Here is a 57,671-nt window from a genome sequence, read left to right on the forward strand (position 1 = left end):
GGGGGATTAGCTCAGCTGGCTAGAGCATCTGCCTTGCACGCAGAGGGTCAACGGTTCGAATCCGTTATTCTCCACGATCTCTGAAACAGAGAAACGATCTTTGACATGATGAAACAAAAAGTAAAATTTAGTAAAGAGCTAAAAGTATATATCGAACCGCACGTTTTAAGTACCGCGATATTGAGTATTCCGGGGTAATACCCTATACTTGATACCTGATACTTAAAGGTCAGTTTGAAAGAAAGTAAATAAGGGCGCATGGCGGATGCCTTGGCTCTCGGAGGCGATGAAGGACGTGATAAGCTGCGATAAGCTCTGGGTAGGTGCAAATAACCTTTGATCCAGAGATTTCCGAATGGGACAACCCGGCATTCTGAAGGAATGTCATCCATCCTAGATGGAAGCTAACGCAGGGAACTGAAACATCTTAGTACCTGCAGGAACAGAAAATAATAATGATTCCCCTAGTAGTGGCGAGCGAACGGGGAATAGCCCAAACCACCCATGTTACGGCATGTGTGGGGTTGTAGGACCACGATGTCGCAAGACATTTGACGAGTAGAACCCTCTGGAAAGCGGGACCATAGACGGTGATAGTCCTGTATACGAAGTCAAATTAAGCGTAGTGGTATCCTGAGTAGCGCGGGACACGAGAAATCTTGCGTGAATCCGCCGGGACCATCCGGTAAGGCTAAATACTCCCGAGAGACCGATAGCGAACCAGTACTGTGAAGGAAAGGTGAAAAGCACTTCGAACAGAAGAGTGAAATAGTCCCTGAAACCATGCGCCTACAAGCGGTCGGAGCTTTTTAAGAAGTGACGGCGTGCCTTTTGCATAATGAACCTACGAGTTACTTTTTCCGGCAAGGTTAAGCATCTTGAGATGCGCAGCCGAAGCGAAAGCGAGTCTTAACAGGGCGTCCAGTCGGAAGGAGTAGACGCGAAACCAAGTGATCTACCCTTGACCAGGTTGAAGGCTAGGTAACACTAGCTGGAGGACCGAACCAATAAGCGTTGAAAAGCTTCTGGATGAGTTGAGGGTGGGGGTGAAAGGCTAATCAAACTTGGAGATAGCTCGTACTCCCCGAAATGCATTTAGGTGCAGCCTTGTGAGTTACTAATGTGAGGTAGAGCGACTGATAAGATGCGAGGGCTTCACCGCCTATCAAGTCTTGACAAACTCCGAATGCGCATTAGTCCCATCACAGGAGTGAGGGCATGGGTGCTAAGGTCCATGTCCTAAAGGAGAAGAATCCAGACCATCAGCTAAGGTCCCCAAATAAACACTAAGTTGAACTAACGAAGTCAGATTGCTAAGACAGCTAGGATGTTGGCTTGGAAGCAGCCATTCATTTAAAGAGTGCGTAACAGCTCACTAGTCGAGGAGTTTGGCGTGGATAATAATCGGGCATCAAGTGTTTTACCGAAGCTATGGGATCAGCAATGATCGGTAGGGGAGCATTCCACTCGGCGTCGAAGGTGAAGCGTGAGCTTTGCTGGAGCGTGTGGAAAAGCAAATGTAGGTATAAGTAACGATAAAGGGGGTGAGAAACCCCCTCGCCGAAAGACTAAGGTTTCCTGATCAACGCTAATCGGATCAGGGTTAGTCGGGTCCTAAGGCTCAGCCGAACGGTGATGCCGATGGCAGAACAGGTTAATATTCCTGTACTACCTTAAGGAGTGACGTGGAGACGGAGGCGTGACAACGCCGCGGACTGACGGAATAGTCCGTTGAAGGGTGTAGATGTTGATTGTCCCAGGCAAATCCGGGACAAGAGTCGAACCTGATAGTATGGAGCGTTCTTCGGAACAATCCAATAGCGCGTGTAATCATACTCCCAAGAAAATCCGCTAAACTTCATCCTTGAGGTACCCGTACCGCAAACGGACACACGTAGTCGGGTTGAATATACTAAGGCGCTTGAGTGATTCACGGTTAAGGAACTAGGCAAATTGACCCTGTAACTTCGGGATAAAGGGTCCCAGCTGCGAGGCTGGGCGCAGAGAATAGGTCCAGGCAACTGTTTAACAAAAACACAGGGCTGTGCCAAATCGAAAGATTCCGTATACAGCCTGACACCTGCCCGGTGCTGGAAGGTTAAGAGGAGAGCTTATCGCAAGAGAAGGTTTGAATTGAAGCCCCAGTAAACGGCGGCCGTAACTATAACGGTCCTAAGGTAGCGAAATTCCTTGTCGGGTAAGTTCCGACCTGCACGAATGGTGTAATGATCTGGACACTGTCTCAACCGTGAGCTCAGTGAAATTGTAGTATCGGTGAAGATGCCGATTACCCGCGATGGGACGAAAAGACCCCGTGAACCTTTACTATAGCTTAACATTGAATTTGGGTAATTGATGTGTAGGATAGGCCGGAGACATTGAAGCGCAGACGCCAGTTTGTGCGGAGTCGCTGTTGAAATACGGCCCTTTGGTTATTTGAGTTCTAACTCGTGTATTCGAGGACACTGTTTGGTGGGTAGTTTGACTGGGGTGGTCGCCTCCAAAAGCGTAACGGAGGCTTCTAAAGGTGCCCTCAGGACGATTGGTAACCGTCCGCAGAGTGTAATGGCATAAGGGTGCTTGACTGGGAGACTAACAAGTCGATCAGGTAGGAAACTAGAGCATAGTGATCCGGTGTTTCCGTATGGAAGGGACATCGCTCAAAGGATAAAAGGTACTCCGGGGATAACAGGCTGATCCCTCCCAAGAGCTCATATCGACGGAGGGGTTTGGCACCTCGATGTCGGCTCGTCACATCCTGGGGCTGGAGAAGGTCCCAAGGGTTGGGCTGTTCGCCCATTAAAGTGGCACGCGAGCTGGGTTCAGAACGTCGTGAGACAGTTCGGTCTCTATCTATCGTGGGCGTATGAAATTTGCGTGGCTCTGACACTAGTACGAGAGGACCGTGTTGGACTGACCTCTGGTTTACCGGTTGTGCCGCCAGGTGCATTGCCGGGTATCTAAGTCGGGATTGGATAAGTGCTGAAAGCATCTAAGTACGAAGCCAGCCACAAGATTAGATTTCTTAGGGTCGTCAAAGACGATGACGTTGATAGGATGCAGGTGTACAGGTGGTAACATCTTAGCCGAGCATTACTAATTGCCCGTGTACTTTCTTTCCATTGCCGGTTGGTATATACGTTTAGCGGAATAATGTTTGCTTGATTTTTACTTTTCATCATGTCATAACCTTATTGAATTCATTCAGGTGGTTATAGCACGAGGGTTCCACCTCTTCCCATTCCGAACAGAGAAGTTAAGCCTCGTCACGCCGATGGTACTGCGTAACAGTGGGAGAGTAGGTAACCGCCGTTTTGGAAGAAGCCCCTTGAGTCAACAGATTCAAGGGGCTTTCTGTTTTTTGGTACTTTAGAAAAGATGTGTTATATTTGCGACTGATAATTCTATATTAAACGTTTAAAGCAAATCAAAAGTATGAAGATTAAATTATTCCTAGCTGCTGTGGCAGTAACATTTTCCTTTGCTATGATGTCTTGTTCTGGTAATAAAGCAGCTAATAGTACTTCTGAAACTGAAGTAACAGATTCTATTACAGTTGTAGAATCTGCTGTATGTACTCAAGCTGATTCTTGCTGTCAAAAGACAGATTCCTGTGCTACTTCTTGTGATAAGAAGGCTAATTGCGATAAAACCAACTGTGATAAAAAGGCTGATTGTGACAAGAAAGCTGATTGCTTAGAAAAAAAAGCATGTTGCGATAAGAAGTAATTTATTGGTTTAGAATGATAAGGCTGGAGGATATAGAGTAATCAAACACTCTGTGTCCTCTTTTTATTTTATGAAGAATAGAAAACGACTAGTAATATATTCTTTTTTATATTTGGCTTTAGCTTATGAAATGAAATTATTTTCGATAAAAAAGTAACGTATTATTTGGTAGTTAAGAAATAATCTCTACCTTTGCATCGTCAAACAATAAAAAGACAATAAAATGAATCAGATGTTTATACATATTCTACTGTGTGGTATTATTATTCTACTATCAAAGTTTAGTGGAAGTGAGTGCTGCGCGTAAAAGTGTATAATGAAAATATACGAAAGCCTTTCTCACTTCCACGTGTGAAAGGCTTTTTTTTGGTGCTAATAATTATATAAATCATAAGAAGATGGACAATAGGTTATTTATTTTCGATACCACCCTTCGTGATGGTGAACAGGTTCCGGGATGCCAATTGAATACAGTAGAGAAGATTCAGGTAGCTAAGGCATTGGAATCTCTGGGTGTAGATGTGATTGAAGCGGGTTTTCCTATCTCCAGCCCAGGAGATTTTAATTCAGTGATAGAGATTTCCAAAGCGGTGACATGGCCTACTATCTGTGCTTTGACCCGGTCGGTTCAAAAGGATATTGATGTTGCTGTAGATGCGTTGAGATTTGCTAAACATAAGCGTATTCATACAGGTATCGGTACTTCAGATTCTCATATCAAATATAAATTTAATTCAAATCGCGAAGAGATTATTGAACGTGCGGTAGCTGCGGTGAAGTACGCGCGTCGATTTGTAGATGATGTTGAGTTTTATGCGGAAGATGCAGGACGTACGGAGAATGAATATTTAGCGCGAGTAATTGAAGCAGTTATTAAAGCTGGTGCAACAGTAGTGAATATCCCGGATACAACCGGTTATTGCTTACCGTCAGAATATGGTGCTAAAATTAAATATTTGATTGACCATGTGGATGGTATCGATAAGGCAATTATTTCTACCCATTGTCACAATGACTTAGGTATGGCAACAGCTAATACAATAGCGGGGGTTCTGAATGGTGCTCGCCAGGTGGAGGTTACTATTAATGGCATTGGCGAACGTGCAGGGAATACTGCTCTTGAGGAAATAGCAATGATTATCAAGAGTCATCATGAAATTGATATTCAAACAAATATCAATACTCAGAAGATTTATCCGACTAGCCGTATGGTATCTAGTTTGATGAATATGCCGGTACAACCCAATAAAGCGATAGTTGGACGAAATGCTTTTGCACATTCATCTGGAATTCATCAAGATGGCGTGTTGAAGAACGTGCAAACTTATGAGATTATTGATCCTCATGAGGTAGGTATTGATGATAACTCAATTGTATTGACTGCCCGTAGCGGACGTGCTGCTTTGAAAAACCGTCTGTCTGTTTTGGGAGTTAAATTAGAGCAAGATAACTTAGATAAGGTATACGAGGACTTTTTGAAATTAGCTGATAAGAAAAAAGATATTAATGATGATGATATTCTAGTATTAGCAGGTGCGGATCGTACTCAAAATCACCGTATTAAATTAGATTACTTGCAGGTGACTAGTGGAGTTGGTGTCCGTTCGGTTGCTAGTCTGGGATTGAATATTTCCGGAGAAAAGTTTGAAGCTTGTGCTAGTGGAAATGGTCCTGTAGATGCTGCGATCAAAGCTTTGAAAAAGATAGTAGACCGTCACATGACGCTGAAAGAATTTACTATTCAAGCCATTAGTAAAGGAAGTGATGATGTTGGTAAAGTACATATGCAGGTAGAATATGATAATCAAATGTATTATGGCTTTGGAGCTAATACAGATATTATAGCAGCATCTGTAGAAGCTTATATTGATTGCATCAATAAATTTAGAAATTAAAAGAGAGAATAAAATTCAATTCTAACTTGCAAAATTATAAGATATAAATGAATACATTATTTGATAAAATATGGGATGATCACGTGGTTACTACTGTGAAAGATGGTCCTACACAGCTTTATATTGATCGGCTTTATTGCCATGAAGTGACTAGTCCGCAAGCTTTTTCCGGTCTGCGCGAACGAGGAATCGGAGTGTTACGTCCGGATAAAGTGTTCTGTATGCCGGACCATAATACACCGACGCATGATCAGGATAAACCGATCGAAGATCAGGTATCCAAGACTCAGGTAGATACACTAACGAAGAATGCCAAAGATTTTGGTCTGACACATTATGGCATGATGCATCCGAAAAATGGAATTATCCATGTAGTAGGACCGGAACGTGCTTTGACTCTTCCGGGTATGACAATTGTTTGTGGTGACTCTCATACTTCAACTCATGGTGCAATGGGAGCAATTGCTTTCGGTATCGGCACTAGTGAAGTGGAAATGGTATTGGCTTCTCAGTGTATTCTTCAGTCAAGACCGAAAACAATGCGTATTACTGTAGATGGAGAATTAGGAAAAGGAGTAACTGCAAAAGATGTAGCACTTTATATGATGTCTAAGATGACTACTAGTGGCGCAACTGGTTATTTTGTTGAATATGCGGGTTCGGCTATTCGTAACCTGACAATGGAAGGACGTCTAACTCTCTGTAATCTTTCTATCGAAATGGGTGCACGTGGTGGTATGATTGCTCCGGATGAAGTGACTTTTGAATATATCAAAGGTCGTGAAAATGCTCCTACAGGCAAAGAATGGGAGACAGCAGTGGAATACTGGAAGACATTGAAGAGTGAGGATGACGCTGTATTTGATAAAGAAGTTCGATTTGACGCAGCTGATATTGAACCAATGATTACTTATGGTACTAATCCGGGAATGGGTATGGGAATCACACAGCATATCCCTACAATGGAAGGATTGGGAGAAGCAGCTCAGGTTTCTTTCAAGAAATCTCTGGATTATATGGGGTTCCAACCGGGTGAGTCTTTGTTAGGTAAAAAGATTGACTATGTATTTCTTGGGGCTTGTACCAATGGGCGCATTGAAGACTTTCGTGCTTTTGCTTCCATTGTAGAAGGACGCAAAAAAGCAGATAATGTAGTTGCGTGGCTTGTTCCGGGATCGTGGATGGTAGATGCGCAAATTCGTAAGGAAGGTATTGATAAGATTCTGGCAGAAGCTGGATTTGCAATTCGTCAGCCGGGATGTTCTGCCTGTCTGGCTATGAATGATGATAAGGTTCCGGCCGGTAAATATTCTGTTTCTACTAGTAATCGTAACTTTGAAGGGCGTCAGGGACCAGGAGCACGTACTTTGCTGGCTAGCCCGTTGGTAGCTGCCGCTGCTGCGGTGACAGGAGTTATAACCGATCCGAGAGAATTTATTTAATTGATAATGGGATAATAGATAATTGGAAATGAAAGCAAAATTTGATATAATAACAAGTACTTGTGTACCATTGCCTTTGGAGAATGTGGATACAGACCAGATTATTCCGGCGCGTTTCCTGAAAGCAACTACTCGTGAAGAGAAATTTTTCGGAGATAATTTGTTTCGTGATTGGCGGTATAATGCAGATGGTTCTTTGAATAAGGATTTTGTGCTGAATGATCCTACATATAGTGGACAAATATTGGTTACCGGAAAGAATTTCGGTTCAGGTTCCAGTCGTGAACATGCAGCTTGGGCGATTGCCGGATATGGATTTCGGGTAGTAGTATCTAGTTTCTTTGCAGATATTCATAAGAATAATGAGTTGAATAATTTTGTACTTCCGGTCGTTGTTTCGGAAGAATTCTTGCAAGAATTGTTCGACTCTATTTATGCAAATCCCAAAATGGAGGTGGAAGTGAATCTTCCTGAGCAAACTATCACCAATAAAGCGACAGGTAAAAGCGAGAACTTTGAAATCAATGCTTATAAGAAACATTGCCTGATGAATGGATTGGATGATATTGATTTCTTGTTAAGTAATAAAAATAAGATAGAACAATGGGAAAAGAAAGCGTCAAGATAGAGATCATGGACACAACGCTCCGCGATGGTGAACAGACTAGCGGGGTGTCCTTTGTGCCTCATGAGAAACTAATGATCGCTCGTTTGCTATTGGAAGACTTAAAGGTGGACCGGGTGGAGGTTGCTTCAGCACGTGTGTCGGACGGCGAGTTTGAAGCTGTGAAGATGATATGCGATTGGGCAGCTCGCCGGAATCTGCTTCATAAAGTAGAAGTACTGGGGTTTGTAGATGGCGGTACTTCGGTTGATTGGATACAACGTACCGGTTGTCGCGTTATCAATTTGTTATGTAAAGGTTCGTTGAAGCACTGTACACAACAATTGAAAAAAAGCCCTGAAGAACATATTGCCGATATTATCAATATAGTGCATTATGCCGATGAACAGGATATTGCTGTAAATGTCTATCTGGAAGATTGGAGTAATGGTATGAAAGATTCTTCCGAATATGTATTTCAGTTGATGGATGGATTGAAAGGTTCCAATATCAAACGGTATATGTTGCCGGATACATTAGGTATTTTGAATCCTCTACAAGTGATTGAGTATATGCGGAAAATGAAGAAACGTTATCCGGATACTCATTTTGATTTTCATGCGCATAATGATTATGATTTGGCCGTAAGCAATGTGTTGGCAGCTGTGCTGAGTGGAGTGAAAGGATTGCATACGACGATTAATGGTTTGGGTGAGCGGGCAGGTAATGCTCCTTTGGCTAGTGTACAAGCTATTCTGAAAGATCATTTTAATGCGCTGACTAATATTGATGAAAGCCGTTTAAATGATGTTAGTCGGGTAGTAGAGTCTTATTCCGGTATTGTAATTCCTGCCAATAAGCCGATTGTAGGTGAGAATGTCTTTACGCAAGTTGCAGGTGTTCATGCAGATGGTGATAATAAGAATAATCTTTATTGTAATGATTTGTTGCCCGAACGTTTTGGCCGTAAACGTGAGTATGCATTAGGTAAAACAAGTGGTAAGGCTAATATCCGTAAAAATCTGGAAGATTTGGGATTGGATTTGGACGAGGATTCTATGCGTAAAGTGACGGAACGCATTATTGAACTGGGGGATAAAAAAGAATTGGTAACTCAGGAGGATCTGCCATATATCGTTTCGGATGTGTTAAAGCATGGGGTTGAAGGTGATAAAGTGAAACTAAAGAGTTATATTGTGAACCTTGCTAATGGTTTGAAGCCGATGGCAACTCTGAAAATTGAGATCAATGGCAAAGAATTTGAAGAAAGTTCAAGCGGTGATGGACAGTATGACGCTTTTGTACGTGCTTTGCGCAAAGTATATAAGGTGACTTTGGGACGTAAATTCCCGATGCTGACGAATTATGCCGTTACTATTCCTCCTGGTGGACGTACAGATGCATTTGTGCAGACTGTCATTACTTGGAGCTATGAGGACCGGGTATTTCGTACCCGTGGTCTGGATGCTGACCAGACCGAGGCCGCCATTAAAGCGACAATGAAGATGCTGAATATTATTGAAAATGAATAGATGAGAGGCTGTTTTTTTGAAGAATGTTTTTTATAAGTATATAAATAGAAAGAATTAATAATTATGGATTTTAAAATTGCTGTATTAGCAGGCGATGGTATCGGACCGGAAATCTCCGTACAGGGAGTGGATGTTATGAGTGCCGTTTGCGAGAAGTTTGGTCACAAAGTAAGTTACGAATATACAATCTGTGGTGCAGATGCTATAGATAAAGTCGGTGATCCGTTTCCGGAAAAAACATTCCAGGTTTGTAAGGATGCAGATGCAGTTTTGTTTTCTGCTGTAGGTGATCCGAAGTTTGACAATGATCCTACTGCAAAAGTTCGTCCGGAACAAGGATTGCTTGCTATGCGTAAGAAGCTGGGGTTGTTTGCTAATATCCGTCCCGTACAAACGTTTAAATGCCTGATTCATAAATCTCCGTTGCGTGCGGAATTAGTAGAGAATGCCGATTTTATCTGTATTCGTGAATTGACCGGAGGCATGTATTTCGGTGAGAAATATCAGGATAATGATAAAGCTTATGATACGAATTTCTATACTCGTCCGGAAATTGAGCGTATCTTGAAAGTCGGTTTTGAATATGCGATGAAACGTAGAAAGCACTTAACAGTTGTAGATAAGGCGAATGTGTTGGCTTCTTCTCGTTTGTGGCGTCAGATTGCACAGGAAATGGCCCCGAATTATCCGGAAGTGACCACAGATTATATGTATGTGGATAATGCTGCTATGCGTATGATTCAAGAACCTGCATTCTTTGATGTGATGGTAACTGAAAATACATTTGGTGATATTTTGACTGACGAGGGTTCTGTGATCAGTGGTTCCATGGGTTTACTTCCTTCTGCTTCTACTGGAGAAAGTACTCCTGTATTTGAACCGATTCATGGTTCGTGGCCTCAGGCTAAAGGACTGAATATTGCTAATCCGTTAGCTCAGATCCTTTCTGTGGCTATGTTATTTGAGTACTTTGATTGCAAGGAAGAGGGAGCTTTGATTCGTAAAGCAGTAGATGCTTCTTTGGATGAGAATGTACGTACTCCGGAAATTCAAGTAGCTGGGGGGGCTAAGTATGGAACAAAAGAGGTTGGTCAGTGGATTGTTGAGTACATTAAGAAAGCTTGATAATATATTGCTTATATAATGAAAAGCCTGGTGTAAAAGTGATACCAGGCTTTTTTATTGTTGATTCTAAAGGTTTCTTCAACTTTGAATAATTGAATAAATGATGATACCAAGTGTCGTCAGTAGTCCGACATAAATAATCATTTCTGTTTGTCGCATCTTTATATTGGAAGATTTGGTGATCAAATCTAGAAGAACAGCTAGTTTATGGAAAATAAAGTAGAGCATCCATCCCCCGAATCCTCCGATAATGGCTCCCACTATTAAATCCCCGGGATAATGTAATCCTAAATATAGACGGGTATAAGAATTGGAGAGTGCCCATAGGACGATAAAGATATTCAGCCAGCGTTTACGAAATAAACAAATCAGGAATATCGCAAGTCCGAATGAATTGGCTGCGTGGCAGGAAGGAAATCCGAAACCACCTCCATGTTTCCCATTTACAATATAGACTAGGTCAGCGATTGGGCTTTCCGGATTGGAAGGACGCAGGCGACCTACTAACGGACGGATGAGACTATTACACATCTGGTCTGCAAATGTGATAGTCAGAGCAATAGCCACTACATAACAAATGGCAACTTTCCAATGGAAGTTTTTTAGTAGTACATATAGTATAGTGGCATACATTGGTACCCATATTACTTTCCCGGTAAAAGCACTCATGAAATAATCCCAGAACGGCGAGTGTATACCATTAAAGAATAAAAGTACATTAGTATCTATATCAGATAGACTTTGAATTATTTCATTCATATAATATAAAATGTATTATAAGAAAAATGATATTGGTTTATCGTTTTGCTAAATCATCATAGAGCTTTTGGAGAAATGCTTTCCCTTTTTCCAAATTGGCTCCTTTTGCTGTACCCTCATCTACCTGTATTGTATTTGCATCCAAATTGAATACCAATTGATTTTCGGGAGTAACCATACCAAACAGAGATGGTTCTGTAAAATACCCAAAATGAGGAGAGGACGGATTCAGAATATTCTTGCTGAAAGTGAATTCATCGTGTGGCAATCCAAGTTGGGAAAGCAAAGTTGCAGCAATGTCTATTTGAGAAGCATAAGTATTTATGGTCTGTGGCTCTTTAATTGCTCCACCGATCATAATGAGTGGAATAGTATGTCCTTCCAATGGATTATCTATTGGACGAGGATATCCTCCCAAGTGGTCAGGAACAAGTACGATTAACGTATTCTTCCACATCGGAGTTTCCTTATATTGTTTTACGAAATCTCCCACACAACTATCGGCATAAGCAAAAGCATTGAGCACTTTATCCTCTAAACGGTGAAATGGTACTTCAAAAGGCTCGTGACTGCTGGATGTTTGTACGATCTTAAAGAATGGTTCTTTGGGCTGTTCTTCTGTCAGGTCTTTCAGAAAACGTTGGAATAATGTATGATCTTGTGCTCCCCATTTACCTGCACGCTCAGATAAAGGGAAATCTTTCTCAGAAATGATCTTCTCAATACCGGCAGAAACCAGATAAGAACGCATATTAGTGAAATCAGCATCTCCACCGTAATAGTATTCCAAATCGTATCCGGCATTTCTTAGTGTACGAGGAATAGAAGGAAGGTTTTCCGTTTTTTCAGGATACTTCATAATGCTGGTACTTGGTTGAGCAGGATATCCACTAATGATAGATACCAGACCACGGTCAGTACGAAAACTATTGGCATAGAAATTAGTGAATAATATCCCTTCTTTACCTAATTTATCTAGATTGACAGCAACGTTTGGTTGTCCTTCGAAAGACTCCATTAGGTGAGTAGAAAAACTTTCCAGGATGATGAAGATGATATTTGGGCGTTGTGTATCAAGTAACTGAGGAATACTATCTGTAGCTAATGCTGGTTTCTCTATTATTTGGGAAAATAGTTCATCAGCTTTTTTAGGATCCATTAAACGGTATTGTTTATCAAAGTTGTTTTGATGGATAGCGGAATACATGAAACTGAATGCGGGATTGATTGCCGCATGGTTTATACGTTGGTTTGGGCTGAAATAAACTTTGCTCAGATTCATGGTTGATACAGAAAAACCGCCGCGAATAGGGATAAAAAGAACTGCTATTAGTAAAAGGAGTACTAAAGATACATTTTGTCTGTGATAAGGAATTTTTAAAGGTTTCTTTTCACGAATGAGTGTGAAATAGAAAATTCCATAAAGAATGGCAGCATAGATCAGCATGGTTAATAAACCTAGTAATATAAACCAGATACTTACACTGGCTATGGCGTCTTTGGGAGAGGTAAAGAAATAGAAAATGGGAGTGGCGTCCAGACGGAATCCCCAAAAACCGTATAATCCTAAATCAACAATAAAAATTGAAGCCATAATAAAAGCGATGAAACCAAAATACCATTGTCGGATACGACGGAGTATGTATGAGTCGGTCCAGGCGGAGACTATCAGTAATAGTCCGGGAATTGCGGTCAGGTATCCTGCCAAGGAAAGATCTAATGGTAATCCGTGCCACATGACACTGAAATAATCGCTCCAGGAAGCGTCAGTATAGAGTTCATGGTAATAACCCATGAATAAAGGTTTTTGTATAACAAACAAAAGAACAAACAAAAAATAAGTCGTGAGAAATTGCAGGATTCTCTTTTTCATATCTATAAACTTAAAAAGATTGAACGGAGACAAAGGTACAATTCTTTTCTGTATCTTTGCACATCAACCGAATAAAACGAGGTGAACGATGCCAAAAATTGCGAAGAAATTGACAGATTTAGTGGGAAATACTCCCTTGATGGAGCTTTCAGGCTATAGCCGGAAGCATGATCTGAAACAGAATTTAATTGCTAAGTTGGAAGCTTTCAATCCGGCTGGAAGTGTGAAAGACAGGGTGGCTTTGTCTATGATCGAGGATGCGGAGGCGCGTGGAATGTTAAAACCTGGTGCGACTATTATTGAACCGACAAGCGGAAATACAGGAGTAGGTTTGGCAATGGTAGCTACTATTAAAGGTTACCATTTGATATTAACTATGCCTGAGACAATGAGTCTCGAACGTCGGAATTTGTTAAAAGCATTAGGGGCGCAGATTGTTTTAACGGACGGTTTGGGAGGAATGGCTGCTTCTATTGCTAAAGCTCAGGAGTTGCGTGATAGTATTCCTGATTCGGTAATTCTGCAACAATTTGAGAACCCTTCTAATGCGATTGTTCATGAAAAGACTACCGGTGAAGAAATTTGGCGGGATACTGACGGTGAAGTGGCAGCATTTGTTGCAGGAGTTGGTACAGGAGGCACTGTGTGTGGAGTTGCTCGTGCCTTAAAAAAACATAACCCGGATATTTATATTGTTGCAGTAGAACCTGCGTCATCTCCAGTTTTAGTTGGTGGTCAAGCAGAACCACATCGAATTCAGGGTATCGGTGCAAATTTTATCCCGAAGCTTTATGACGCTTCTATTGTTGATGAAGTTATAGGGGTACCAGACGATGAAGCGATTCGTGCAGGTCGAGAATTGGCTGCTACTGAAGGCTTGCTAGCAGGAATTTCTTCAGGAGCGGCAGTTTATGCTGCTCGTCAATTGGCGACACGTCCGGAATTTAAGAACAAAAAAATCGTAGTATTGTTACCTGATACAGGAGAGCGTTATCTTTCAACTGAGTTGTTTGCATTTGACGTGTATCCGTTGTAGTGATCGTGTTTTGTCTCTTCTTTTGATATGATAGAGGAGAACGTGTTTTAATTAATATGATTAATTGATGAAAAATATTTTGAGTAAGGATAAGATGGAGGTAACTGCATTTTCATTCTTTTTGAAAGGGGGTATCCTTTTATTGCTTTTTTTGTTTCCGTTTACTTTACATGCACAAACTTATCAACAGTTGTCGGAGAGAGCAATAGAGTGCATAGAAAAAGATAGTCTTCATCAGGCAAAAGACTTATTAGTGCAGGCTTTAAAACTGGATCCGAAGAATGAAAAGAATGCAATGCTTTTTTCTAATCTGGGATTAGTACAACGTCGTTTGGGGGAATTTGACAAGGCACTTGAATCTTATACATTTGCTTTGAATTTTGCCCCGTTATCAGTACCTATTTTGTTGGATCGTGCTGCGATTTATTTAGAGATGGGCAAAACTGATCGTGCTTATACTGATTATTGTCAAGTACTTGATGAAGATAAAAAGAATAAGGAAGCACTATTGATGCGTGCTTATATTTATGTTCTTCGTCGGGATTATCCTTCGGCGCGAATAGATTATAATCGTTTGTTAGAAATTGATCCGTCGAGTTATAGCGGGCGACTTGGCTTGGCGACTTTGGAGCAGAAAGAAGGCAAGTTCAAAGAGGCACTTGATATTTTGAATAAGATGATTGTAGAGACTCCTAATGACGCTATCTTATATATTGCTCGTGCTGATGTGGAACATGAGATGGGGCATGATGATTTAGCGTTGGTGGATTTGGATGAAGCTATACGCTTAGATGCGTCTTTAGCAGATGCTTATTTACTGCGTGGTAGTATTTATCTGGTTCAGAAAAAGAAATCATTGGCGAAGTCTAACTTTGAAAAGGCGATTTCATTAGGAGTGCCCCAGTCGGATTTGCATGAGCAATTACAGCAGTGCCGATAATCTTCTTTTATTTTTCTTGATTCTCCTACTTATTCTTTATTGGGACGAAGAGTAGAAGCTCATTTAACTAATGTAGCTATTAGGTATTGTCTACGAATTGTTTAATTAAGGTTATGAAATCTTTCCCATATTTTTTCTTTTTATATTTTCCAATACCACTGATAGCTCCAAACTCTTCAATGGTGGTGGGGCGAGAGATACTGAGGAGGTGGAGCACTTTATCCGATAATACAATGTAAGCAGGAAGTGCTTCTTGATCTGCCAATTGTTTTCGTAAGCCACGGAGTGCTTCGAAAAGATCTTCATTTTTTGCGCTTGGTAGTCCGAAAGAGAATTCTTTGGAGATTGTATCTTTTTTCTTTTTTCCTTTGATTGCTGTTTCTTCTCGATGGATGACTGTTAGGGTAGCTTTAGCTCTGCCAAAGAGTATGTCGGTACCACTTAAAGAAATTTTTAAATGATTGTTTTCATTGTAGGCGATCTCAAAATAACCTAATTGTAACATTTGTAAGAGATAGTCTTGCCAGTCCCGGACAGGAATATCTCTTCCGGCACCAAATGTTTTTAGTTCTTGGTAACCTTTTCCGGTAACTTCAGTAGAATAGTTGCCACGTAGAATGTCAATCAGTAATCCGGTTCCAATTTGTTGGTTAGTACGAACAATAGCACTTAATGCTTTCTGGACGATGATCGTGCCATCGAATCTTTCAGGGGGATTCTTACAAACATCACAGTTCCCACAATCTTTTGTTGTCGTTTCTCCGAAATAATTTAGTAGAATTCTTCTTCGGCAAATGTCTGCTTCGGCATATTGTTGCATTCGCTGAAGTTTTTCCAGGTTAATAGTTTGTTGATTACTTTCGGTTGCAAACCTAGTGAGCAGGATTAGGTCTCCTATTGAATAAAATAGGATAGTATCACTTGGCAAACCATCACGTCCCGCACGACCTATTTCTTGATAAAAGCTTTCGATGCTTTTAGGGAGATTATTGTGAATGACCCAACGGACATTGGATTTGTCAATTCCCATACCAAAGGCTATCGTAGCGCATACTACTTGAATACGGTCGTTGATGAAATCGTCTTGGGTTTTATCTCGTTGTTGTGGAGATAATCCTGCATGATAAACACCACAACGGATCCCTTGTCTTTGTATCATCTGAGCAATAGTCTCTGTTTTATTACGACTCATGCAATAAATAATTCCACTCTCTCCATTGTGGCGGTTTATAAATTCAAGGATCGCTTTGTTTTTCTCTTTTGCCTGAAAACCACGTTTTACCGTTAGACTGATGTTAGGACGGTCGAAAGATGAAATGAAAGTGCGTGGATTGATAAGATGAAGTTGGCGAATAATGTCTTCCCGCGTAATTTTATCAGCTGTTGCTGTCAATGCAATAATTGGAATTTGGGGGAATTGCTGATGAATTATTCCCATTTGTGCATATTCTGGTCGAAAATCATGTCCCCACTGTGAAATACAGTGTGCTTCGTCAATGGCAAATAAAGAGATGTTCATGTCCCGTAACAGATAGTCTTTTTCTGTTACCAGTTTCTCCGGAGAAATATAAAGTAGTTTCAATCGTCCATCAATACAAGCACGACGCAGGTTAGCATTTTCTGTTTCATCATTATTACTATTCAGTGCTCCGGCTGCAATCCCGTTAGATTGTAATGCTTCTACCTGATCTTTCATCAATGAGATGAGTGGTGAGACTACTATAGCAGTGCCTTCGCTTAGTAAGGCAGGTAACTGATAACAAATAGATTTCCCTCCCCCGGTAGGCATTAGTACCAAAGCATCCTGTTTGTTTAGAATATGGTGGATAATCTCTTCTTGTAAAGGACGGAAATTATCGTATCCGAAATATGTTTTTAAAATATCTTTCATCAATGAATCTATTAAACTTTGTTGCAAAGATACATTTTCTTTAGTATACTTTATCATGTCTCGATTTCTGTTCAAGAATAAATTCGCAAAGGGTTAAAGTTTCTTATTATTTTGCCATATTTACACGATTTCAGGCTTTTTGATTGTTTAAGTAGAAAAAAATGCACAAAATAATTGTGTATTTAAAAAAAAAGTAAGACATTTGTAACATACAATGTTGCGAATGGGCAATATTAATTAATGAACAAACCCCTAACCAGTTAATTCGATGAGTGATTTAGAAAAAAAAGCAACGGAGGAAACTCCTAAAAAACGCCCTTATAACTTAAGGGAAAAGAAAGAAAAGAAAGCTGCGTATAGATCTTTGATTAGACCGGAATTAGCAGATGAGTTGTATGACAAGATTCTGAATATTGTAGTTGTTCAGAAGAAGTACAAAGACCCTGATTACTCTGCGAAAGATCTAGCTAAAGAGCTTAAAACAAATACACGCTATCTTTCTGCAGTGGTAAATTCTCGTTTTGGCATGAACTATTCTTGTTTGTTGAATGAGTACAGAGTGAAAGACGCATTGCACTTATTGACTGACAAACGTTATGCTGACAAGAATGTAGAGGAAATCAGTGCAATGGTTGGCTTTGCAAATCGTCAATCTTTTTACGCTGCATTTTACAAGAATGTAGGTGAAACTCCTAACGGATATCGCAAGAGACATACAGATAGCAAAAAGTAATTGCATATTCCGAAACTGAATAAAAGGAATTACCCCTGAATGAGAGTTTAGGGATAATTCCTTTTTCTCTTTTTACATTGATCAATACTAGTTATTATGAAACATCTTATATCAATAGCCATAGCCTCGACACTTTTAGTGTCTTGTGGAGGAACTAAAATAACAACTGCTAAAATAGATAAATTTGATTATACAGTGGAACAATTTGCAGATTTACAGATATTGCGGTACAAGGCTTCCGGATTTGAGGACTTGTCACTGAGACAAAAAGAGTTGATTTATTATTTGACACAAGCTGCTTTGGAAGGACGGGATATTCTGTTTGACCAGAACGGAAAGTATAACCTGAGAATTCGTCGGATGCTTGAAGCTGTGTATATGAACTATCAAGGCGATAAGGAAACTTCTGATTTCAAAAATATGGAAGTGTATCTTAAACGAGTATGGTTCTCTAATGGTATTCATCATCATTATGGTATGGAAAAGTTTGTACCGAATTTTTCAAAGGAGTTTCTAAAACAAGCTGTGCTTAGTATTGATGCTTCTTTGCTTCCGTTGGCAGAAGGACAAACAGCCGAACAGCTTTGCAACGAATTATTTCCTGTTATTTTTGATCCAACTATAATGCCAAAGCGGGTGAATCAGGCTGACGGTGAAGACTTGGTACTTACTTCCGCATGTAACTATTACGATGGTGTAACACAGAAAGAAGCAGAAGATTTTTATAATGCTTTGAAAGATCCGAAAAATGAAACACCGGTTTCTTATGGCTTGAATAGTCGGTTGGCTAAAGAGAATGGAAAGATCCAAGAAAAAGTGTGGAAAGTAGGTGGACTCTATACACAAGCGATTGAAAAAATTGTTTTTTGGCTGAAGAAAGCAGAAGCTGTTGCTGAAAACAATGCTCAGAAAGCTGTAATCAGTAAGCTGATTCAGTTCTATGAAACAGGTAGCTTGGAGGACTTTGATGAATATGCTATTCTATGGGTGAAAGACTTGGATTCACGAATTGATTTTGTGAATGGTTTCACTGAGAGTTACGGTGATCCTTTAGGTATGAAAGCTAGTTGGGAGTCCTTAGTGAACTTTAAGGATTTGGAAGCTACACATCGTACGGAAACTATAAGTAGTAATGCCCAATGGTTTGAAGATCATTCTCCGGTAGATAAGTCTTTCAAAAAGGATAAAGTTAAAGGTGTATCTGCGAAAGTAATTACTGCTGCTATACTTGCCGGTGATTTGTATCCATCTACGGCTATCGGTATCAATCTTCCGAATGCCAACTGGATTCGTGCCCATCATGGATCGAAATCAGTAACTATTGGGAACATTACTGATGCTTATAACAAAGCTGCTCATGGTAATGGTTTCAATGAAGAATTTGCTTACAGTGATGCGGAAGTTCAGTTGATAGATAGATATGGCGACCTGACTGATGAATTACATACCGACTTACATGAATGTTTGGGACATGGTTCCGGTAAGTTGCTTCCGGGTGTGGATCCGGATGCTCTGAAAGCATATGGCTCTACCATTGAAGAAGCTCGTGCTGATTTGTTTGGTTTGTATTATGTAGCTGATCCGAAACTGGTAGAGTTGAAGCTTGTGCCGGATGCAGATGCTTATAAAGCTGAGTATTATAAATATTTGATGAATGGTCTGATGACACAGCTGGTGCGTATCGAACCGGGTAATAATATTGAGGAGGCTCATATGCGTAACCGCCAGTTGATTGCTCGTTGGGTATTCGAGAAAGGAAAAACTGATAAAGTAGTGGAAATGGTGAAGAAGGATGGAAAAACTTATGTGGTGATCAATGATTATCAAAAGGTACGGGAACTTTTTGGAGAATTATTGGCCGAAATACAGCGTATAAAGTCTACTGGTGATTTTGAAGGAGCTCGTAATATCGTTGAGAATTATGCAGTGAAAGTCGATCCGGTTCTTCATTCAGAAATCTTAGAGCGTTATAAGAAATTGAATCTAGCTCCTTATAAAGGATTTGTGAATCCTAAATATGAATTGGTAACTGATGATAATGGCAATATCACAGATGTTACTGTATCTTATGACGAAGGTTATGTAGAACAAATGTTGCGTTATAGTAAGGAGTATTCTCCACTGCCTTCAATAAACAATTAAAAAATGGATGTTAAAGAACAATTGAAAGATATCAAAACACAACTCCGTCTCTCTATGAACGGAGCTGTGTCTCAAAGTATGCGTGAGAAGGGATTAGTGTATAAACTTAATTTTGGTGTAGAACTTCCACGTATCAAGATGATTGCTGATGGTTACGAGAAAAACCATGATCTGGCGCAGGCGTTATGGAAAGAGAATATTCGTGAATGCAAGATTCTGGCTGCGATGTTACAACCTATCGATACCTTTTATCCGGAAATTGCTGATATTTGGGTAGAAGACATTCAAAATATTGAAATAGCAGAATTAACCTGCATGAATCTGTTTCAGCATTTACCGTATGCACCTGCAAAATCATTTCATTGGATAGCCGATGAACGGGAATATGTGCAGACTTGCGGCTTTTTGACCGTTGCCCGTCTTTTGATGAAGAAAGGAGATATGACGGAAAGAGTTGCCGGAGAATTACTTGATCAGGCTATATGTGCTGTTCATTCAGATAGTTATCATGTACGAAACGCTGCGATGTTAGCTATTCGCAAATATATGCAACATAGCGAAGAGCATGCTTTTCAGGTGTGCCGTTTGGTGGAAGGAATGGCAGATTCTTCTATTGAAGCAGAGCAGATGTTGTATTATATGGTGAAAGATGAATTGGGTGAGTGATAGTTTCTTTGATGTTTAACTCATAAATTATCCTTCATACAAATATCGCAGAAAATCTTTTGCTTTCCGCAAAAAAGGCTTAACTTTGTTCGCGCTAATTTTGTGCTGATGATGGAAACTCAAAATGTGAAAGATACGGTACGGCAGATATTCACCGAATATCTTACTGTAAACGGGCATCGTAAGACTCCCGAACGTTACGCCATACTCGAAACTATTTACTCCATCGAAGGACATTTCGATATTGATATGCTCTATTCACGAATGATGGATCAGGAAAATTTTCGGGTGAGTCGGGCAACTCTTTACAATACTATTATTCTGCTTATCAATGCGCGGCTAGTTATCAAGCATCAGTTTGGAACTTCCTCTCAATATGAAAAATCATATAATCGTGAAACGCATCATCATCAGATATGTACCCAATGTGGTAAAGTGACTGAGTTTCAAAATGAGGAATTACAGCATGCCATTGAGAATACGAAGTTAAGCCGCTTTCAACTTTCTCATTACTCCTTATATATATATGGATTGTGTAGTAAATGCGACAGAGCGAATAAGCGAAAAAAAGTAAATAACAACAATAAAAAAGAAAAATGAAAGTAGATGTTCTATTAGGGTTACAATGGGGCGACGAAGGTAAAGGAAAAGTAGTCGATGTATTAACACCTAAGTATGATGTGGTTGCTCGTTTCCAAGGCGGTCCGAATGCAGGTCATACACTTGAGTTCGAAGGACAAAAATATGTACTTCGTTCCATCCCTTCCGGTATTTTTCAGGGTGATAAAGTAAACATTATTGGTAATGGTGTAGTACTTGATCCGGCACTGTTCAAAGCCGAAGCTGAGGCTCTTGAAGCATCTGGACACCCATTAAAAGAACGCTTGCATATTTCAAAGAAAGCTCACCTTATTCTTCCGACACATCGTATTCTGGATGCAGCTTATGAAGCAGCTAAAGGGGATGCGAAAGTGGGTACTACTGGTAAGGGCATTGGTCCTACTTATACGGATAAAGTAAGCCGTAATGGCGTTCGTGTAGGGGATATCCTTCATAACTTTGAACAGAAATATGCAGCTGCAAAAGCTCGCCATGAGCAAATACTGAAGGATTTGGATTATGAATATGACCTGACTGAGCTTGAAAAAGCATGGATGGAAGGTATTGAATATTTGAAACAATTCCATCTTGTGGACAGTGAACATGAAATCAATAAACTGTTGAACGAGGGAAAGAGTGTACTTTGTGAAGGGGCTCAGGGAACTATGTTAGATGTAGATTTCGGTTCTTATCCATTCGTTACTTCTTCTAATACTATATGTGCCGGTGCTTGTACAGGTTTAGGACTGGGTCCTAATCGTATCGGTGAGGTATATGGCATTTTCAAAGCATATTGTACACGTGTGGGTGCAGGTCCTTTCCCAACAGAATTATTTGACGAGACTGGAGATAAAATAGGCGCGCTAGGACATGAGTTTGGTGCAGTGACAGGTCGTAAACGTCGTTGTGGTTGGATTGACTTAGTAGCATTGAAATATTCAGTAATGATCAATGGTGTTACTAAACTGATCATGATGAAGAGTGATGTGCTTGATACGTTCGATACTATCAAAGCGTGTGTAGCTTATAAATTGAATGGTGAGGAAATTGATTATTTCCCTTATGATATCACAGAAGGTGTAGAACCTATATTAGCTGAACTTCCTGGTTGGAAAACAGATATGACTAAGATGCAGAGTGAGGATGAGTTTCCGGAAGAATTTAATGCTTATCTGAACTTTTTAGAAGAACAACTTGGAGTACAAATCAAGATTGTTTCTGTTGGACCTGATAGGGCTCAAACAATTGAACGTTATACTGAAGAATAAAAAATAGTTCTATAATTTTTTGGAGAAAGGCGGAGGTATAAAAGCTCCGCTTTTTTTATTTATTGTTTTAATTCTTATTTTAATAATGCCTTATGAAAACACATCTTATTTCTTTTCTATTGTTATTAGGTATGAGTTTAGGGATATCTGCTCAGCCTTCTTATCAACCTTCTCAGGAGAATTTAAAAGCACGTCAGGAGTTTCAGGATAGTAAATTTGGTATTTTCCTTCATTGGGGGTTGTATGCCATGCTTGCTACCGGTGAGTGGACAATGACAAACAATAATCTGAATTATAAAGAGTATGCCAAACTGGCAGGTGGCTTTTACCCATCGAAATTTGATGCGGAGAAGTGGGTGGCAGCTATTAAAGCTTCGGGAGCAAAGTATATTTGTTTCACTAGTCGTCATCATGAAGGCTTTTCAATGTTCGATACGAAATATTCTGATTTTAATGTAGTCAAGGCTACTCCTTTTAAGAGAGATATTATAAAAGAATTAGCTGCTGCTTGTGCTAAACAAGGGATCAAACTTCATTTTTACTACTCTCATCTTGATTGGTCGCGAGAAGACTATCCGTGGGGACGTACAGGGCGTGGTACTGGTCGTCCAAATGCGCAAGGTGATTGGAAAAGCTATTATCAGTTTATGAATAATCAGCTGACAGAATTACTGACGAATTATGGACCGGTAGGTGCTATTTGGTTTGATGGATGGTGGGATCAGGATCAGAATCCAAGCTTTGATTGGGAACTTCCGGAACAATATGCATTAATTCATAAACTTCAACCGGGATGTTTGGTTGGCAATAATCATCATCAAGTACCTTTTCAAGGTGAAGACATTCAGATTTTTGAGCGTGATCTGCCTGGAGAGAATACAGCTGGACTTTCCGGACAGGATGTTAGCCAATTGCCATTGGAAACTTGTGAGACAATGAATGGAATGTGGGGATATAAAATTACTGATCAGAATTATAAATCTACTAAAACATTGATTCACTATTTGGTAAAAGCTGCTGGTAGGAATGCAAACCTTTTGATGAATATCGGTCCTCAACCGAATGGGGAACTTCCGGAGGTGGCTGTACAACGGTTGAAAGAAATAGGTGATTGGATGAATCAGTATAGTGAAACTATTTATGGGACAAGAGGTGGTATCATTGTTCCTCAAGACTGGGGAGTTACCACACAGAAGGGAGATAAATTATATGTGCATATCCTTGATTTGAAGAATAAGACGCTATTCTTACCTCTAACTAATAAAAAGGTCAAGAAAGCCGTTTTATTTAAGGATAAATCTCCAGTTCGATTTACCAAAACGAAAGAAGGTGTTTCGCTCGAACTATCAGAGGTTCCGGGGGATGTTGATTACATTGTTGAACTTACAATTGACTAATTTTTAGATAATTCTTCCTAAAAGCAGGGGAAAACTATTCTTACATTGATCGTTTACTCTTATTTTTGGCAAACTATTTGTTTATATAATATTGAGTAATAATTTTAAAAAGAATAAAGTATGATTTCACCTTGGGTATTATTTATTGGAATTGCTGTTGTCAGCTGGCTAGTACAGATGAATTTGCAAAACAAGTTCAAGAAGTATTCAAAGATACCTACCGGAAACGGGATGACAGGCCGTGATGTGGCTTTGAAGATGTTACACGACAATGGAATTTATGATGTAAAAGTGACACATACTCCCGGACAATTGACCGATCATTATAATCCTGCCAATAAGACAGTGAATTTGAGTGAAGGAGTATATGAGAGCAATAGTATTATGGCTGCTGCAGTAGCAGCACACGAATGTGGACATGCTGTTCAGCATGCCCGAATGTATGCTCCCTTAAAGATGCGTAGTGCATTAGTTCCGATTGTGAATTTTTCATCTTCTATTGTTACGTGGGTTTTATTAGCTGGAATTTTGATGCTTAAAACTTTCCCTGAATTATTGTGGATTGGCATTATTTTGTTTGCTACGACAACCTTATTTAGTTTTATCACTTTGCCGGTAGAAATAAATGCTAGTAAACGTGCGCTCGTTTGGTTGAATTCATCTGGTATAACCAACTCATACAATCATTCACAGGCGGAAGATGCTCTTCGTTCAGCTGCTTATACCTATGTAGTAGCTGCCTTGGGTTCATTAGCAACATTGATTTATTATGTTATGATTGCAATGGGAAGAAGAGATTAATCTCCTTCTCTCCAATATAATGAGCGCTTCCATAGTCTTTTATAGTTGCTACGGAAGCGTTTATTGTTTTCGGGAATATTATCTGGACTAATCTAGGATTATGAACGTATGTATGAAAACTCTGAACTTTCATTTTTGTGTATTATATGTATTTGTAGCATTTCTTTCTTTGAATTGCGTTTATGCACAAAACTTATTCGGTCAGTGGAATCGTTGTAATGTAGGCGGGCAAGATTCTATAGATATAAAGAATGTTTTCCGGACGTATTCGGTTCCGGAAGATTACCCTTACATGGAGGAAGAATCGCCATTTAATGTTTCTGTGAACCATTCTTATGTAGGGATTTATACTGATAAAAATTTCTGTGGAAAGTGTGTGAGCTTTGCCTCTTTTGATTTTAAAGATGGTGAAGAAGTCGAAATAGAAATAACCTTTAAAGATTCAATCCACTCTTTTGAGGTCTTACCTAAGAATACAATATTTACAAGTTTAAGACAATCTTCTGTTAATGGCATTTGCTTGAAACTAAAGAAGGCTGACCAGCCATTAACATTAGTAATTAATGATGAGTATCAGGGAGACGTGCTTCATTTGTATTGTAACAGCATAGATTCTGCAGTCCCTTCTGTTTCAGATGCTAGTGGCTACTCATACGATTCAATGCAAAAACTTTATTATTTCGGACCTGGTTTTCATAGATTGGCTAATTATTTCCCTAATGGAACACTCTCGATTTCCGGAGATCAAAAGATATATGTGTCCGGAGGTGCTGTACTTGAAGGACAGTTGAGAGTGAGCAATGGTAAAGGTGCGAAAATCTATGGGCGTGGTATGGTGATGAATGCAAAACCGGAGATTGTACTTTCGATAGATAACTCTCTTGGAAGTTGTAATGTAGAAGGCATTATTATTCATGGACATAGAGCACAATGTTGGTGTACTACAATGTCAAAAAGTTCAAATATCAATTTTTCAAACGTAAAAGTGCTAAGTACCCGTTATGCGTGTACAGATGGTATTGATATTATTAATTGCTCGGATTGTGAGTTTGACAATGTATTTGTGAGGAGTTGTGATGATGCCATAGCTATTAAAGGACTGGCTCCGGAAACGCAGGTCCCAGCTGATTGCCTCCCCAATAAAAACCTTATATTCCGGAAGATGCAATTGTGGAATGATTGTAATAATGCCTTTGGTATAGGAGCTGAAACACGTGCTTCCGTATATGAAAACATACAATTACTGGATAGTGAAATTCTCTATTCGTACGATGACCCACATCATCATACGGAACTTGACGAACGTTCTGCTATGAATATTTGTGCATTGCAAGGTACTTATTTAAAAAATATACTTTTTCAAAATATACGAGTAAACAGGTGTGAAAGATTGATTGGTATGGGGTTTAAAAATGATTTTTGGTTTGGCTCGATTCAAGGGAATCAAAGTTATTGTGGAGGGATTGATAATGTGATTTTTCGTAATGTTACCTGTGAGAAAAATAGTGGAAGCTCTATTGCGAACGAAATTTGGCTCTATGGTTGGCAAAAAGAAGGCACTCCGCAAAAGAAGCTTACCAACATCCTTTTTGATAATGTGCGGATAGAAGGTCATTTATTAAAAGACGATCACTATTCAGGTTTCCGGACGAATAATGTTACTGGGAATACACTGGTCAATTATCGTTTTATTAATACATATTTGAATCAATAATAAATTCTTTTAATGAGCCAGAAGTAAAATGAACTATCATTTAAAGAAGTGAAACCGATGGATCTCTTTTGCTGCATCAAAGGAGAGATTCTCTGCTACGCTTCTTGAATGTCAGAATGGTGCAACTGTCGGATTTTTGCCTCACTTTATATTTTATTATGGTATTATGTCGAGATGTTTGTGTCTGGCAAACTTTGATTTATTTGAGTTGTATGTGCATATCTCGAATATTAATTATCACCTTCTTATTCTGTTCTAATAATTCTTTTAAGGTAATGGTTTGCATTCCGGGAAGCGTGTTACCAATAGCGAAGCTTTCTACATCATTATTCGTAGGGCGATAGTAGCATAATATGTTTTGTATATTTAATAGAGGATATTCGATTCCTTTTTTGTCAGAATTAATAGTTTGGCTGGATAAAGTGATTTGATTAGTCCCCATACTATATTGCGGAATTAGCCGTAATAAATTGTTGCCTAAACAGATATTGTCTACTTCATCATTAATAAAGAACTGTACATTACAAGCAGTCATATTTCCTAATATCAATTCTTCAGCAATAGCTATTTTTCTATTTTTCATAGAATCATCTTCAAATTCAATCATCTTCATTTGATATTTAGTCGCGTCTTTTGACGAAATCTGACATTCTTTTTTATCAGGTGAGAAGTAAACTTCAGATGTTGTTTTGTTTATTTTAGCATTTACACATAATCCATTGTCATTTAAAGTTGCGGGGAAAATAGATTCAGGACTGTGCCAGTTTATCTTTAGTTTTCCTATTGGTTCTAGAGCAATACATTTATTTAATCCTCCTTTTAGATCAGGAGCTGTTTCAATAAAGCTCTTTGTAACCTTAATAGCTGATGTATAATCTCCGATGGCTGCAAAAGCGGCGGCTCGTATATTTAAAATTGTAGTTTTTGATCCTTCTTGATCCAGTTGCTTATTATACTTAGTTAATAATGAATCTGTATATTGAATACATATTTCTGATCGTTCTTTTAGAAATTCTAAAAACATACAGATGATCCAGCGTCCCTTCTCATCTGTTGTCGCTTCAAACCATTTACGATTTGCGTCTAAGCGAATAAAGTCACCGTTGTTAATACAAATAGAATAATGAAGAGGGTGTGTTCGATAACCTTTTCCGCTGAAAGTCATTTGATCAAGATCTAAAATACAAGATTCGAAGCTTGAAGTATACGGGAATCCCAATAACCCTTCACAAGTACCTGCTATATCATTGTGTCCTTGTCTGGTAAGGAACTGAACAGGATTTTCAAGAATAGAGTGCCATTCCAGAGAATTCTCCTGGATAGAGTCATTTGTATAAATAAGATTGCTGTCATATCCTGTATCAAACATATATTCTTCCTTCTTATTATTGTTCAGATGTTGGATATAGGGATGTCCGTCTCTGAAACACACATTCGGTTGAAGAGCTTTCTTTTGAGTGTTTTTCCTAAAAGTGACTTTGCCCGGTGAAAATTCGATGGATGATAATCTTGCTAATTCTTGCATTCCCAAAGTATTGCTTTGAGAAAAATAATCCGGGGCTTGTGGAGATGCTACTTTAACATTGATATTGTGATATACAATGTTTCCTACTTGCATTTTGTCTATTATTCCAGTAACGGCTTTTATATCTCCAAAATAACTTCCAACAATAACTGTATCTCCTAGCATGCGAACATTGCACTTTTCTGCTGTAGCATAGGAGAGAAAGGTAAATGGTGCTCCTGTATCGATAATGACATTTGGTATTTCAATGTTATTTATCTGAACAGGTATTCGAAGCGGAAAGTTCTGCGGAGTTGGAATCGTACAGATTTTCTCATTAAAATCTATTCTACTATCAGGTGTTCCGTCTAATTGACGGGCCACAGATTCAATCCAGGCAAATTCAGGACCTGTCTGAGAAAGAGAATCTTTTTCAAAGCTTCTGCAATAGATTGCCAATTCATTATATTTTCCTAGTTCGAAAAGGGCTTTAGCTTTTAAGTATTTATATTGGGGAGGATAATCTTCAGAAGCATAATATATGTACAATGAGTCGATACTTTTAATAAGTAGTTCTGGACGGTTGAATGCGTTGCCGATACACATTTGTGCATAAAATCTCATATTAGGTTCAAAATAAGCGGCAGAATCATTATGTAGTTTCCATATTTCAAAGAAAGAATCATTAGAACCTAATTCAATGAGTTTATTAGTATAATTATTTTGGATTTGACTTTGCACTTGAAGAATATGTACGGTGAAAAACAAGAAGCAAATAATAATTTGATGGAGATGCCGTCTGTTCATGCGTTTAATTTTAAGTAGGATGTATTTCATTGCAATGTTCGTCATTTATAGTGATAAAAACAAATATTCTAGTGCTTATTTCTTTTCTTTTTTGAACATCTACCTTATCTTTATTTATGAAAGTGGGTTTATTTAAAGTTTTAGTTAGTCGAGATTTTCAATAATTTGCTGTAAATTTGCGCAATTAAAACTATAAACAGTAATATTATGGCAGCAAAACCAAGTATTCCTAAAGGAACTCGTGACTTTTCGCCGGTAGAAATGGCGAAGCGTAACTATATATTCAATACAATTCGTGATGTATACCATCTCTATGGTTTCCAGCAGATAGAGACTCCATCCATGGAGATGCTTTCTACGTTGATGGGTAAATACGGAGATGAAGGAGATAAACTTCTTTTCAAGATTCAGAATTCGGGAGATTACTTTTCAGGGATAACCGATGAAGAACTTTTGAGCCGTAATGCAGCTAAATTAGCAAGCAAGTTCTGTGAAAAAGGATTGCGTTATGACTTGACTGTGCCTTTTGCCCGTTATGTGGTAATGCACCGTGATGAAATCACTTTTCCGTTCAAGCGTTATCAGATTCAACCGGTATGGAGAGCAGACCGTCCGCAGAAAGGACGTTATCGTGAATTCTATCAGTGTGACGCTGATGTGGTAGGCAGCGATTCATTACTGAATGAAGTTGAGTTAATGCAGATCGTAGATACGGTATTCAGTCGTTTTGGAATCCGTGTATGCATTAAAATCAATAATCGTAAGATTCTTTCCGGAATAGCAGAGATTATTGGTGAGGCTGATAAAATAGTGGATATTACCGTTGCAATTGATAAACTGGATAAGATAGGTTTGGAGAATGTGAATGCCGAACTGAAGGAAAAGGGAATCAGTGATGAGGCTATCGCTAAATTACAACCGATTATACTTTTGAATGGAACCAATGCTGAAAAAGTCGCTACTTTGAAAAAGGTCTTGGCAACAAGCGAAGTAGGTATGAAAGGGGTGGAAGAAAGTGAATTCATTCTGAATACCCTGGAAACAATGAGATTGAAGAATGAAATAGAATTAGATTTGACATTGGCTCGCGGATTAAATTATTATACTGGTGCGATCTTTGAAGTAAAAGCATTGGATGTACAGATTGGTAGTATTACCGGTGGAGGTCGTTATGATAATCTGACAGGAGTATTTGGCATGTCCGGTGTCTCCGGTGTTGGTATTTCTTTTGGTGCCGATCGTATTTTCGATGTGCTGAATCAGTTGGAACTTTATCCGAAAGAAGCAGTAAATGGTACGGAAGTATTGTTTGTGAATTTCGGCGAGAAAGAAGCTGCTTTTGCTATCGGGATGTTAGCTAAAGTACGTACAGTAGGTGTTCGTGCTGAAATATTCCCGGATGCAGCTAAGATGAAAAAGCAAATGAGTTATGCCAATGCTAAGAACATTCCTTTTGTTGCTATCATTGGAGAGAATGAGATGAATGAAGGCAAAGCTATGCTTAAGAATATGGAAACTGGAGAACAGAGTCTTGTTTCGACAGAAGAACTGATTGCTATTTTGCGCAAATAAAGTATTTTTCTTGTAAAGAATAGGAGGTATGCAAAGAACTATTTTGCATACCTCCTCAATTTTTTATAGATGTCGTTCTGGATACATTTCATTCCACCATTCCGGTCGTTCTTGCAGCCATCGTGCAAACCAAGCCATGATAGAATTATGCCATTTGATGCGTTTATCGTAATCCGAGATAAAGTGGTTCTCTCCATCTACGGTGATAAATTCGACTGTTTTACCTAATATTTTGAGAGCATTGAAAAGCTGAATACTTTCCCCGATAGGCACGTTCGTATCGACAGTTCCATGCAATAGCAACAATGGAGTGTTGATTTTATCTGCATTGAACAGAGAACCTTGTTGGGTAAACAGTTCGGGATTATTCCATGGATAGCTGTCAGCGGCAGCAATAGAATTATATCCATAGCCCCAGTAACCTTCTCCCCAGTAACTGGTTACATTACTGATACCTGCATGTGATACAGCGGCCGCAAAGATGTCAGTTTGAGTCTGCAAATACTGAGTCATAAATCCACCATAAGAAGCACCAATACATCCGATTCGTTTCTCGTCTACAAACGGATGTTCTTTACAAAATTGCTTTGTTCCTTCAATAATATCATCGGCAGTACGCTTTCCCCAAGCATTGACGTGACGGGCAGAAAACTCTTGTCCGAAACCGATCGTGCCGCTAGGCTGGATGACATATACTACATAATCTCGCGAGGCAAATAACTGTGCACAATACGGGCTACTGATACCGCGGGTTGTAGGAGTCGTTCCACCGTAATAATATACAATCATCGGATATTTCTTATTTGGATCAAAATTGGGAGGTAAACACATTTTTCCTGTAATTACAGTTCCGTCTGAAGCCGTAAAGTTCCAAGGTTCGGTTTTTCCTAATTCAATTTTTTCCAGAATTGGTTTCATCGGATCTGCCAATAACCGGGACGTTTTCTTTTTCATATCATATAGGTAGGCAACACCTGTATTATGATCTGATTGACCGATATAAGCTGCTATCCATGGATTATTTTCTGCTAAAGTGAAAGACCCGGTAACATCTGTTTCTAAATTCAACTTTTCAAATTCATTGCTTTTGGGAGAATAGCGGTAAATGTTTTTGCAGTCACCATCATCCGTGTTGAAGTAGATACATCCATCCCCTCGGTTCCATTGCAAAAGACTGACGGTAGGATTGAAGTCTTTGGTGATCGGTTCCATCTTACGGGTAGCCAAATCCATAATAAATGCCTGAGTGTCGTAATCATTGGCAATAGGATGATTGCCGCAATTTTTACCAATCCCCCCAAAAGCTTCGGGGCTTGCAGTTAGTAATAGTTTTTTTCCGTCCGGAGAATACTTTGCTCCTCCCAGAAATCGTTCTTCGTGGAAAAGAGTATCTACTTTCAGTGTTTCCAAATCAACGAGATAAAGAGAAGACAGGGAGTAAGGGCGTTGGGTGATATTCTCCCTTGAAGTACTGTATATCAGATATCTACCGTCCGGAGAAATGTCTTGTAAATAGGTACTGTGATTACCGTAAGTTAAACGTTCGGAAACTCCATCGATTATATTATACTTAGCAAGGAAACTGCGTCCGCGAGTATTTGGAATGCGGTCTGCCGGACTGACAATACGGCGTAAATTCCCTGTTTCCTTTTCTCCTTCTTCGTAAGGATAATAAATAAGATACTCCTCAGTAGGCGACCATGTGAAATTTTGTTCGGGAATTCCTTTTAGAATTGTTTCTTCTTGTAACGTAGCAGGATCGAATGTAACTACATCATTTCCGCTAGAAGCAGTAGCAGTATAATACAACTTATCGCTTTTCGGCATCCAGCGCATGCCATCCTTTACATTTTCTAAAATCACTTTTCCGCTTTTCAGGTCGGTGAGTTCGCAATAGATGCGTGAACGCTTGGCAGAGTGGTTGTTCCAATAGCGGGTTAATAGATATTTTCCACTGGGAGAGATGGATACAGCAATAACCTTGTTTCCGTAGACTGTATTGTCGAGAGCAAAACGTTTTTTTGCATTCGGGTCCAAAATGCAGGTAATATCTTTGAATTTCTTGTCTTTTATAAATTCACTTTTTAGCGTGGGTATAGCTTTATCTTCGGAAGTAGAAAGTAGTTTGAATGTAATTTCATAATCTCGTTCCGGTTCCAGGCTGATAGCAATTTCATGGGAAGAGGCAGAGGTGATGCTATCTTCGGCATTCTCCTTTTTGTGCTTAGAAACTCCGTCAATGAAAGCTTCCCAGCGTACAGGTGAAGTAACTTTTAACTTACCTTTAACGAAACGGTCTGCTCTAATTTGTGTCTTGAGCAAATAGATTTTACTGTCTTTCTCAGCTTTCGTTAGTTTCAGAAATCCGGTGGTGTCTACTGTTAGCGTTTGCATAGGTGCATCGGGCAAGTCCAATACTACCGGAGTCTGAAGTAACATTTTAGTTGCATACTTTTCTCCTTTAGGATTGATACTGTCGTTCATAATAGGAGTACGTACATCAATTGCATTACGAACTTGGTATTGCGTCAATCTTTCCTGTGCTTGGAGAATAACGCCGGTTGCCAGAAAAATGGCTAAAATCATTTTTTTCTTTTTCATGTGCAGTGTATTTTATAAGTATTAGTATTCGATGTGTTCCAATATTCCGTTTAAGAAAGCGATAGCTACTCCATAATTTGTCATAGGTATCTTTTGTTCTCGGGCACGTTCAATGCGGTTGAGTACATATTTACGGTTGAACATGCAAGCTCCACAATGTATGACTAACGAATATGGAGTTAAATCTTCTGGAAAGTCAGTACCCGAAACCATGTCGATGGATAACTTCTCACCAATTCTTTTTCGTAATAATCGTGGGAGTTTTACTCTTCCTATATCCTCTGAAAGTGGAGCATGGGTACATGCTTCGGCTATTAACACGCGTGATGATTCTGTCAGACTTTCAATGGCGGCAGCACTTTCGATATAGAAATGAATATCCCCCTTATAACCGGCAAAAAGAATGGAAAAGGACGTGAGTTTACTCTCTTCCGGCTTCTGTTCATAAACTCTTTTGAAAACTTGTGAGTCCGTAATAATTAATTTTGGAGGACGGGCAAATACTTTTAATGTTTCTGGCAATTTGTCGGTAGTACATGTCGCAATGAGGCACTTCTTGTCTAGTAATTCACGAATCGTTTGTACTTGTGGCAAGATCAGTCTGCCTTTAGGAGCTTGAATATCCTGAGGCATAACAAGTAATACAAGATCGTTTTCAGTCACAAGTTTACCGGTGATACTTTGTTCTTCAAACGTTGTAGGTAGCTTTTCAAGAATAGCCAGACGGATCTGTTCAATACCTGTCCATTCTTTGGTACTGACTAAAATAGGATTATTTCCTAAAAGCTCTCTTATACGTTTGGCAAGAGATTCTGTCGTTTTCCGAATATCCGTTTTGTTGATTAGAAGAATAATCGGAATATTCCTTTCTTTCAGTTGTTTATACCAATAGAGTTCCTCTTTCAACTCCGGTTCTTCATCTGTAGCGTCACCTCCACAAATCATAATAGCAATATCTGTTTTCTCTATCGCCTTTTTGGTTTTTTCAATGCGCATCTTTCCCAATTTCCCTTCATCATCGAATCCCGGTGTATCGATAAACAGACAAGGACCTATTCCCTGAATTTCCATAGCTTTCGATACAGGATCAGTCGTAGTACCCGGAGTGTCGGAGACAAGAGCTACCTCCTGTCCCGTCAATGCGTTAATGAGAGACGATTTTCCACTATTACGCTTTCCGAAGAGAGTGATATGTAGCCGGTTGGCATTTGGAGTATCTGATAAACTCATAATTTAGGATTGGTATGAAATGAATGATTGCTACAAAACTACATTTTATTATTTAGAATCTAAAGTCTCTTTTGCCTTCAGTTATCTCTTTTAAGTTCCTAATTGCTATTTCTCTGATTTTTGGGTTCGGTATTCTTTCTACTTCCTTTTGAATCAAAGAGACTCCTTTTTTTCGAGTATCTTCCGAGGCGTAATCTTCCAGATATTCTTTCAGAGTCATTAAAGCATTCGGTCCACAGCAATTGGCTATTTGGCCGGATTTGACCAATGACATAAAACGGTCTCCGGTTCGTCCTTCCCGATAACAGGCAGTACAGAAACTAGGAATATATCCCAGCTCGAGTAACCAATTTACTACCTCATCCAATGACCGGGTATCGCTTACATCAAACTGAGCTGAATTATTTGTTGGAAGTTCTGTTTCTGCATATCCGCCGACACTGGTACGGGAACCGCCACTTATCTGTGAAATCCCTAGTTCCAATACCTTTCTACGAGATTCTTGTGATTCACGAGTCGAGATGATCATTCCTGTATAAGGAACGGCAATTCGGATAACCGCTACAATTTTACTGAATATCTCGTCAGAGATCGCATTGGGAAAATCTCTCGCATCTATATCGTCTGCCGAACAAATACGAGGCACGCTGATAGTATGCGGACCTACCCCGAATCGGGCTTCCAGATGTTCAGCGTGCATTAGTAATCCTACAAAATCATATCGGAACGTATTCAAACCGAAAAGTACCCCCATTCCTACATCGTCGATTCCTCCTTCCATAGCACGATCCATAGCTTCCGTATGGTAGGCGTAATTGCTTTTCGGACCGGTGGGATGGAGATTCTCATAGTTTTCTTTGTGGTAAGTTTCCTGGAATAGAATATATGTGCCGATTCCTGCTTCTTTCAGGCGGCGGTAATTTTCTACTGTAGTAGCAGCAATATTCACATTAACCCGTCGGATTGCCCCGTTCTTATGCTTGATGCTGTAAATCGTTTGGATGGATTCCAGAATATATTCTATCGGATTCAACGAAGGATGTTCACCGGCTTCAAGTGCCAGACGTTTATGCCCCATATCCTGTAGTGCAATTACTTCTTTGCAGATTTCCTCTTGCGTTAGTTTTTTACGGGCAATTGTTTTATTCTTAGCATGATACGGACAATAGATGCAACCATTGACACAATAATTAGACAGATAAAGTGGGGCAAACATCACAATACGATTGCCATAAAACTTTTGTTTGATTTCTTTGGCAAGATGAAAGATTCTTTCTATCAGGTCAGGCTGATCGCACTCTAATAGTAAAGCTGCCTCCTTGTGAGTCAGTCCTTTGCAGAGAGCAGCCTTTTCGATAAGTTGCTCTATCAAAACACGGTTATTCTTATTAGCCTGTGCATACTCCAAAGTTTCTAGAATCTCTTCGTGGTTGATAAACTCTTCTGCTTTTGATGAATCTGCTTGGTATATCATAGTTTTCTATTTAAATTCTCAACTCTCGTTTTTCAACATCTCATGTTTGAAGTCCCCTCTGTCAGTCGAAATCTCATATCCGATGGATTGCAATTGTTTTTGCAAGAGTATTAATCCTTCGACCGATTCAGCTCCCAGAGAAGCCTTGTTGTCATATAATTCATATTTTTTCCGTTCATCGCGTGGCGATAGGTTGGGCATGACAACATTAGCACCTGCTAAGATACCTCTTTCCCGTCCGTCGGGCACTAGAGTGGCAAGGGCTGTTGTTGCCGGAATCAGTGCTGAAGGGTGCATGAGTCGAAAGATAGACAATAAAAGCAATGTTTGTTTTACTGTTCCATTTGGAAATTGTGCAAAAGGTGTATCATGATGGGGTAGAAAAGGTCCGATACCAATCATTTCCGGACGTAACTTTTCGATGAATAAAATATCCTGTATGAGATGTTCTACTGTCTGTCCTGGGCTACCGACCATGATTCCCGTTCCGGTTTGATAACCGATTTCTTTTAAATTCCGCAAACATTGTATCCGATGTTTGCAAGACATCTCAGCAGGATGCAATTGACTGTAATGAATTTCATTATAAGTTTCATGCCGTAAAAGATACCGGTTTGCCCCTGCTTGGAAAAAACGTTGGTAGGCTTCGTATGGCTTTTCACCGAGCGATAAGGTGATGGCACAATCGGGGTACCGTTTTCGGATTGCTGCTACAATGGCTTCTATCCGGTCATCTGTCAAACCGGGATCTTCTCCACCTTGCAGCACGAAAGTTCGGAATCCAAGGGCATATCCCTCTTTACAGCAATCAAGTATGCTTTCCATACTCAATCGATAACGTTTAATATGCGAATTCCCTTTTCGGATACCGCAATAGAAACAGTTATTCCGGCAACAATTGCTGACTTCAATCAGCCCACGGATATAAATCTTGTTGCCGAAATGCTGTAGGCTGACCTCTTGTGCCTGCTTATTGATGTGACGCAGAGTTTCCGCGTCACATTTAGTTAGTAACTGTCGAAATTCTTCCGGTTGGAGAGTTTTTTCCTGTCTTAATTTATCGATCCATTGTCTCATAGCTTTCTTTCCGCTTGAGCAACTCTTGCGCCAACTGGCGACGTCCCGAGACAATGTCATTATGTGTGCTAGGACCGGTAATACAACCACCTTCGCACGCCATCACTTCCACAAATTGTCCGGCTATCTTTCCTGTCTTGGCAGCAGCACGAAGTACTGCAATATGTTTCTTGTTGATATCTGAGATCTGAATTGCATTGATCTTATCCGCTTCCTCTTTCAGATAAGCCTTGACTGCTCCCATTACGCCACCAGCTTGAGCAAAGCCATGCGCTTCGCGAACAGAAGTCTGAATGACAGAGAACGCTTGAACTTCTTCCAACTGAATATCCAGTCCGTCAAGAATCGAACCAACCTCTTCAAAAGTAAGGATAAAGTCTACGGCTTCATCGCGACGTATTTCTTTTCGTTTGGCTACACAAGGACCGACGAATACGATTTTTGCATCCGGGTGCTTTTCTTTAGCAATTCGTGCCGCATAGTACATGGGTGAACCAGTACTTGAAACATAAGGTTTCATTCCGGGAATATGTTTTTCTACTAGTTCAATGTATGATGGGCAACACGAAGTAGTCATAAATGGCTGTCCTTCTTCCAGCTTTTCCAATAATTCATGGGCTTCGTTGCTGGTGGTCATCATTGCACCTTCGGCCACTTCAATGATATCAGTAAATCCTATTTCCTTGAAAGCTCCGTATACCCGGTCAATGGAAGTATGGAACTGGCCGAGAATGGATGGAGCAATAATAGCCACCATCTTCTCACCTTTACGGATACGTTGCAATACATCAAACGTTTGTGAGATTTCGAAGATAGCACCGAACGGACATGCATTCATACATTTTCCGCAATAGATACATTTACTTTCGTCAATATGTTCAATGCCATGTTCGTCTTTGCTGATTGCTTTTACGGGACAAGCTTCTTCGCAGGGAACAGGGATATATACGATTGCATGATAAGGACAACTCTTATGGCAGATGCCGCAACTGATACAAGTATCATGATCAATCATTGCTTGCCCGTTTTTCTTGAAGCGTATCGCGTCTTTCGGACAGTTGATATAGCAACTGCGAGCTACACATCCGCGGCAAAGATTACTTATCTCATAATTGATTTGTACACAAGAAGAGCAGGCCTCATCAATAACGCACATGATATTTTCCTTGACTGGTTCCGGACGGTTCAATGCCTTTTTCGCATAATCAGAGAGCGGAGTTACTTCGTCAAGTTCATCCGTCATATCGAATCCCATTAATGGGAATGTTTTATATTTCCAAACTGCACGTTCTTTGTGTACACAGCAGCGTCCCATTGGTTTCGATTTGCGCGGACTCAGTTCAATAGGAAGATGATCGATTTTTTCTACTAACTGATCAGTTTTCCAGAGCCTTACAAGGTCAGCCAGCAACTTGTGCCGGACAATCATAATATTATTCGTAAATGCCATATTGTGTTTAAAGGGGTTGTTAGCGTCTGCAAAGATAATTCTTTTAATTCTGATTTTTGAATTATTATTTATGAAATATTCGTTGGCAAGGAGATTGTGATGTAAATTTCCGGGTTTGAAACTCTTCTTGAATGTAACATCTTCTTCAAACAAATGTAATGTCTGAGTTGTTTTTTGGCAATCATATTAATAAAAGATAATGATAGGTTTATTCAACGATTGCTTTCCGCCTATTATGGACGGAGTTTCATTGACGACACAGAATTATGCTTATTGGCTGAATAAAAAAGCCGGTAACGTATGTGTGGTAACTCCAAGTGTGCCCGATGCCAAGGATGAGGGAACTTATCCGGTATATCGTTATTCTTCTATTCCTATTCCGATGCGTAAGCCTTATCGATTGGGCTTTCCACGCATTGATTGGCCTTTTCATACCCGTATTCATAAGCTTTCTTTCGATTTGGTACACGCTCATTGCCCTTTTTCTTCCGGATCATTGGCAATGCGTATTGCCAAATCACAGCATATTCCTCTTGTGGCTACATTCCATTCCAAGTATCGTTCCGATTTTGAACGGGCTATCCCCTGTAAAAAAATAGTCGATTATCTGATTCGTAATGTGGTTCGTTTCTATGAGATGGCAGATGAGGTTTGGATTCCTCAAGCTTCTGTTGAAGAGACTTTGCGTGAATATGGATATAAAGGGAAAGTTGAAGTGGTGGACAATGGTAATGATTTTGCTGACGGAGCACCCATAGCAGAATTAAGACGTGTGGCGAGAGAAACGTTGAAATTGAGTGATGATGAAATGATGTTCCTGTTTGTCGGACAACATATTTGGGAAAAGAATCTTTCTTTTTTGTTGGAGGCATTGGCGCGGATAAAAGAACAGTCGTTTCGAATGTATTTTATTGGTACAGGATATGCCGCTTCGGAAATCAAACAAAAGGCATGTGAGCTATCGCTCATGGATAAAATAACTTTTGTGGGAAATATAACTGAACGTGAACGGTTAAAACGTTACTATGCTGCTGCCGATCTATTCCTCTTTCCTTCGTTGTATGATAATGCACCGTTGGTAGTGCGTGAAGCTGCTGCTTTACATACTCCCTCATTGATGATCAGGGATTCTACAGCAGCTGAAATCATCTCGGATTCTTCAAACGGTTTTCTGAGTACAAACAACGTAAATGCTTATGCTGAAAGGATTACTGAATTAATTCGGCAACCCCGTCTGATTACTAGAGTAGGAGATGAGGCTTCGCGAACCATCGCCCGCTCTTGGGAGAATGTAGCAGAAGAAGTTTACGATCGGTATATGAACCTAATGATACGGAAGAAACTGTGGAAGCGATAAAGAAACCTTTTAGATTCTCTTATGTGATTATTCCTGTCGTAATCGGCCTTTCGGTGGTAGGTTGGCTGTTTGGGAAGGAATTCAATCCTCAAATATTCTCGGATATTCATTTTTCCTGGAGATTGTTGGGCGGTCTGTTGCTTGCCTTTCTGTTTATGTTTGGGCGGGATGGCGGACTGATAGCCCGGTTCCGTTATCTTTCCGAAAATACTCTTTCGTGGCGGAAAGCATTCAACGTCAATATGCTTTGTGAATTTGCTTCGGCGGTAACTCCATCTGCAGTGGGAGGGAGTAGCCTGATTGTTCTTTTTCTGAATAAAGAAGGAATTAATGCCGGACGAAGCACTGCATTGATGATTTCCTGTCTCTTTTTAGATGAATTGTTTCTGGTAATAGCCTGTCCGCTGGCATTGTTATTCTTTCCATTTTCCGAGTTATTTGGAACTATAGCTGTTTTCTCGGAGAGTATCAAGTTGCTATTCTTTGTGGTGTATGGAGTGGTAACAATCTGGACCATTCTATTATATTTGGCATTATTTCATCGTCCCGAATGGGTAAAGCATTTGCTGATCAGTGTTTTTCGTTTGCCGTTACTTCGTCGTTGGAAGAAAGCAATTGAAGAATTGACGGATAATTTAGTGGAAAGTTCTCATCAAATCAGTGGCAAACCTTTTGTATTCTGGCTGAAAGCGTTCGGGTTGACTTGTAGTGCCTGGGTTTCCCGTTACCTGGTGGTGAATGCGTTATTGTTTGCTTTTACTACGGATGGCAGCCAATTAGTTGCTTTCGTTCGTCAGCTTATCTTGTGGGTTGTGATGACTGTCAGTCCTACTCCCGGTGGAAGTGGAATAAGTGAATATATGTTTCAAGTATATTATGCAGACTTTTTCTCTGTTTCGGGAATGGCACTGGTTGTTGCTTTTGTCTGGCGTATCATTACTTATTATATGTACCTGATGGTTGGGGTTTGTATTATTCCGGGATGGTTAAAGAAGCTCAATTTTTAAGATTTTTGAAATATTCTTGAAAAAAATTTGTAGCTTACATGCGTTATCTTTGTATGCAGATAAAATAAAAGGAGGAAGAGATATGGATGATGGTCTTTTAGAACAAAGAAATCGATATGCTATGATTGGAGCATTAATGATCATTATTAGCCTTATATTTTTATTCTATATAGGTAGTTCAATGGTCAGCGCAACAAAGAAATATCTGGAACAGGTACAAGGGATGGAGATAACTTGCCAGTAACTGTTATTAAGTAGGTAAATTTCTTATCTATAATTCATTCTATTGTTTTGTTAGTAGGACCGAAAATCATTATTTTTGCCTAATGATAAATCAAAAAGATGATGGAAGAAAAAGAAAGACCTTGGAAAACAGTCAGTAGCAAATATTTATTCCGCTATCCTTGGCTGACTGTACGTTGTGAAGAGCTGTTGCTCCCTAATGGAAATCATATTCCTGAATATTATATTCTGGAGTATCCGGATTGGGTAAATACAATTGCTCTAACCAAAGAAGGCAAATTCATTATGGTTCGACAATATCGTCCGGGTATTGGGAGATATTGTTACGAACTTTGTGCGGGAGTTTGCGAAAAAGAAGATTCTTCTCCATTAGAATCTGCCCAACGTGAATTATGGGAGGAAACCGGATACGGAAAAGGAAACTGGCAAGAATACATGGTGATCTCCGCTAATCCAAGTACACATACTAATTTAACACATTGCTTTCTCGCTACGGATGTGGAATTGATTGATCATCAACATCTGGATGCTACGGAAGACTTGACAGTACATTTACTGACACTGGAAGAAGTAAAAACACTGCTGGAGAATAATGAAATAATGCAGGCATTGAATGCTGCTCCACTTTGGAAATATATGGCCAATATATGTATTCATAAATAGATGCTTATCATTAATACACAGATAGTACTAGCTAATTGCGAACACCTGTTTATTGGAAATTATAAATTCTCTCTCTACATTTTAAAAAGGATAATTATCTGCCATCTTGCACCAACTTGTGTATATCTATTTGATATATATAAGTTTAATAGTGTGCAAGATATGTGTTGCAGATGTGTGTAAGATACATTATCTTGCACATGTTTATATTAGATTAATGAAGACTTCATTATTGTATTATTTCCTATTCGATATTGTTTCAGAGTATTTTTGTTACTTGGAACGCTTTGTTTCATATAGGAGAACAAAGTGTTTCATATAGGAGAACAAAGTGTTTCACCTAGAGAAACAAAGTGTTCATACGGTTGAAACTATTGGTTTCTCGGTGTGAAACTAACAGTTTCATGCCTTGAAACCAATGGTTTCACACCGAGAAACTATCAATTCGCTTAGGTGTTTGCTTGCTTCCACTGATATGATTGATATAGTATTGTATGATAAGATTTTATAAAGTATGATTGGGGATATCTCTTGTTTTTATCTCTATATGTTAAAAATGAGATTTTTTCTCGTTTTAATCATGGCATGACAAGCTTATTTTGTACATTTGAGCGTTATAATAGAAGATATGTAGATTTATGGCGGCTTTATTACAATTTACGGTAGGCAATTATCGTTCTTTTCATCAAGCAAGAAGTTTTTCTATGGTTCCTAATAGCATACAGGATAATCCTAAAGGCTGTGTGGTAGCGGAAGGACGTTGTAAATATCTTACTACGGCAGCCGTCTATGGAGCAAATTCCAGTGGAAAAAGTAACTTGGTAGCTGCTTTGGCAACCATGAAGAATATGGTGCTAAGTTCTGTCAAGCTGAATGACCATGACCCGTTGCCTTACGACCCATTTCTTTTGTCAGAGGAATCGAGTAAACAACCCACTCATTTAGAAGTATTATATTGGGATGCAGACGAAACCCGCATAAGGTATGGTTTTGAATATACCATGCGTCGGATAGAACAGGAATGGTTGTTTGTAGGCAAAAAAAACAAGCAAGAACAGCCTTTTTTTGTTCGTGATGAGGAAGGTATTGGCGTAGATGAAAACCTGTTTCCAGAAGGTGTAGGACTTGAAGAAAGGACTAATGACAATCGTTTGTTCTTATCTTTAGTTGCTCAGTTAGGCGGTATAGTCAGCAAGAACGTGTTGGACTATTTCAAATCGGGGTACAATGTCATTTCGGGATTGAATAATCAGGGCTATGAAGGGCTAACTGAACGACAATTCTTAAATGAAAAGGAAGAATCTGCTGACGCTCTGCAATTTTTTAAAGACCTTCAGTTGGGGTTTGAAAATATTGAAACGGTGGAACATGACACTGACAAGGGGAAGAAAGCGATAGATATTTTTACTATGCACAATGTATATAGTGAGGATGGAGAGATTGTTGGTAAACAGCGTTTTCGCTTCGATTATTGCGAATCGCAGGGTACCCAAAAACTATTTGAACTGGCTGGCCCTTTGTTTGAAGCATTGCGTCATGGTAAGTTGCTGGTGATGGATGAACTGGATGCCAAGATGCACCCATTAATTTCCCAACACATCATTCGCTTGTTCAGTAATGAGAAGACGAATCCGTATCATGCACAATTTTTGTTCACTACGCACGATACCAATCTGCTTTCTTCTCACCTGCTCCGTCGAGACCAGATTTGGTTTACGGAGAAAGATAAAGCGGAATCAACAGATCTTTATAGCCTAATGAACATTGTTTTGCCTGATGGAACGAAACCGAGAGGAGACGGTAATCTTGAACGTAACTATATAAAAGGACGTTACGGAGCCATTCCTTATTTAAAAACTATTGAATAGTTATTGTGGTTATGGGAAAAAAGAAGAAACTTTCGTCAATGAACCTTGAACGATATAGTTATAAAGAAGCTACTCATGAGGATGTGAGGGTTCGTTGCCGCATATTGATTGTGTGTGAAGGTGAAAAGACAGAACCTAATTACTTCAAATCATTCGATCAGATGCAATATGGAAGTATTGTCTATAATATTGAATGTGAGGGAGGGAAGATAAATACTGTACAAGTGGTAGATAAGGCGATAGAACTTCGTGATAAGGCCATCGCATCTGGCTTTCCGTACGATACCATCTGGGCTGTTTTTGATAAGGATGATTTTCCTGTTTCAGCGTTCAATGCAGCGATAATTAAAGCTGAGCAACATGGCATTGGTTGTGCATGGAGTAATGAAGCGTTTGAATTATGGTATGTATTCCATTTTGTGAATCGTGTGACGGCAATGAGTCGTGAAGAGTATAAAAAAGCTATTAGTAAGCATGTGAATGAATCTTCTGCCTATACACAGAAAGCGAAATATACCTATAGAAAGAACGATTTAAAGTCACGTATGATAATGACCGTATATGGTGACGAAATGCGTGCAATCCGTTATGCGCAAAGTCAAGATGACAGTTTTGATGATACTCGTTATGCAACTCATAATCCTTGTACTACGGTATATAAGCTAGTACGTTTGCTGCGTGGAGAGGATAAGGAGTTTAATAAGAAGATTATGGAAGATTTGAATAAGTAGCTTCCACAAAACTTCTAACCTACAAAAAGTAAAAGCAGAATTGTGGTGGAAATCTGCTGGAAGATGTGAATTCAGAGGTTGTAATAAACCTTTAGATAAGCATGGAATAACGATGGATAATTGCAATTTGTTTAACTGTGCACATCTGAATGTCATAAGTGCATTGACGGTAGGGGAAAGACAAAGATGGTACAGAGTGTTTGTACACTTGAAACTATTCGATTGACCGTATTTAGGTTACGAATTGAACTATAAGTTTGATGAGTTGCTAAAAGTAGTTGTTTTTAAAAAGCTACTTTGAGCCAGATAATTGGCATTGTTAGCATAGATAAACATGACACTCCCGTCTTTGATTGTATTAATAATAGGTTTTGTCACAGTTTGCGGAAGTGCGGGACATCCGAAGCTTCTTCCCAAACGTCCGGAAGCAATCACAGAAGGATTGGCATAAGCAGCCCCATGCACTACAATCGCACGTTCTTTCGCCTTATCGTTAATACCTTTTTCCAGTCCGTTGAGAATAAGTGAATATCCGTTTTTCCCCTGATAAGTGTTTTCTGTCAGATAAAAGCCCAATGAACTTTTGTAAGAACCAGTTTGATTGGAAAAAGAAGTAGCATAATTTTCTCCACTATTTTTTCCATGAGAGACAACAGAACTATACAGAAGCTCTTTCTTGTCAATGTCAAAAACATAAAGTCTTTTTTCAGTGGAAGGTTTAGAGAAGTCGATCAGTGTCAGTATTGGTTTTTTCTTTCCTTGGATTCGGTTGTAACCTGCTACTGCTTGACGAAAGGCGATAAAATTGACTGTACCTGCCAATCCCATTTCTTCGTAAAGCTGTTCGCCTGCTGCCAATTCCGATACGGGAAGAGAAGAAAGTACAGAATTATCTTCCCTATTTGTGTTAGAAATATGGCTGAACGGGAAAAAAAGAAGTAAACAACTTAATGCGATTTTCTGAAACATGATAGATATCCTATAAGAAACGATGTGGCAAATATAGGAAAATTTATTCCAATACAAAAATAATCGTCTCATTTACAGGTGCCCAGTCGAAAATAAACTTGGCATGTGAGGTCGCATTTCGTACACACATATGTGATCTTGGAGTGGTACCCAACGACCAACTGTATTCTATTTGAGTAGTGCGTGGTGCATTGACAGGCACTCCGTGAATATAAGCTCCGTCAGTGAAACGGCTGGCATAGGGGGCATATCCTCCTGTTTCTATCGAACCGTCTTTTAGGAATATCATTTTGACCTTCTTTTCTTGTAGTACAAACATTCCTAAAGGAGTCTCTTGCGCATATGGTGGGCGATGGAGTCCTGTGGTAGAAGGGTTCATACTGCGGATCAGCCATTGTCCTTCTCCTGTGCGTTCTAAAGTAGCGATATTCTGATTGTGGCGGTCCACAAAAATAGCTTTATTAAATACAATCGTATCACCGATCACTTTTACATACCTTTTAGGAACCATCCATTCATCTCCTGTGAATATGGGTTCCACTCTGACAAAGTTTGCACCATCTTCCAGAAAACGTGTCAGTTCACCGTCCTGTCCGTAACGTTCGGGTATAAGCGTATCTGTCAGTAGATAAAGAGGGATGGATTGATAACGTTCCACTCCCAGCGTATCTGCTATACGTTTATAAGCATTTCTTTTATAGCTTTTTACGAGCGGTGCTTCCCCATTCCTATTTTTATAATTCTGAAGAATAGCCCATTGTGATGGTTGCAACTGTATCGTTTCGAGTAAAGCAAGACGTTCTTTGATCTTATCCCATTGGAAGTTACGAGTTGTATCTTTGTAAGGATACGTATCTTCCAGTGTATATTTGTCATACAGTAATTCTTTGCTGACATGGATATCTTCTGCGGTAATTTTCTTGATAACAGGTATTTCAATAGTGTCCTGTTTCACAGAATCAGTCGGTGGTATCTCGACAGTAGAAACATTTCCTGTCCGGGAAGTACAGGAGTAGAGTACGTAAAGGGCAATGAATATGCCGATTCCTATTTTCTTCATAATCATACAGTGCATTTATAAGCTCGTTCACGAATATACGTTATTATAAGGAATAATCCACTTCTTTTGTTTAAAAAGTATGGAACAAATATACTTTTTGCCAGTCGAGCCGAATGGACGGTCATTTTGTCAGTCCATTTCTGCCAAACAAACATTATTTTACTTTGGCACACTTTTCGCAATGTCTTTAGCGTCCCGCCCGTTAAAAAGGCGGTTGGCTTTTAATTATAAATGTATAACAATATAAAATCAAAAAAACTATGAACATTAAACCGTTAGCAGACAGAGTACTTATCCTCCCTGCCCCTGCAGAAGAAAAAACAATTGGTGGTATTATTATTCCTGATACAGCAAAAGAAAAACCTTTGAAAGGTGAAGTTGTGGCAGTAGGTCAGGGAACAAAAGACGAAGAAATGGTATTGAAAGTAGGCGATACAGTTCTTTATGGCAAATATGCCGGAACAGAACTCGAAGTTGAAGGTACAAAATACCTGATTATGCGTCAGAGCGATGTTGTCGCTATTTGGGGTTAATTAAAATAGTAAACTATAAATTTTTAAATTGTAAATATCATTATGGCAAAAGAAATATTATTCAATATCGATGCCCGTGACCAACTGAAAAAAGGTGTCGATGCGTTGGCAAATGCAGTAAAAGTAACACTTGGCCCGAAAGGACGTAACGTTATTATCGAAAAGAAATTTGGTGCTCCACACATTACAAAAGACGGTGTGACAGTAGCAAAAGAAATCGAATTGTCGGATCCTTACCAGAATACCGGTGCACAACTAGTAAAAGAGGTTGCTTCTAAGACTGGTGACGATGCAGGTGACGGTACTACTACTGCAACTGTTTTGGCCCAGGCTATCATAGCTGAAGGCTTGAAAAACGTAACTGCCGGTGCAAGTCCAATGGATATCAAACGCGGTATTGACAAGGCTGTTGCCAAAGTGGTAGAATCAATCGAAGGACAAGCTGAAACTGTAGGTGACAACTATGACAAGATTGAACAGGTTGCTGCTATCTCTGCAAACAATGATCCGGTGATCGGTAAATTGATCGCTGACGCTATGCGTAAAGTTTCTAAAGACGGTGTGATCACTATCGAAGAAGCTAAAGGTACTGATACTACCATCGGTGTAGTAGAAGGTATGCAGTTCGATCGTGGTTATTTGTCTGCTTACTTCGTAACAAATACAGAGAAGATGGAATGTGAGATGGAGAAACCTTACATCCTGATCTACGATAAGAAAATCTCTAATCTGAAAGACTTCTTGCCTATCCTCGAACCGGCTGTACAGTCTGGACGTCCTTTATTGGTAATTGCAGAAGATGTAGACAGCGAGGCATTGACTACGTTGGTTGTAAACCGTCTGCGTTCTCAGTTGAAGATCTGTGCAGTAAAAGCTCCGGGCTTCGGTGATCGTCGTAAGGAAATGTTGGAAGATATCGCTATCCTGACAGGTGGTGTAGTTATCAGCGAAGAAAAAGGTCTGAAACTGGAACAAGCTACTATCGAAATGTTGGGTACTGCTGATAAGGTTACTGTTACTAAAGATTACACTACAGTTGTAAACGGTGCTGGTGACAAAACTGCAATCAAAGAACGTTGCGCTCAGATCAAAGCTCAGATTGAGGCTACTAAATCAGATTACGACCGCGAGAAATTGCAGGAACGTCTGGCTAAATTGTCAGGTGGTGTAGCTGTACTTTATGTAGGTGCTGCTTCTGAGGTAGAAATGAAGGAGAAGAAAGACCGCGTAGATGATGCATTGCGTGCTACTCGTGCTGCTATCGAAGAAGGTATCGTTGCTGGTGGTGGTGTTGCTTATATCCGCGCTATCGACGCTTTGGAAGGTATGAAGGGTGACAATGCCGACGAAACAACAGGTATTGATATCATCAAACGTGCTATTGAAGAGCCACTTCGCCAGATTGTAGCTAACGCTGGTAAAGAAGGTGCAGTCGTTGTTCAGAAAGTACGTGAGGGCAAAGCTGACTATGGTTATAATGCTCGTATGGATGTTTACGAAAATTTGCATGCAGCAGGTGTAGTAGACCCAGCTAAAGTTACTCGTGTAGCTTTGGAAAATGCAGCTTCTATTGCAGGTATGTTCCTGACAACTGAATGTGTGGTTGTAGAAAAGAAAGAAGAAAAACCTGAAATGCCGATGGGTAATCCCGGAATGGGGGGCATGGGCGGAATGATGTAATATCGTTCTTCTTTAGAATAACATATAAAAGAGTTAGAACCGCTTTCCTTGTAAAAGGAGGCGGTTCTTTTTTTGTAGGAAATATTCATTGGCGAAGTTTATCCTTTCTTTGATTTACGATATTCTCTTGGAGACATTCCCATTATTTTGCTAAACAAACGGGAAAAATAATAAGTATCTTCAATGCCTATTTTATAGCATATTTGGTTAATCTTCATATCTGTTGTATCGAGTAACAGACAAGCTTGCTGTATTTTTAGTAAATTGAAATAGGTTAGCGGACTATGTCCCGTTTGTTTTTTGAATAACATGGAAAAGTGAGAAGGAGAATAACCTACTTGTTTGGCAATATCTTCCAGATTTAAATGCTTTTCAATGTTTTCTTTCATATAATGGATCGTTATTTCTTCAATATTCTCATTATCCGTCGGACTATTATTCGTTGCATTACGATATTGTTGTATATAACGCAATGTTCCTAAATAGAAATGGAACATGGAGAAAGCATATCGCAGGTTTTCGAGGTTATAGCTATTCTTTAAAGTATTGAATATTTCCTCGAATAAATCAATTCGGGTATTGATACGCGAGTGTTGTATAGGCTTTATGTCCATCGGGAGGCTGGCTTCTTTGGCATAAAATGGTGCAAGCGTCCCTTTAAAGTGAATCCAGTAAATAGTCCATGGACAAGCTTTATCGGAAGCATAGGCATGGGGTACTCCTGCAGGAAGAATAAAGTACTGATTGGCAGAAATAGTATATTCTTGATTACCTACCCGGTACCATCCTGCTCCATCTATACAATAAATGAATACGTATTGGTTGATCGGTTCATTACGCTCGCGGAAGTGATGTTTGGCTTTGGGGTAATAACCTATATCGGTTATATGCAGCATAGATACTAAAGGATCTTTTTCCATTAATTCAATAATCATACGGGGAACAACTAGTGCTCTTTCTCCTGAAAACCCATCTTTTAGTTTTATCATAGCTTTTAATTTTAATGGTTGTGCTCCACAAATATATGATATCGGAAACTATTTATCAAGTGGCATCTGGAAAAATATGTGGAAAAATAAAATAGTCCATCTTCATAAGATGATACTCTATTTTTTCTATTTTTGATTCATTCTATTTTTGTAGCGTTAATTAATCTAAGTTCTAGTGATATGAAGAATTATAATAAGAAGTTCGTTTATTTTATCTGTCTGGTTTCGGCAATGGGAGGACTGTTGTTTGGATATGATTGGGTAGTGATTGGAGGTGCAAAACCTTTCTATGAACTTTACTTTGATATTGCCGACATACCTACGATGCAAGGATTGGCTATGAGTGTGGCATTGTTGGGGTGTCTGATCGGTGCTATGTTAAGTGGTGTGTTGGCCGACCGTTACGGACGAAAACCTCTTTTGATGGTTTCAGCTATTATATTTTTGGTTTCCGCATATGCTACCGGAGCTTTTTCTGTATTTAGCTGGTTTTTAATAGCCCGCTTCTTGGGAGGTATAGGTATCGGTATTGCTTCAGGTCTTTCGCCTATGTATATTGCAGAAGTGTCTCCGACTTCGATTCGTGGTAAATTGGTTTCTTTGAACCAACTGACTATAGTATTAGGTATTCTTGGAGCTCAAATAGCAAATTGGCTGATTGCCGATCCTATTCCGGCAGACTTTACTAGTGCAGATATTGCTGCCTCATGGAATGGGCAGATGGGATGGCGGTGGATGTTTTGGGGAGCCGCATTTCCGGCAGCATTATTCTTATTACTTACCTGTTTCATTCCTGAGAGTCCCCGTTGGTTGGCAATGAAAGATAGGAAGAAGAAGGCTGAAAATATACTTTGTAGAATTGGAGGGCAAAGTTATGCGGAACAAGAACTTCGTTTGTTGCAAGCGACAACTGTTACCGGAAAAAATGGGGGTGGATTACGGTTATTGTTCAGCCGACCGTATCGTAAGGTGTTGATATTTGGTATTGTCATAGCTGTATTTCAACAGTGGTGTGGTACAAATGTGATTTTTAATTATGCCCAAGAAATATTCCAGTCCGCAGGATACTCATTGGGAGATGTACTTTTCAATATTGTGATAACAGGGGTGGCAAATGTCATTTTTACCTTCGTGGCTATCTATACAGTGGAACGCTTAGGACGTCGTGCACTCATGCTTATCGGAGCCGGTGGATTGGCTGGCATTTATCTGATTCTGGGTACATGTTATTTCTTTCAGGTCAGCGGTTTTTTCATGATAGTATTGGTAGTAATGGCAATAGCATGTTATGCTATGTCTTTAGGACCTATCACCTGGGTACTGCTTGCTGAAATATTCCCCAATCGTATACGTGCTGTGGCTATGGCGACTTGTACATTTGCATTATGGGTAGCTAGTTTCATTTTGACATATACATTCCCTTTACTAAATAGTTTCCTGGGAAGTAGTGGTACGTTTTGGATCTATGGCTTGATTTGTATAGCCGGTTTTTGGTTCCTTCGCAAACTTCCCGAAACAAAAGGGAAATCGTTGGAGGCATTGGAAAAAGAACTAATAAAATAATTAATAAACTAAAACTTCGAATATCACAAGCTGATTAAATAAGATTGATATAAGTTTGGTAAATAGATAAGGCAGGGAAAAGCAGATTTTCCTTGTCGTGGGAGCTCTTTATCTGTTTATTTTCCAAACGATTAGTAAAATGGAGAACATAAAAGTCTGAAATATGGCATTTCAAAATCGCGTTAATGAATAGCAATAATTGATAGTATGGTAAGAGCATGGAAAGAAAAAAAGGTAATTCCTACCTATGAAATCGGGAAACCGGAAAAGAATCCGATTTTCTTAGAGAAGCGCGTTTATCAAGGTAGTAGCGGGGTTGTTTATCCCTATCCCGTCATTGAATCAATCTCCAATGAGAAAGTTGATAAAGAGTATGACGCGTATTTTCTGGAGAACGAATATATTAAAGTGATGATACTGCCCGAATTGGGTGGACGTGTACAAATGGCATACGATAAAATCAAACAACGTCATTTTATTTATTATAATCAGGTGATAAAACCAGCCTTGGTGGGATTGACCGGTCCATGGATTTCAGGAGGTATTGAGTTTAATTGGCCCCAACATCATCGTCCCAGCACCTTTATGCCGGTAGATGTAGCTATTGAAGAGAATGAAGATGGTAGTGTTACGATATGGGTAAGTGAAATGGAACGTATGTTTCACCAGAAAGGTATGGCAGGTTTCACGCTTCGTCCCGGACATGCTTATCTTGAGATTAAAGGAGTTCTTTATAATCGTACAGAGATACCGCAGACATTCTTGTGGTGGGCAAACCCAGCGGTAGCAGTAAATGATTATTATCAAAGTGTATTTCCTCCCGATATAAACGCTGTATTCGACCATGGTAAACGTGCAGTGTCGAGTTTTCCAGTTGCTACGGGAACTTATTATAAGATGGACTATTCGGCAGGTGTAGATATTTCGAATTATAAGAATATTAAAGTTCCTACTTCTTATATGGCCGTTAATTCCCGCTTTAACTTTGTGGGCGGTTATGAAAATGATACTCGTGCAGGCATGCTGCACGTAGCCAACCATCATATATCTCCGGGTAAAAAGCAATGGACATGGGGCAATGGTGATTTTGGTCAGGCATGGGATCGTAACCTGACTGATGAAGATGGGCCTTACATTGAACTTATGGCAGGCGTATATACCGAGAACCAACCGGATTTTACTTGGTTGCAACCTTATGAAGAAAAGAGTTTTGTACAATACTTTCTGCCATACCGAGAGTTAGGAATTGTAAAAAATGTAAGTAAAGACTTACTGATGAATATTGATCCGGTAGATGAACATCAAGTGAGATTTAAAATTTTTGCTACTTCCAACCAGACTGTGACGGTGGTGTTGAAGGGGAAAGACGGCAAAGTTTATTTCAATAAAGAGGTTACTATTACTCCGGAGAATCTGTTGGATGAGACTGTCAGTACAGAGGGAGAAGATTTTAGTGAATTGACTCTTGGAATCTTTGCAGATGGAATAGAATTGCTATCATGGCATACAGAGCCGGATGAAGTGAAACCTATTCCCGACGCGGCGGAAGCTGCATTGCTACCGGAAGAGATAAAAACAACAGAGCAACTTTATCTGACAGGTTTACATTTGGAGCAGTACAGACATGCTACCTATAATCCGGTGGATTACTATGAAGAAGCTCTACGTCGTGATCCGATCGATGTTCGCAACAACAATGCGCTTGGTTTGTGGTATATCCGTAAAGGATGTTTTGATAAAGCCGAACAGTATTTGAGGACAGCCGTAAAAACTTTGCAGAAACGTAATCCGAATCCTTATGATGGGGAACCAATTTATAATCTGGGGCTTGCATTGAAGTATCAGGGGAAAATAAACGAGGCTTATGATTGGTTTTATAAATCGTGCTGGAATGCAGCCTGGCAAGATGCCGGTTATTTTGCATGTGCACAGATTTCTGTGATGCAAGGACGTTTAGAAGACGCTTTGGATGAAATAAATCATTCGTTGATTCGTAATTGGCATAACCATAAAGCTCGTGCTTTGAAAATAGCGATTCTCCGTCGGATGGGTAAGAGAGAAGAAGCCCTGCGATGGATTAAAGATTCATTATCGATTGATAAATTCAATTTTGCTTGTTATTACGAGAAGTATTTGGTTACCAATACTTCTGAAGATCTGACTAGTTTGAAAGAAATGTTACGCAAGGAAGTTCACAACTATGATGAAATAGCACTTGATTACTGTGGAGCTGGTTGCTGGATGGAAGCGGTTTCTTTATGGAAAGTAGCGATCGATGAGGCTGCTATCACTCCGATGACTTATTATTATCTAGGATGGAGCCTGCTGCATGGAGGATTTGATGGTGTACAACAAGCATTTGCAGATGCAGCCAATGTATGTCCGGACTATTGTTTCCCTAACCGTCTGGAAGCAATTCTTGCCTTGCGATGCGCTATGAAAGAGAATCCGTATGATGCAAAAGCTCCTTACTATTTGGGTAATTTATATTATGACAAACGGCAGTATGCTTTGGCTATTGAAGCATGGGAAACTTCCATGAAGCTGGATTCTAATTTTCCGACCGTATGTCGTAATTTAGCATTAGCTTACTTCAATAAAAAGGATGAAAAAGTAAAAGCAATGGAATACATGGAGCGTGCTTTTCAACTGAATCAGACTGACGCACGTATTCTAATGGAACTCGACCAACTTTATAAACGTATGTGTCGTCCACACGCGGAACGCTTGGCCTTTTTGCAGCAGTATCCCGAATTAATTATGCAACGTGATGATTTGGTATTAGAAGAAATAACCTTGTTGAATCAGATAGGTGAATATGAAAAAGCCAAAGAACTTCTTGATGATCATATCTTTCACCCATGGGAAGGTGGAGAAGGAAAGGTTTCTGCCCAGTATCAGTTTGCACGTGTGGAATTGGCAAAGCAAGCATTAGTAACGGGTAAGTATGAGGCTGCTATCGCATTGCTGGAAGAATGTCTGGAGTATCCATGTCATTTGGGTGAAGGTAAACTGTACGGTGCTCAGGAGAATGATTTTTATTACTTTATGGGATGTGCTTATGAAGCTTTAAGTAATAAAGAAAGAGCTACTGCTTGTTGGGAGCAAGCTATCATAGGTCCTACCGAACCTGCAGCAGCCTTGTACTATAATGATGCAAAGCCCGATAAGATATTTTATCAAGGACTGGCTTTGTTGAAATTGGGACGCAAGGACGAAGCTAGCGGACGTTTTTATAAGTTGATTTCTTATGGCGAAAAACATCTGTTTGATAAAATAAAGATGGATTATTTTGCCGTATCCTTACCCGATCTACTGATTTGGGAAGATGATCTGGATACTCGTAATATGATTCATTGTAAATATATGATGGCATTGGGGTATTGGGGATTGCAGAGAGAGGAAAAATGTATTGGGCTTCTAGGAGAGATAACAAGAATGGATATAAACCATCAAGGGATTTTGGCTATATGTAACTTGATAAATCAGTGTTCGGCTGTGCGATAGAGTGAATGTAATGAATATGAGAATCTAATAAAAAGCATGTTTATGTCTTATAATGTAAATATGGTTCCTCCGTAAAGTATGAATGTTTTTAAGTTCTTAGATTAAATCTAATAAAACATTGAAATAAAGTGATGTCCATTAAACAGTGGACGATCAAAAATAAATGTCTAATTCAAAATGAAAACATGGGAAAAAATTGTTTGCTTGACAGAACTGCTTGGTTGAAGCGACCTATCTTCTGTTTATTATTGACCTGCCCTGTTTCTGTAATTGTTGCCGATAACGTAGCAACACAGACAAGTATGAAAAACACAGAAATACTTGAAACTACGCAGCAAAAAGTAGAAACACGTACAGTGGTAGGTACAGTTGTTGATAAGTCCGATAATATGCCTGTTATCGGTGCAAATATAAAAATTAAAGATAAGAAGATCGGAGTAATCACTGATGAAGAGGGTCGCTTTTCTATTCAAGTGCCAAGAGGAAAAGAGACTGTATTGGAAATCAGTTATATTGGTTATCAAACACAGACTATATTCATCACCGATCAAGGTGAAGTAAATGTGAAAATGGTATCAGATAACGAAATGCTGGATGAAGTTATAGTTGTAGGAGCCGGTACACAGAGAAAGGTTTCTGTGACAGGAGCTATCACTACTATCAAGGGCTCGGACTTGAGAACACCTACTTCTTCATTGACCAATAGCCTCGCTGGTAAACTGGCCGGTATTGTTGCTTACAGTACTAGTGGCGAGCCGGGGTCTACTTCAGGTTTCTACATCCGCGGTATCGGGAGTTTCGCAGGACGTACAACACCATTGATTTTGTTAGACGGAGTGGAAATTTCAAGTGGAGACTTGGACCGTATTCCTGCTGAAAATATCGAAGGCTTTTCCTTATTAAAAGATGCTTCTGCTACAGCTATTTACGGTGCACGTGGTGCTAATGGCGTAATGTTGGTAACAACCAAGAACGGAGAACTGAACCAAAAAGCAAGAATCAACGTGACTTTTGAAGCTTCCATGCAACAGCCGATGCAATTTGTAGACTATGTAAATGGAGCACGTTGGATGGAAACATATAACGAGGCTTCCATAGCACGTGGTGGAAAAGCTCAATATTCAGATGAAGATATTGAAATGACTCGCAGCCATTTGTATCCGTACCGTTATCCGGATGTAGATTGGCAGGATGTTATGTTTAAAAAGTCTACTTGGAACCAACGTGCTAATATCAATATATCCGGTGGTGGTTCACGTATCACCTACTATATGAGTTTGCAGGCAAACCATGATACTGGTATGCTGGATATTCCAAAGACATATTCCTATAATAACAACATCAACCGTTGGAATTACATTTTCCAAAATAACCTGACTTATCAACTGACATCAACGACCAAACTGGGATTAAGAATGAATGCTCAGATTGGTAACCTGAAAGGTCCGGGATATTCTACATCGGATTTGTTTAATGCTTCGCGTGATACAAACCCTACTGCTTTTCCTGCCACCTTTCCGGCTCGTGAAGACGACGAACATATTCGGTTTGGTAACGATTGGGTTGTTTCCAACAATGACTTATATACGAACCCTTATGCTAAAATGTTAAGCAGTTTCAAGGAAGAAAATTATAATACCCTGAATACAGCCATGAACATTGAGCAAAAACTTGATTTTATTACCGAAGGACTGAAGGCAACCGCATTGGTAAACTTCAAGAATTGGTCTACTACTAACTATACCCGTTCTATCGATCCTTACTATTATCGTATGATAAAGAGTACATGGGATTTGAACAATCCGGATGTATTTGACTTGGAACGTGTAGGAAACTCCGGTACAGACTATATCAATGAGCATGATAATGGATACGGCTCCAACCAGACTTTCTATTTTGATGCACGTTTGGATTACAATCGCACATTCGGATATCATGGTGTATCGGGAATGTTGATGTATATGCAACGTGAATATCGTAGTGGTGTTCGTCCGAATCGTTTGCAAGGATTCTCCGGTCGTTTTACTTACGACTATAAACACAAATATCTGGCAGAATTCAACTTCGGTTATAATGGTACGGAACGTCTGGCAAAAGGCGATCGTTTTGAGTTTTTCCCGGCTATGTCTGTAGGATGGGTTCCAAGTGGCGAAGATTTCTGGGAACCATTACAAGATTACATTAACTTTTTCAAAATACGCGGCTCGTACGGTGTTGTGGGTAACGATGAAATGGACGAAGGTGCCGGACACTTCTTGTATGTAGACAATGTAATCTTGAATGGTGGTGGTTATCACACCGGTTACGATGGTGAATACAGTTACAATGGTCCTGGCTTTAATACTTTAGCCGTTGAAGGTGCTTGTTGGGAACGTGTGAACAAGTTGAATATTGGTGTGGACATGGAATTGTTCAACCAACTGAGTATTACTTTTGACTGGTTCTACGATCATCGCCACAAAATCTTTATGAAACGTGGTTCTTGGCCTACATTGCTGGGATATTTTGGAGCGACACCGTGGAGTAATGTCGGTAAGGTAGATAATCAAGGACTCGAATTGAGTGTGAACTGGAAAAAAGAAGTAATCAAAGATTTAAGAGTGGATCTTCGTGGTAACTTTACTTATAATAAAAATAAATTCAAGTACTACGATGAACCTAAATACGAAACTGAGTGGACAAGAAAAGCTGGATTGCCGTTGAGCTATATGTGGGGATTTGTTTCGGAAGGTTACTTCACCAGTGAAGATGAAATCAAACATTGGCCGGATCAGTCAGGATTGGGAAGCCAACCTAAACCGGGTGACCTGAAATATCGTGATATAAACGGTGACGGTGTTATCAACTCTTCCGATGGAATTATGCTGTCTCCATATGGATCTATGCCTCGTATTCAATATGGTTTGGGATTGAATGTAATTTATAAGAAATTAGACTTTGGTGTATTCTTTAACGGTTCGGCTCAGCGGAATATAATGATTAATGGGGCTATGACAGCGTTTGGTGAACGAAATAACAACGTGATGAAATGGATTGCAGATGACCACTGGTCAATCGACAATCCAAATCCGAATGCTCAGTTCCCGAGACTTGGTTTGAGAAACACTGATATTGCCAACAATAATCAGGGTAGCAGTCACTGGGTGCGTAATGGTAATTTTATCCGTTTCAAGACATTGGAATTGGGCTATTCTTTCTCACATTGTCGTGTTTACTTTAGTGGCGACAACCTCGCAGTATGGAGTCCTTTCAAGTTGTGGGACCCGGAGTTGGGATGGAATACTTACCCGATGCAACGCACATTCAACCTAGGAGTACAAGTTAATATCTAATCAATGTAAAAACAGACTGAATTATGAAATATAATATTAAAAATATCGCATTGGGATTTTCCTTATCCTTTGGTGTACTAGTATCATGCGATTATTTGGATGTAGTTCCACCTGAACAGGCAACTACCTCTGATACGATGAAGGACAGGAATAGTGCTAACGGCTTTATTAATTCTTGTTACATCGCTGTAGAATCGACAACTCCATTTCCATATAAAAACTATGAATGGTCTTCTGATGAATCAGTGCACTCGGGACAATGGAGCGAAGACAGTCAAAAGGCCGCTTGGAATCTTTATTCGGATAC

The 57,671-nt window shown here is 39.5% G+C and carries 41 protein-coding genes, 1 tRNA gene and 2 rRNA genes (1 of these 44 running past the window's edge); 32 read left to right on the forward strand and 12 right to left on the reverse strand.

What is annotated here, in order from left to right; translation table 11 throughout:
• The 9 genes from CZ225_RS06285 to leuB all read left to right on the forward strand — a co-directional run bounded on the left by CZ225_RS06285 (position 1) and on the right by leuB (position 10,327).
• Positions 1 to 74, forward strand: a tRNA-Ala gene (locus CZ225_RS06285).
• A 164-nt stretch (positions 75 to 238) separates the two neighbouring features.
• Positions 239 to 3,120 (forward strand): 23S ribosomal RNA (locus CZ225_RS06290).
• Between the two features lie 84 nt (positions 3,121 to 3,204).
• Positions 3,205 to 3,315, forward strand: a 5S ribosomal RNA gene (gene rrf, locus CZ225_RS06295).
• A gap of 120 nt (positions 3,316 to 3,435) precedes the next feature.
• On the forward strand, positions 3,436 to 3,729 hold the full coding sequence (locus CZ225_RS06300) for a hypothetical protein (RefSeq protein ID WP_077153403.1): 294 nt from the start codon (positions 3,436 to 3,438) through the stop codon (positions 3,727 to 3,729).
• A 398-nt stretch (positions 3,730 to 4,127) separates the two neighbouring features.
• Positions 4,128 to 5,624: a 2-isopropylmalate synthase gene (locus tag CZ225_RS06305; protein ID WP_077153404.1), complete on the forward strand. Its 1,497-nt coding sequence runs from the start codon at positions 4,128 to 4,130 to the stop codon at positions 5,622 to 5,624.
• 47 nt (positions 5,625 to 5,671) lie between these two features.
• On the forward strand, positions 5,672 to 7,066 hold the full coding sequence (gene leuC, locus CZ225_RS06310) for a 3-isopropylmalate dehydratase large subunit (protein ID WP_077153405.1): 1,395 nt from the start codon (positions 5,672 to 5,674) through the stop codon (positions 7,064 to 7,066).
• Between the two features lie 28 nt (positions 7,067 to 7,094).
• Entirely contained in the window at positions 7,095 to 7,694 is a 600-nt protein-coding gene (gene leuD / locus CZ225_RS06315) for a 3-isopropylmalate dehydratase small subunit (protein WP_077153406.1), read from the forward strand.
• Positions 7,670 to 9,202, forward strand: coding sequence for an alpha-isopropylmalate synthase regulatory domain-containing protein (locus CZ225_RS06320; protein ID WP_077153407.1), 1,533 nt, complete (start codon positions 7,670 to 7,672; stop codon positions 9,200 to 9,202). Before leuD ends, CZ225_RS06320 begins: the two co-directional genes overlap by 25 nt.
• A gap of 63 nt (positions 9,203 to 9,265) precedes the next feature.
• Positions 9,266 to 10,327 carry a 3-isopropylmalate dehydrogenase gene (gene leuB / locus CZ225_RS06325; protein WP_077153408.1) on the forward strand — a complete coding sequence of 354 codons (1,062 nt, stop codon included), beginning with the start codon at positions 9,266 to 9,268 and terminating at the stop codon, positions 10,325 to 10,327.
• Positions 10,328 to 10,405: 78 nt separating this feature from the next.
• On the opposite strand, the gene CZ225_RS06330 is transcribed toward leuB, so the two are convergent.
• Both CZ225_RS06330 and CZ225_RS06335 read right to left on the reverse strand, forming a co-directional pair.
• Positions 10,406 to 11,086: a phosphatase PAP2 family protein gene (locus CZ225_RS06330; RefSeq protein ID WP_077153409.1), complete on the reverse strand. Its 681-nt coding sequence runs from the start codon at positions 11,084 to 11,086 to the stop codon at positions 10,406 to 10,408.
• A gap of 37 nt (positions 11,087 to 11,123) precedes the next feature.
• Entirely contained in the window at positions 11,124 to 12,959 is a 1,836-nt protein-coding gene (locus CZ225_RS06335) for an LTA synthase family protein (protein ID WP_083714709.1), read from the reverse strand.
• A gap of 88 nt (positions 12,960 to 13,047) precedes the next feature.
• Here CZ225_RS06335 and cysK point away from each other — a divergent pair, with 88 nt between their 5' ends.
• Together cysK and CZ225_RS06345 are read left to right on the forward strand one after the other, a co-directional pair.
• Positions 13,048 to 13,995: a cysteine synthase A gene (gene cysK / locus CZ225_RS06340; protein ID WP_077153410.1), complete on the forward strand. Its 948-nt coding sequence runs from the start codon at positions 13,048 to 13,050 to the stop codon at positions 13,993 to 13,995.
• A 94-nt stretch (positions 13,996 to 14,089) separates the two neighbouring features.
• Complete coding sequence (locus tag CZ225_RS06345; RefSeq protein WP_077153411.1) at positions 14,090 to 14,935, forward strand: tetratricopeptide repeat protein; 846 nt, start codon at positions 14,090 to 14,092, stop codon at positions 14,933 to 14,935.
• A 79-nt stretch (positions 14,936 to 15,014) separates the two neighbouring features.
• On the opposite strand, the gene recQ is transcribed toward CZ225_RS06345, so the two are convergent.
• Positions 15,015 to 16,826, reverse strand: a complete 1,812-nt coding sequence (gene recQ / locus CZ225_RS06350) for a DNA helicase RecQ (protein ID WP_077155724.1) — start codon at positions 16,824 to 16,826, stop codon at positions 15,015 to 15,017.
• Positions 16,827 to 17,094: 268 nt separating this feature from the next.
• On the opposite strand from recQ, the gene CZ225_RS06355 reads away from it, so the two are divergent.
• The 8 genes from CZ225_RS06355 to CZ225_RS06390 all read left to right on the forward strand — a co-directional run bounded on the left by CZ225_RS06355 (position 17,095) and on the right by CZ225_RS06390 (position 26,147).
• Positions 17,095 to 17,559, forward strand: a complete 465-nt coding sequence (locus CZ225_RS06355) for a helix-turn-helix domain-containing protein (RefSeq protein WP_025075983.1) — start codon at positions 17,095 to 17,097, stop codon at positions 17,557 to 17,559.
• 93 nt (positions 17,560 to 17,652) lie between these two features.
• Entirely contained in the window at positions 17,653 to 19,701 is a 2,049-nt protein-coding gene (locus tag CZ225_RS06360) for a dipeptidyl-peptidase 3 family protein (protein WP_200800564.1), read from the forward strand.
• A 3-nt stretch (positions 19,702 to 19,704) separates the two neighbouring features.
• Positions 19,705 to 20,367, forward strand: a complete 663-nt coding sequence (locus CZ225_RS06365) for a DNA alkylation repair protein (protein ID WP_077153413.1) — start codon at positions 19,705 to 19,707, stop codon at positions 20,365 to 20,367.
• A 111-nt stretch (positions 20,368 to 20,478) separates the two neighbouring features.
• Positions 20,479 to 20,967 carry a Fur family transcriptional regulator gene (locus tag CZ225_RS06370; RefSeq protein ID WP_025075980.1) on the forward strand — a complete coding sequence of 163 codons (489 nt, stop codon included), beginning with the start codon at positions 20,479 to 20,481 and terminating at the stop codon, positions 20,965 to 20,967.
• Entirely contained in the window at positions 20,964 to 22,235 is a 1,272-nt protein-coding gene (locus CZ225_RS06375) for an adenylosuccinate synthase (RefSeq protein ID WP_077153414.1), read from the forward strand. The genes CZ225_RS06370 and CZ225_RS06375 overlap by 4 nt, the downstream gene beginning before the upstream one ends.
• A gap of 92 nt (positions 22,236 to 22,327) precedes the next feature.
• Complete coding sequence (locus CZ225_RS06380) at positions 22,328 to 23,632, forward strand: alpha-L-fucosidase (RefSeq protein ID WP_077153415.1); 1,305 nt, start codon at positions 22,328 to 22,330, stop codon at positions 23,630 to 23,632.
• A 120-nt stretch (positions 23,633 to 23,752) separates the two neighbouring features.
• On the forward strand, positions 23,753 to 24,433 hold the full coding sequence (locus CZ225_RS06385; protein ID WP_077153416.1) for a zinc metallopeptidase: 681 nt from the start codon (positions 23,753 to 23,755) through the stop codon (positions 24,431 to 24,433).
• A 112-nt stretch (positions 24,434 to 24,545) separates the two neighbouring features.
• Entirely contained in the window at positions 24,546 to 26,147 is a 1,602-nt protein-coding gene (locus CZ225_RS06390; RefSeq protein WP_077153417.1) for a glycosyl hydrolase family 28 protein, read from the forward strand.
• Positions 26,148 to 26,346: 199 nt separating this feature from the next.
• On the opposite strand, the gene CZ225_RS06395 is transcribed toward CZ225_RS06390, so the two are convergent.
• Positions 26,347 to 28,458, reverse strand: a complete 2,112-nt coding sequence (locus CZ225_RS06395; protein WP_159441755.1) for a retropepsin-like aspartic protease — start codon at positions 28,456 to 28,458, stop codon at positions 26,347 to 26,349.
• A 207-nt stretch (positions 28,459 to 28,665) separates the two neighbouring features.
• On the opposite strand from CZ225_RS06395, the gene hisS reads away from it, so the two are divergent.
• The gene (gene hisS / locus CZ225_RS06400; RefSeq protein WP_077153419.1) at positions 28,666 to 30,030 is read left to right on the forward strand and encodes a histidine--tRNA ligase; all 1,365 of its coding nucleotides are present in this window, start codon (positions 28,666 to 28,668) and stop codon (positions 30,028 to 30,030) included.
• A 63-nt stretch (positions 30,031 to 30,093) separates the two neighbouring features.
• On the opposite strand, the gene CZ225_RS06405 is transcribed toward hisS, so the two are convergent.
• From CZ225_RS06405 to CZ225_RS06425, 5 genes are read right to left on the reverse strand one after another with little or no spacing between them, the layout of a single operon-like run.
• The gene (locus CZ225_RS06405; protein WP_077153420.1) at positions 30,094 to 32,631 is read right to left on the reverse strand and encodes an alpha/beta hydrolase family protein; all 2,538 of its coding nucleotides are present in this window, start codon (positions 32,629 to 32,631) and stop codon (positions 30,094 to 30,096) included.
• A gap of 21 nt (positions 32,632 to 32,652) precedes the next feature.
• A complete protein-coding gene (hydF, locus tag CZ225_RS06410; protein WP_077153421.1) occupies positions 32,653 to 33,861 on the reverse strand; it encodes a [FeFe] hydrogenase H-cluster maturation GTPase HydF in 1,209 nt (402 codons plus the stop codon).
• Between the two features lie 52 nt (positions 33,862 to 33,913).
• On the reverse strand, positions 33,914 to 35,335 hold the full coding sequence (hydG, locus tag CZ225_RS06415) for a [FeFe] hydrogenase H-cluster radical SAM maturase HydG (RefSeq protein ID WP_077153422.1): 1,422 nt from the start codon (positions 35,333 to 35,335) through the stop codon (positions 33,914 to 33,916).
• An 18-nt stretch (positions 35,336 to 35,353) separates the two neighbouring features.
• A complete protein-coding gene (hydE, locus tag CZ225_RS06420) occupies positions 35,354 to 36,412 on the reverse strand; it encodes a [FeFe] hydrogenase H-cluster radical SAM maturase HydE (protein ID WP_077153423.1) in 1,059 nt (352 codons plus the stop codon).
• A complete protein-coding gene (locus tag CZ225_RS06425) occupies positions 36,393 to 37,862 on the reverse strand; it encodes a 4Fe-4S dicluster domain-containing protein (RefSeq protein ID WP_077155725.1) in 1,470 nt (489 codons plus the stop codon). Before CZ225_RS06425 ends, hydE begins: the two co-directional genes overlap by 20 nt.
• Before the next feature lie 199 nt (positions 37,863 to 38,061).
• Between CZ225_RS06425 and CZ225_RS06430 the strand changes: the two genes are divergently transcribed.
• From CZ225_RS06430 to CZ225_RS06455, 6 genes are all read left to right on the forward strand, one after another.
• Entirely contained in the window at positions 38,062 to 39,219 is a 1,158-nt protein-coding gene (locus CZ225_RS06430; RefSeq protein WP_077153424.1) for a glycosyltransferase, read from the forward strand.
• Complete coding sequence (locus tag CZ225_RS06435; protein WP_077153425.1) at positions 39,207 to 40,226, forward strand: lysylphosphatidylglycerol synthase transmembrane domain-containing protein; 1,020 nt, start codon at positions 39,207 to 39,209, stop codon at positions 40,224 to 40,226. The genes CZ225_RS06430 and CZ225_RS06435 overlap by 13 nt, the downstream gene beginning before the upstream one ends.
• A 121-nt stretch (positions 40,227 to 40,347) precedes the next feature.
• Complete coding sequence (locus tag CZ225_RS24570; RefSeq protein WP_262351973.1) at positions 40,348 to 40,470, forward strand: hypothetical protein; 123 nt, start codon at positions 40,348 to 40,350, stop codon at positions 40,468 to 40,470.
• 101 nt (positions 40,471 to 40,571) lie between these two features.
• On the forward strand, positions 40,572 to 41,132 hold the full coding sequence (locus tag CZ225_RS06445; RefSeq protein WP_077155726.1) for an NUDIX hydrolase: 561 nt from the start codon (positions 40,572 to 40,574) through the stop codon (positions 41,130 to 41,132).
• A 638-nt stretch (positions 41,133 to 41,770) separates the two neighbouring features.
• Positions 41,771 to 43,000, forward strand: a complete 1,230-nt coding sequence (locus tag CZ225_RS06450; protein WP_077153427.1) for an AAA family ATPase — start codon at positions 41,771 to 41,773, stop codon at positions 42,998 to 43,000.
• An 11-nt stretch (positions 43,001 to 43,011) separates the two neighbouring features.
• Positions 43,012 to 43,731, forward strand: coding sequence for an RloB family protein (locus CZ225_RS06455; RefSeq protein ID WP_077153428.1), 720 nt, complete (start codon positions 43,012 to 43,014; stop codon positions 43,729 to 43,731).
• Between the two features lie 249 nt (positions 43,732 to 43,980).
• Here the strand turns inward: CZ225_RS06455 and CZ225_RS06460 are convergent, their stop codons facing one another.
• Both CZ225_RS06460 and CZ225_RS06465 read right to left on the reverse strand, forming a co-directional pair.
• The gene (locus CZ225_RS06460; protein ID WP_077153429.1) at positions 43,981 to 44,700 is read right to left on the reverse strand and encodes a murein L,D-transpeptidase catalytic domain family protein; all 720 of its coding nucleotides are present in this window, start codon (positions 44,698 to 44,700) and stop codon (positions 43,981 to 43,983) included.
• A gap of 43 nt (positions 44,701 to 44,743) precedes the next feature.
• Positions 44,744 to 45,775 (reverse strand): L,D-transpeptidase, encoded by a 1,032-nt coding sequence (locus tag CZ225_RS06465; protein ID WP_077153430.1) that lies wholly within the window; start codon positions 45,773 to 45,775, stop codon positions 44,744 to 44,746.
• A 245-nt stretch (positions 45,776 to 46,020) separates the two neighbouring features.
• Between CZ225_RS06465 and CZ225_RS06470 the strand changes: the two genes are divergently transcribed.
• Positions 46,021 to 46,293 (forward strand): co-chaperone GroES, encoded by a 273-nt coding sequence (locus CZ225_RS06470; protein WP_025075949.1) that lies wholly within the window; start codon positions 46,021 to 46,023, stop codon positions 46,291 to 46,293.
• Between the two features lie 42 nt (positions 46,294 to 46,335).
• Positions 46,336 to 47,973 (forward strand): chaperonin GroEL, encoded by a 1,638-nt coding sequence (gene groL / locus CZ225_RS06475; RefSeq protein WP_025075950.1) that lies wholly within the window; start codon positions 46,336 to 46,338, stop codon positions 47,971 to 47,973.
• Positions 47,974 to 48,071: 98 nt separating this feature from the next.
• On the opposite strand, the gene CZ225_RS06480 is transcribed toward groL, so the two are convergent.
• Entirely contained in the window at positions 48,072 to 48,962 is an 891-nt protein-coding gene (locus CZ225_RS06480; RefSeq protein WP_077153431.1) for a helix-turn-helix domain-containing protein, read from the reverse strand.
• A 180-nt stretch (positions 48,963 to 49,142) separates the two neighbouring features.
• On the opposite strand from CZ225_RS06480, the gene CZ225_RS06485 reads away from it, so the two are divergent.
• From CZ225_RS06485 to CZ225_RS06500, 4 genes are all read left to right on the forward strand, one after another.
• Positions 49,143 to 50,525 carry a sugar porter family MFS transporter gene (locus CZ225_RS06485; protein ID WP_077153432.1) on the forward strand — a complete coding sequence of 461 codons (1,383 nt, stop codon included), beginning with the start codon at positions 49,143 to 49,145 and terminating at the stop codon, positions 50,523 to 50,525.
• A gap of 207 nt (positions 50,526 to 50,732) precedes the next feature.
• Entirely contained in the window at positions 50,733 to 54,032 is a 3,300-nt protein-coding gene (locus CZ225_RS06490; RefSeq protein ID WP_077153433.1) for a DUF5107 domain-containing protein, read from the forward strand.
• A 185-nt stretch (positions 54,033 to 54,217) separates the two neighbouring features.
• On the forward strand, positions 54,218 to 57,364 hold the full coding sequence (locus tag CZ225_RS06495) for a SusC/RagA family TonB-linked outer membrane protein (RefSeq protein ID WP_077153434.1): 3,147 nt from the start codon (positions 54,218 to 54,220) through the stop codon (positions 57,362 to 57,364).
• Positions 57,365 to 57,387: 23 nt separating this feature from the next.
• On the forward strand, positions 57,388 to 57,671 hold the start of the coding sequence (locus CZ225_RS06500) for a RagB/SusD family nutrient uptake outer membrane protein (RefSeq protein ID WP_077153435.1). 1,675 nt of this gene lie beyond the right edge of the window; only the first 284 of its 1,959 coding nucleotides appear in the window; its start codon is at positions 57,388 to 57,390; its stop codon lies beyond the right edge, outside the window.

This window comes from Bacteroides bouchesdurhonensis, assembly GCF_900155865.1.
Taxonomy (GTDB): domain Bacteria; phylum Bacteroidota; class Bacteroidia; order Bacteroidales; family Bacteroidaceae; genus Bacteroides; species Bacteroides bouchesdurhonensis.

Coding starts and splice junctions, on each gene's coding strand:
- CZ225_RS06300 (WP_077153403.1), top strand. CDS start 3,436: ATGAAGATTAAATTATTCCTAGCTGCTGTGGCAGTAACATTTTCCTTT.
- CZ225_RS06305 (WP_077153404.1), top strand. CDS start 4,128: ATGGACAATAGGTTATTTATTTTCGATACCACCCTTCGTGATGGTGAA.
- leuC (WP_077153405.1), top strand. CDS start 5,672: ATGAATACATTATTTGATAAAATATGGGATGATCACGTGGTTACTACT.
- leuD (WP_077153406.1), top strand. CDS start 7,095: ATGAAAGCAAAATTTGATATAATAACAAGTACTTGTGTACCATTGCCT.
- CZ225_RS06320 (WP_077153407.1), top strand. CDS start 7,670: ATGGGAAAAGAAAGCGTCAAGATAGAGATCATGGACACAACGCTCCGC.
- leuB (WP_077153408.1), top strand. CDS start 9,266: ATGGATTTTAAAATTGCTGTATTAGCAGGCGATGGTATCGGACCGGAA.
- CZ225_RS06330 (WP_077153409.1), bottom strand. CDS start 11,086: ATGAATGAAATAATTCAAAGTCTATCTGATATAGATACTAATGTACTT.
- CZ225_RS06335 (WP_083714709.1), bottom strand. CDS start 12,959: ATGAAAAAGAGAATCCTGCAATTTCTCACGACTTATTTTTTGTTTGTT.
- cysK (WP_077153410.1), top strand. CDS start 13,048: ATGCCAAAAATTGCGAAGAAATTGACAGATTTAGTGGGAAATACTCCC.
- CZ225_RS06345 (WP_077153411.1), top strand. CDS start 14,090: ATGGAGGTAACTGCATTTTCATTCTTTTTGAAAGGGGGTATCCTTTTA.
- recQ (WP_077155724.1), bottom strand. CDS start 16,826: ATGAAAGATATTTTAAAAACATATTTCGGATACGATAATTTCCGTCCT.
- CZ225_RS06355 (WP_025075983.1), top strand. CDS start 17,095: ATGAGTGATTTAGAAAAAAAAGCAACGGAGGAAACTCCTAAAAAACGC.
- CZ225_RS06365 (WP_077153413.1), top strand. CDS start 19,705: ATGGATGTTAAAGAACAATTGAAAGATATCAAAACACAACTCCGTCTC.
- CZ225_RS06370 (WP_025075980.1), top strand. CDS start 20,479: ATGGAAACTCAAAATGTGAAAGATACGGTACGGCAGATATTCACCGAA.
- CZ225_RS06375 (WP_077153414.1), top strand. CDS start 20,964: ATGAAAGTAGATGTTCTATTAGGGTTACAATGGGGCGACGAAGGTAAA.
- CZ225_RS06380 (WP_077153415.1), top strand. CDS start 22,328: ATGAAAACACATCTTATTTCTTTTCTATTGTTATTAGGTATGAGTTTA.
- CZ225_RS06385 (WP_077153416.1), top strand. CDS start 23,753: ATGATTTCACCTTGGGTATTATTTATTGGAATTGCTGTTGTCAGCTGG.
- CZ225_RS06390 (WP_077153417.1), top strand. CDS start 24,546: ATGAAAACTCTGAACTTTCATTTTTGTGTATTATATGTATTTGTAGCA.
- CZ225_RS06395 (WP_159441755.1), bottom strand. CDS start 28,458: ATGAACAGACGGCATCTCCATCAAATTATTATTTGCTTCTTGTTTTTC.
- hisS (WP_077153419.1), top strand. CDS start 28,666: ATGGCAGCAAAACCAAGTATTCCTAAAGGAACTCGTGACTTTTCGCCG.
- CZ225_RS06405 (WP_077153420.1), bottom strand. CDS start 32,631: ATGAAAAAGAAAAAAATGATTTTAGCCATTTTTCTGGCAACCGGCGTT.
- hydF (WP_077153421.1), bottom strand. CDS start 33,861: ATGAGTTTATCAGATACTCCAAATGCCAACCGGCTACATATCACTCTC.
- hydG (WP_077153422.1), bottom strand. CDS start 35,335: ATGATATACCAAGCAGATTCATCAAAAGCAGAAGAGTTTATCAACCAC.
- hydE (WP_077153423.1), bottom strand. CDS start 36,412: ATGAGACAATGGATCGATAAATTAAGACAGGAAAAAACTCTCCAACCG.
- CZ225_RS06425 (WP_077155725.1), bottom strand. CDS start 37,862: ATGGCATTTACGAATAATATTATGATTGTCCGGCACAAGTTGCTGGCT.
- CZ225_RS06430 (WP_077153424.1), top strand. CDS start 38,062: ATGATAGGTTTATTCAACGATTGCTTTCCGCCTATTATGGACGGAGTT.
- CZ225_RS24570 (WP_262351973.1), top strand. CDS start 40,348: ATGATTGGAGCATTAATGATCATTATTAGCCTTATATTTTTATTCTAT.
- CZ225_RS06445 (WP_077155726.1), top strand. CDS start 40,572: ATGGAAGAAAAAGAAAGACCTTGGAAAACAGTCAGTAGCAAATATTTA.
- CZ225_RS06450 (WP_077153427.1), top strand. CDS start 41,771: ATGGCGGCTTTATTACAATTTACGGTAGGCAATTATCGTTCTTTTCAT.
- CZ225_RS06455 (WP_077153428.1), top strand. CDS start 43,012: ATGGGAAAAAAGAAGAAACTTTCGTCAATGAACCTTGAACGATATAGT.
- CZ225_RS06460 (WP_077153429.1), bottom strand. CDS start 44,700: ATGTTTCAGAAAATCGCATTAAGTTGTTTACTTCTTTTTTTCCCGTTC.
- CZ225_RS06465 (WP_077153430.1), bottom strand. CDS start 45,775: ATGCACTGTATGATTATGAAGAAAATAGGAATCGGCATATTCATTGCC.
- CZ225_RS06470 (WP_025075949.1), top strand. CDS start 46,021: ATGAACATTAAACCGTTAGCAGACAGAGTACTTATCCTCCCTGCCCCT.
- groL (WP_025075950.1), top strand. CDS start 46,336: ATGGCAAAAGAAATATTATTCAATATCGATGCCCGTGACCAACTGAAA.
- CZ225_RS06480 (WP_077153431.1), bottom strand. CDS start 48,962: ATGATAAAACTAAAAGATGGGTTTTCAGGAGAAAGAGCACTAGTTGTT.
- CZ225_RS06485 (WP_077153432.1), top strand. CDS start 49,143: ATGAAGAATTATAATAAGAAGTTCGTTTATTTTATCTGTCTGGTTTCG.
- CZ225_RS06490 (WP_077153433.1), top strand. CDS start 50,733: ATGGTAAGAGCATGGAAAGAAAAAAAGGTAATTCCTACCTATGAAATC.
- CZ225_RS06495 (WP_077153434.1), top strand. CDS start 54,218: ATGGGAAAAAATTGTTTGCTTGACAGAACTGCTTGGTTGAAGCGACCT.